The sequence below is a fragment of the Enterococcus sp. AAFC-DPL-6103 genome (assembly GCF_058216595.1).
The window spans coordinates 229,767-287,437 of record NZ_CM177102.1; the positions used below are offsets into that span (position 1 = coordinate 229,767).

The following is a 57,671-nucleotide window of genomic DNA, read 5'->3' on the forward strand; positions in this document are numbered from 1 at the left end:
TTATAAAAGTTTGATAGTTGTTCCAAAAAATAAATCAGAAGATGGAAATTATGAATTAGAAGTTTTGCAATTTAAGATTGAACAAAGATCCAGTGAAAGATTTATGAGCAATCAATTAGTGAAAATCAAAAAATGGCTCCCTATGATTGATCAATTAGTATCTAATAATAAGGAAGCTAAAAATTTATGTATTTTTGTCTTATTATTGCATGGAAGAGTTATTAACTTAGTTAATCGAAAAAGTACGACTAAATTTGCAAACTCATTCTGGTTTTTAGAAAATATTAATGAAACAGTGGAAAAGAATGGAGTTTACAAAGGTGATTTTCATTTTCAAAATGCTGAGACTATTGAACGAGAACATCATTATTTCGATTTATTAGTGAATACAGTGGTAGAATTAGCGAAATGGGCAAAGTCAAACGAAACTTATAGTCAAGTACTTAAAAGAATTATGATTCAAGAAACTTTATTTATCTATGAGTTAAGCAAGTCAAATTTGAAATATACTTATAATGAAGATGAACTTGAAATTTTAGATAATCCAGAAAATTCACAATGGATTAAAGAGTTGAAGAGAGAAGACTTTATTGAGACACTAAGAATTCTAAAATCGTTATTTGATTTGAAATTAGCCAAAGCTACCATCATGGGAATTGAAAGAGATTCATATTATTGGGAGGAAATTGGACTATATGCTCCCCAGATTGAAGGTGAAGATAAAGAGAAAAGGATAGACAACATTATTAACTATATTAATAGTTTAAGTGAACCTTTAAAATGTAGAGGACTTGATTTTATTGGAACATTAGGATGGACAGAAACATACTATGAGAAAAGATATAAAGAAATAATTGAACAATATTTTCCTAAATAATTTAATAAGGATTGATTTATCGTAAAAGAAAAAAGTTGTGATTTTGGAAATCACAACTTTTTTCTTTTGTCAAGATTTTGAGTGGGATATATTTTTGTAGAACTGAAGATCATGAAATTATGGGATGTTGGAGGTAATGTAGTCATACAAATAAAAATTTTTTAGAAAGTGAGTGGTAATTAATGAAAATGAATCACACTTCAATTCAGAAGCATTTACAACTATTAAATACACTGGGGATTTCTTATGTTAATTTGAGAACTTTTTCTACATTAAACAAGAAAACCGTTTCTCATATTTTTTCTACTGCAGATTCTCAAGCAATTATTAACTATTTAGAAAAACAGAAATTGTCTGAAGGTACAGTAAACATAACTTATAATCCTATTAAACAAGAGGTGATTACACAAAAAAAGCATTCTGTGAGAGACAATGATATTGAAAAAATTCGGTTTGTATTTATTGATATTGACCCTAAAAGGAAAGAGGGAAGTGCAACAGATAGCGAAAAGAAAAAGGCAGAAAATGTTATGGAACAAGTAGAACGTTATTTGAAAGAACAGGGAATAGAATCATTTGTAAAAGTTGATAGTGGGAATGGCTACCATATTTTTCTTCCCATAAATGAACAACCAAATAATCACGAGACGATTCTTACTATTCAGAATTTTCTTCAATTACTTCACCGAAGATTTGGAGTAGAAGATGAAGTTGATATTGATACTTCTGTTTATAATCCTTCAAGATTATGCAAATTAGTTGGTACACCAGCGGTCAAAGGAAAGTCCACAAAAGAGCGTCCGCATCGTTTATCTAGTTTCCTTTCTATTCCCGATAACATAGATAGAAGTAATTGTTTTAAAATTCTTGAACAGATAGTTGAAGAAAATTCCATGATGTCAACCTCTAGAGTAAAAAGCCATCCATCTTTTAGAGAAGTGTTACCTTTTATTCAAACAGACTATAAACAATGGTTAGCTCACTATCCTGAATTAACTTATACCATAAAAGAGGGCGATCATAAAGGAGTTACCTTACTTATATTTGACGAATGTCCATTAAGAAAACACACGAATAATTCTAATGGTTCTTGTTTGTCTGTTACGGCTGATAATAAGATTCGATTTCATTGTCTGCATGCTTCGGATAAAAATAAAGATATTCAAGACTTTGTAAAAAAATATCCATTGCCAAAACCTGTAAATCCTTCTGTAGAATCATTAGAATCCAATCAAGAATATTATTTTGACCAGTTTAAACTGAATCAAGAAGGAGTATTTTTGGTGAAAGAAGGTCAAGAAGAAAAAGTTGCTTGTCCGATGTTTATTAAGCAAATACGCAAAAATATCGAACAAAAAGTCATTACACTTGTTCTTGCATATTATGTCGATCATTGTTGGGATGAAATAGAAATAGAAGGTGGATGTTTACAAACTAACAATTTTAAACAATTAGCAAAACATGGCTTAATCATTAAAGCTAGAAGAGAAGCTGAAGTCGTTGACTTTTTACAGATTCAACGGGAGAATGCTCCAATCTTTTTTGAACATGAATCTCTTGGCTGGAAAAAAGAAAATAAAGCAATGATTTTTCAGTTACAAGATTCTTTTGGACGTGAAATTCCTTCTGTATTAACTAAAAATTCATGCTACCAATTAACAACTAATGGTACAGAAGCGGAATTTGACGCATTGGTTCATAAGTATGTTTTAGGAACGAACTTAGAACTTGCTTGGTCGATTGGTATTGCTTCCATTGTGTTAGGCTATTTAAACGTTACGAAGGCTAATACTTTTTTGAGTTTACTAATTAACCTACAGGGTAAGAGCACAACGGGCAAAACCACTACGTTACACTTTATTGCCTCTTTATTTGGAAATCCAACTACGGTTCTTAGAAATATGAATGCTACCAATAAAGCCATTATAAAGCTAGCGTCAAACAATCAGGGAGGTGTTCCACTAATACTAGATGAGTTAGGAACAGCAACTCAAAATAACTTTGGTTCGTTGATCTATCAATTAGCTTCAGGTGAAGAAAGACTAAGATTAGATTCTAATTGTCAGCTTATGCCACAAGAGACTTTCTCTGTTTTGACCCTTACCTCTTCTGAAGAGCGTTTGGAAAATTATTTCAATGAGAAATTAACTGGTTTGAAAGTTCGATATATCGAATTTTCTGATATCAAGTTTACGAAGGATGCGAATCACGCAGAGAAAGTTAAAAGTCTTTCTTCTAATACTTTTGGTTGGGGTATAAAGTTATTTCTTTTGAAACTCTTTGAACAAGGGATTGCAAAAATTGAAGCAACTTTTGTCGAAGCTCAAAAAAAAATATGGGCTGTTTTACCTGAACATTCTTTGAAGCAACGTATTGGTAATAATCTAGCTTTGATTTATAGTGGAGCTCTCTTAATTCAAGATATACTGGGCTATCCTTTACGATTAGAGCATATACAGACGTTGCTTATTAATTCGTACGAACAATTAATTGTAGATACTAGTTTAGGAAGTGAGCAAACGGTATTTGACCGAGTGAAAACATTGCTGGTGATGAATAGCCACAAATTTTTAACAAACAGTGACAACAAACATACGCCCAGTACGATTTGGGGAAAAGTATCAATTCAAAAAAATGGGGATATTAAGGTAAATATTTTTCCTATCCCGTTTGAGGACTTGTTAAGGCGAGAATTTCAAGTAAAGGATCTAACCTACCTTTTTAGACAATTGCTTGATTCGGGTAATATGTGTGCAGAAAAAGGGCGAAGAACGAAACGTATTCACATGAATCGTCAAGTTCTTCCAACATACGAGATTCTATTACCTTCTTCACTCAAATCGTATTTTCGATTGTAATTTAGAATAAACCAAAGTATGAAAGTGAGGCACCATGTTATGGAAATATTTCTTATTGATTTAGCAAAACAACTGATTACTTATCTGTATGATGACGAGCAAACCCAAACGGAAGTAAATGAAGCTTGATCTATGCTTCATTTACTTCATTCAATCAAACATTTAAGAAAGGGGAATTCTAATGACTAAAAATAAAATGACACTAAAAGCAGAGGTTCTTCTGTATATTCAAGAACATTTTTCTAATCAAGCCTTTTTTACAAAACCAATTTACTTGGCTTTCGAAATAAGAGGGGTATCTGCTGGATCTATTGGAGGTACTCTTCAAGCGTTGAAGAACGAAGGATATTTAGAAAATCACTTTGTGCAACGTTCGTTCAATGGAAGAGTCGCGAAAGAATGGTATTTAGTTCATTCATAGAGAGGTGATTCAAGCATGCGTGTGGCTTGTTATGATCGAACGTCTGTTTATGAAGAAGCGAAAATCAGTAATGACGCTCAATATGATGCAGTGAAAGAGTATGTTTTAGAGAAATATGAACAAATTCCTCAACGATTTTCAGACAAAGGAGAATCAGGGGGAAAAGCGGATCGTCCAGCTTTTCGACAGCTTAGAGCTTGGGTTTGTGCGTCAGAAGAAGAGGGGGTGATCTATGTCTGGCGTTATGATCGATTGGCACGTCAAGCCAAAATAGCCTTAGAATTTATTGAGTTGTGCCAACAACATCAGGTTCAAGTTTATTCGATTTCTGAACCTCTTCCTGCTTCTTTCTCGCACGCGTCAACGAATAAACTATTTGTGCAATTATTGTTCACTTTTGCAGAACAACAACGAAACGTCATTATTGAAAATGTTCGTGCCGGACTTGCCTATAAAAAGCAACAACGGCAATATTTGTCTTCTGCGGTTCCATATGGGTATCGTTTAGTGAATGGGAAAATCCAACAAGAAGCACACGAAGCAAAAGTTGTCCGCCATATCTTTCAACTCTATTTGACTAAAAAATATGGCTACAAAAAGCTTTGTCAACGATTGACGCAACAAAAGTTCTTCTTCCGTGAACGTCCTTTTCAGCCCTATCATATTTATAGTATCCTAAAAAATCCATTGTACTATGGCGAAATCAAAGGAGGATCTTTGGGGAAGTATCTAGGAACCTTTGAACCGATTCTCTCGAAAACAATCTTTTTACAAGCCCAAGAGATTCGCCAATCAAGGTGTACAGCTAAAAAAGATACGTATCCGTACTTATTACGTCAAAAAATTCGGTGTCCCTTCTGTGGTCGTCATCTGAGTTCGAAGTATCAATGGAATACAAAGAAGACGAAGACGCTTCATTATTATCATTGTACCGACCGAAGCTGCCAAGGAATCTTTCTTCGGGCAGAAAGGGTTGAGTCAGAAGTATTGGAAAAGATACAGGCTTTTTTTCAATACGAAGGCGTCTATCAAGCCTTGATTGCCCAATTGACGCAACAATTAGCCGAAAAGCGAAAAGATGAAAAACACAAAGTAATCCAACAAAAGAAACAAGAAGCACAATGGCTCAAGGCATTTGAAGAGGGCAATTGTTCACTGGAAGAACTCAAGCAACAGCTGCAAGCTCTTCAAAAGCCGAGGTCTACTTCTTCGTTTCTTTCACTCCAACAGTGTGAAGCAAAAGTGAAAGAATGGCTTCAACTAAAAGACCTCTCTAGTCGACAATTGTTATGTGACCATGTTTGTCGGATCGAGGTAACAAAGGAAAAAACAGTCTGTGGGATTTACTTCCGACAAATGACACAAAATATTTTAGAAGGGAACGAATGATCTATGGAAACGACACCAACCAAACGGGTCGCATTGTATATTCGGGTGAGTACCCAAGAACAAGCTTTAGAAGGACATAGTATTCAAGCACAAGAACAAAATGGACGACAGTTTGCCGAACGGATGGGCTATGAAGTGGTAGAAGTTTATGCCGATGAAGGGATTAGTGGGAAATCCACAAAAAATCGGTTCGCCTATCAACGAATGATGAACGATGCTCGGAACCATCGTTTTGATCTACTAGTGATTTGGAAATTGACCCGTCTCGGACGCAATATGTTAGATGTCTTACAAACCGTCGAGGAACTGTTGCGATATGATGTGGGGTTACATTCGATCTCGGAACAATTTGACGTGACTACTTCGACAGGAAAACTAATGTTACAACTCCTTGGGAGTTTCAGTGAATTTGAACGCAACCAAATTGCGGAGAATGTTCAGATGTCAATGCAAAGCTTAGTGAAAGATAAAAAGCGTTATGCAGGTGGACGACGTTTAGGCTATGTCAGTGGTATTGACACGAATGGTCAAAAACAATTGGTCATTGAACCAGAAGAGGCGAAAATTGTTCGTCTGATCTATGCAAAATATTTAGGCGGAGCAGGGTATCGAGCGATTGCCAATTTTTTGAATCGTCAAGGATATCAAACAGTCAAAAAGAATGCTTTTTCTACCACGGCAGTCAAAGATATCTTACGCAATAAAATTTATGCAGGGTATTTAGAATATGCACGCTATATCAATTGGGAAACCAAACGACGAAAGGGCAAGAACCCAAAACCGATTTTAGTGAAAGGTACCCATGAACCGATTATTTCGGAAGAAGATTATCAAAAAGTGCAAGAACGCCTTGTTTTAGAAGGTAAACAGCCCAAATGGAACCATACAGGTGAAAATGTATTGACAGGCTTGTTACGTTGTCCAGAATGTGGGGCACCGATGGCAGCGAGTAATGTCACAAATACTCTAAAGGATGGCACAAAGAAACGAATTCGGTATTATTCTTGTTCAGTCTTTCGGAATAAAGGAGCAAGTGTGTGTCATGCCAATTCGATTCGTGCCGAACAAGCGGAAACATTTGTCGCCGACCGATTAAAGGAGATCGTTCAGCTACCAGAAGTTCTTCCCCGATTGGTGGCAGCGTTAAATGAAGAAATAGTGCGACAAAGCCAACCATTGGAACAAGAACTCGTGGTGTTACTGGAACTAAAGGAAGAATTGAAGACTAAAATTGAAAAATGGGAAGCTGCTTTGGAAGATAGTCCTGAATTGTTTCCGATGTTAAAAGACCGCTTAGACGAATTGACTGAAAAACGACGACAGTTGCACATTCGAGAAAATGAAATCTTAGGGATCTTTCAACAACAAGGAGAGCCGATTCAAGTCAAAGATGTCCAACGGATATTGACTAGTTTGGATCGTTTTCTTGCCCAGAGTGAGAAGAAGCAAGTCAAAGCCTTGTATCGTACCTTTATTGAGAAAATAACCTTTGATCCTAACTATAAGGAGATATTGGAGATTACAATGAAATTCACGCCTGCCGTGGTACAACAATTGAATGAGCAATATCAAATAGCCGTATCCAAAACAAAGGATACGGCTATTTTTGTGTTAAAGACACCCTTTACGTTAACGATCTAGTCTAGGTTATATCAAACAACGTTGGAGGGGCGCTAACGCTTCTCTAGCGATTTGAAATCGTTAGATGAGTCGTTAGGGAGGTGCATATCGTTACTATACAAAATTTTTATTAAAAGGATTCCACATCAGGAAGATTAACAATTTTTTCTAAGACTATAGGCCACCGAGTTTCTACTTCTTTACCAAATATAACTTCGTCAACTAATCCAATGTGTAACATATCAATAATTCTACATAAGTAGGATTTACCTTTATCCCACCAAGTTTGTTTAGAATCTATAAAGTAGATATGTTTAATATCTCCGAATACTTTTTCTGAAAGAGAATTAATTTCAAAGCCGTCTAATTGTGTTTCATATACTCCATCAGCTATACGACTTCCAAAAGTTGTTGTATAATAATATTCTTTAATTTCCCAAATGGCTTTTGGATTCACTAGACTAGGAAATGCCCCATCAAATCTCCTTGTGAGAATACCATCTAAATAGTTATCTTTATCAAGAATATAGACAAAATTTTTAGGATCGTCATTAAATAGTGGTGGAGTCATATCTGTATCCTCTTTACCAAAAAGATCCAATATTACTTCTGAAGGATTATCATTATTATGAGAAACTTTTAGTTTCCTAAGAGTTTGTTCCGTGATAATATTAATGATGCATGTAAAAAATGCATAATCTTTTTTTATGCCCTTCTGTTTATTAAGAGGTAGTGATACTGTATAGCCATTTTCTTTAGATACTTTATAATATTTTTGGAATAAATGAGATGCTTCTTCTACATTCATTAGTGAATTCTTTACAATATTATTTAGAACATCTTTTCTATATTCAGTGTATTCAATGGCTTCATCTAGAGTATCCTCTATATAGTTAATATGTAATTCATTAAATTTATTAATAATTTTTTCTTTAGAATGTGAAATTACTTGATTATTTCTTGAGTAACCAAGTTTTTCTGTTATAAATTTTACATGTGCCCAAAATTCATTTGTTTTTCCTGTAAACATTGGATTTGCTTCCATTATTGTACCTCGCTAGATATTTTTAGAAATAAGGAGAAAAGTAATTGAAAGAATATACTAAATTACCCCAATTGTTAAAATGGGTTGGAAATAAGCAACGTTTTGCTAATGAAATTATCTCATATATGCCTCAAAAAATAAATAATTATTATGAACCTTTCTTGGGGAGTGCTGCTGTTCTAGGAAGTTTGGCATTTGAAAATTATAGCGAACTCATTCCTAGAGTTAACTTTGAAAATTTAATTGGAACTGATGTTTTATCTCCATTAATAGAAATTTTTAATTATGTTAAGCATGATCCTGAGACGCTTATTAATAGTTACGATAACTGGAATAAAAAATTTGAGTTAAATAGAATAGATACTTATGAGGAAGTCAGAGAAAAGTTTAATAGGGAAAGAGATGCTCTTGATTTTATGTTTCTAACAAGAAGTGCATATTCTGGAATTATACGATTTAGAAAAAGCGATGGGTATATGAGTACGCCCATAGGACCACATACACCTATTTCAACTGATAATTTCAGAGATAGGGTAGATATATGGAATAAAATTTTAACTAATGTTTCAACAGAGTTTTTAACCCAAGATTATAGAGAAACGATGTCACGGGCTGGTGAAAATGACTTGATCTACTGTGACCCTCCTTATACTCACAGTCAAGGCATTTTGTATGGTGCACAATCTTTTAATATAGAAGAGTTGTGGGAGACCATTGCATTATGCAAAAGTAGAGGGGCAAAAGTTATTTTATCAATTAATGGAAAGAAGAAATCAGGTAAAGAAGATATAGGAGTTGTTCCACCAGAAGGGTTATTTGAACGACTAGAGTATGTGAATGTAGGCGTTTCTATGGTTAATAGGTTAAAAAGCAATGGGAAAAAAATGGATGGTGAGATAGTCCATGATGCCTTGTTTTTAACTTATTAAAAGGGATGGGCAATATACTTATAGATTTGAAAAAGTTTATAAAAACTGTTGTACTAGTTAAATAAAAATTCACTAGTACAACAGTAGAATTTTATTTCTTATGGAGAAGTGTTTAATTTTTATTAAACACTTCTTTTAGCTTTATTCCGTTTTTGTTTTTCCAAATATCCCATCCGTTATATGAACCTTTTCCAATAAGATCTGCAGCTCCAGAAGGAGATGAAAAAATGTAATCTTTTAAAAATATCCCATTTTTAGAAATAACTTCTGTAGCTATTAATTGGTTAAGCAGTTTTTGTTTTTTAAAACTTTTTGGTTCAAAACTATCAGAAATTTTTGATCCTCTTAATACAATCATACCGTCTTCAGAATATAAAGCTTTAGCGTCAGAGCCTCTGCTATTCATATAAAAATAAGGTTCATTTGTTGTACTGTCTAAATATTGATATTGCAAAGGTATAAATATAGGGTACTCCAAAAAGAATAGTAATTCAGAAATTGTTTGATAGATATTAAATAAATCTGCTTCACGTGCTTCTGTTACAAATGATTTAGTAGGAGTGTTTTGCTTTAGTCCATACCTATTTGCTTCTAAAGCTTTTTGATAGCAAAAATTTTCTAAATATTTCAAATCTGCTTTAGTTAATTGGTTTTTAGAGCTATTAGTTGTAAAAATAATAGCAACTTCCCAATTTGTTTTTTTAATTTTATGCTCGGTTAATCGTGCTCTAATATTTTCACTTTCACCTATGTAAACGAGAGTATTAGAAATTGATTCATGTTTCTTTTGTTTTTCAAATAAAAAGTATATTCCGTTATGTTCTAATTCAGGACGATGCTCTAATGCCGAATCTAAGGTTTCTCTGGGAATAAATATTGCTTGAATAGTTGTTGTTGGAATATAACAAATTCTATAACTAGTTATGTCACCAGTAGGAAAATACGTTTGTATTGTAAATGCAGAATTTTTCATGAAATCCCTCCTTTAAATAAATCTATCAGAATATTTCTGTTTTGTCATTATGTGGATTTTTAGTGACCTTGTTAAATTATATTACAATAGTGATGAACTATTACTATTACCAAGACTGTATTCTATTTAAATATCATTCACTCATGATACGCAGCGCCTTATCATAAATGATACGTTTTTATTATCAATATTGAATCAAATTTTAGAGAAGCTAAGGTATGTAAGGAAGTAAATATTAAATACTTAGGAGAAGTAAATGAATAACAACGATAGATTATTGCGACTACGTTATGCCATTGATTTGAAAGATGCAGATTTGATTAAAGCTTTTGAACTGGGCGGTGTACCATTAACTAAAGAAGAAGCTAGGGCGGTACTGACAAAAGTCCAAGACAAGCACGAAGACAATGCAGAAAATAATGTGTATGAAAAAGCCATCAACAATCAGATTTTTGACGCATTCCTTAATGGTCTGATTCTCTTAGCTCGTGGTCCGCAAAAAGATAAGTCAACAGCAAGCACGCCACAAAAGAATAAGGAAATAAAACATATCAACAATGTGTTGCTAAAAAAACTAAAAATTGCCTTGTCTATGACCACTGATGATATTTTAGATGTTTTTTCTGAGGCAGAAATCTATCCATCAAAAGGAGAAATCGGTGCATTTTTGAGAAAAGAAGGACAACGAAATTTTAAGCCTTGCGGAGATAAATATATGCGTAAGTTTCTCAAGGGGCTTGGAATTTATAATCGTAAAGGATAAATGGCATACGACAGAGAAAAGTTTGTTGTTTCGATGAGAGCTAGTGTTGATAGCAGATGAAATTTAAGGAGATAGAGGGGTTCTATGAATAACGAAGATGAGATACTTTTCAAAGAAATAAAAGATCGATGTAGGCTCAGTTTTGAACTTCGTGGCAAAATGTCCTTGATACAAGAAAAAAAGTACGTAGCTAATAAATCAAATTTTACGCTAGAACATGTGAAGAAATTAATTGCAAATTGGATTAATAGTAGAAGTGAATTTACGGAAATAAAACAACCGATTGCATTTGACATGAAAAAGCTTTTGCTAAATAAGAGTGAGAGAGAACTAGCTTTTAGAGATAAAGGGCAAGAAATAATTGATTCATTAAGTGAAGTGAGGCCGTATGAATATTTGTACGTAACACATAGGGAAGATGGAATGGTCGTTACCGTGGGTAAATCATCTTCTGATGGTATTTTTTTAGGTGGAGATCTTTTTTATCAACTCAATACAAATCGTTTATCCGGTACTGAAAATATAATTTTAAGGGCTCAATATGGCAATGAACGATTGGCAAAATATGATGAACTTTTACGAAATTATTTAGTTTGGGCTTGGATAGTTCCCGTCGAGTCAGGAAAAGCTAAGAAACTGGAGAGATTATTAGGAGATGAACTAATTAATCAAGAAGTACCAATTTTAAATTATTATTCTCATAGACAATAAAAGGCAGTTTCTCATGGTAATGCTCGCTATAACTGTGAAAATGGAAGAAAATCTGGGGTAAAGTTTTTTTGAAAAGGAAACTCCCAATCAAATGAATAAAAGACTTTCATAGATACGAAATTCAATCCTCTACTCTTTAGATAGAAGAAGTAGGGGAATTTTTTATGAATGTATCGTTTTTCTTACTGCCAGTTTGGTTTAAGATAAACTAAGAATATGATACTTGTTTTATTGATGCGCTGATAAAACAACGGAAACTATGGATATAAGTATGGAAGACGAGTGGAAAACAATGAAACAAGATTGTGAAATCGTTCTCAAATGAGTATAATAGAAAGAAAAAAGGAGGAAGAGTAAATGAAAATAGCAATTGCAGGTGCTGGCGCAATGGGGAGTCGTTTTGGCTTAATGCTTCATCAAGGAGGAAATGACGTATTATTAATTGATGGTTGGGCAGACCATGTCCAACAAATCAAAGAGCATGGCTTAAAAGCCAATTTTAATGGTGAAGAAGTGATAGAACAGTTACCAATTGTTCTTCAATCTGAAGTAGAGAAAAAAGATCAGGTGGATTTGATTATTCTGTTTACCAAAGCGATGCAGCTAGAAAAGATGCTACAAGATATCCAATCGTTGATCAAAAAAGATACAGAAGTTTTATGTTTGTTAAATGGTATCGGGCATGAAGATATTATTGAGAAGTTTGTACCAATGGAAAATATTTATATTGGAAATACAATGTGGACTGCAGGTTTAGAAGGACCAGGTCAGGTCAAGTTATTTGGCAATGGTTCAGTAGAGTTACAAAATCTAGGTGCTGGAAAAGAAGCAGCTGCGAGAAAACTGGCGGATAAATTATCTCAATCAGGACTAAATGCTCATTTTTCTGATAATATTCATTATTCTATTTATCGTAAAGCCTGTGTGAATGGAACCATGAATGGGCTATGTACGATCTTAGATGTTAATATGGCTGAGCTAGGAAGAACATCAACTGCTCATAAGATGGTGGAAACGATTGTTAATGAATTTGCCAAAGTGGCAGTAGTAGAAAACATTGAACTAGATATTCCAGAAGTCATTGCACATTGTGAATCTTGTTTTGACCCAGAAACAATCGGGCTACATTATCCTTCAATGTATCAAGACCTAATCAAGAATCATCGATTAACAGAAATCGATTATATCAATGGGGCAATTTCTAGAAAAGGTAAGAAATATGATATTGCAACACCTTATTGTGATTTCTTAACTGAACTTGTCCATGCAAAAGAAGATAGTTTAAATGTAAAGTAAAGGAGAGATTGAATGGAAACTTCACAAAAAATATCACCGAAAATTTTTCTGAATAAAGTTCTTGCTGGTACAGCAACGGGGATCATTATTGGATTGATTCCGAATGCAGTATTAGGTGCCATTTTAAAATATTTTAGTGCGTATCCTTTTGCGGTAACAATCGCACAGTTAGCAGTTATTTTTCAACTAGCAACTCCTTTGATTATCGGTGGTTTGATTGCTTTACAATTTGGCTTTGATCCAATGAGAATGATGGTTGTAGCTGGCGCTTCTTTTGTAGGTTCTGGTGTCGTCAAATTCACACCTGAGTTAGGTGAAACAGGTGTTTATGTTGGTGCTGGCACAGGTGATATTATTAACACGATGCTGACAGCGTCGATTGCTGTCGGGCTGATTTTACTAATTGGAAATAGTTTCGGATCGGTTTCGATTGTATTAACGCCAATTGTTGTAGGTGTAGGTGCTGGGTTACTTGGTTTTTATCTGTTTCCTTATGTAACAGCGATTACTTCTGCAATTGGCGCATTAATTAATAACTTCACTACTTTACAACCGTTGTTAATGTCTATCCTGATTGGTTGTTCCTTTGCCTTTTTGATTATCTCGCCTATCTCAACAGTAGCAATCGGAATGGCAATCCAATTAGATGGTGTTTCTGCTGGTGCAGCTGCGATGGGTGTAGCGGCAACGACTTTTGTTTTAGTAGTGAATTCTTGGAAGGTAAACAAATCAGGTGTGACAATTGCGATTGCTTTAGGCGCGATGAAAATGATGATGCCTAACTTATTTAGAAAACCAGTAATTCTTATTCCTTGTTTAGTTAGTGCAGTGATCACAGCTATTCCTGTTGCACTCTTTTCTATTTCAGGTACACCTGCTTCTGCTGGATTTGGTGTAGTCGGGCTCGTTGGTCCGTTGGCTTCTTTAGATGCAGGGTTAAATGTTGTTCTTGTTGTTCTTTGTTGGTTAGTCATTCCTGTTTTTGCGGCACTGATTACCCAATTTTTATGTGAGAAAGTATTTAAACTGTATGACCGAGAAGAAGTGTTCAAATTTTTAGGTTAGTAGATGTTGCTAATAAATTTTTGATTGAGGGAGATGTATGCGTAAGTCAGATGTTGTTGACATCTGACTTACGTTTTTTTGATTGAGATGGAGTTTGACAAATTGATTCTTCCGTTCAAGACAAATTCTAAGTTGTGGATGAAACTTGCTTTACGTCTGTTGATTGTTCAAAAGACAACTATACTAAGATTATGTGTTAAAATAAAAAAAATTTGATCATTAGATTATTGAATGATCACAAAAAGTAGGGGATAAAATGATTGTTTTACAAAAATACGGTTTTTATTTTTTATTATTAGGTGTGATTAGTGATTTGTTGACCCCTTATATCCTTGGTCTTTTTTATCCTAAGCTAAATCAAATGACTACCGTGATAAGCTTGTTTGGTGACGTAAATAGTCCAGTCAGAAGTGCTTTTTTGATTTGGTCAGTTGTATCTGGACTTTTTTTTGTTCTGTCATTGCCTGCGTTGTATCAACTATTTGTCGGAACATCAAAAACACTTGCGATACTTGCAGTCGCAGCAGTTGGTCTATATGGGATAGGTGATTGTATTTTTACTGGGTTATTCAGTATCAATACGAATGAAAGTTCTTGGAATTTTTCGACTTGGGTTCATAACACAGGTTCTGGACTAGGCTATGCAGGATTTTTACTTTTCCCATTGTTACTTGTTTTGCTCTATCGACAAAGGGGTCAAACCACACTTAGCCATGTTTATCTTGTTTTAACTGTTATTAGTTTGCTGATCGCAGGTCTTTACGGATTAGCACGGATTCCGTCAATTAGTCAGTTCACATTTTTTAAACAATTGGGCTTTTTTCAACGTTTGAGTTTTTTCTTTAACTATTTGCCGATGATTTGTTTAAGCTTTTTTCAATTACGAAGTTAGAAAACATAGGCAAGCTTGACTAAATAAGAGATTGTTATGCTTTGTGCTAAATATCAAGTAATTATTTTTAAGTAAACGAGAAGGAAAGTTGAAAGAAGGGCATTGTATGTTGGATATAACACAGGTGGAAGCAGATATTTATAATCTTATTTTGAATCCAAACACAAGAGAATGGGAAAGAATACAATTTGAAGAAGCAAAAGAAAATATAGTAAGGATGCCAACGAAGCAGGCAATAGAAAAACTGGAGGTCAACTTGCGTCCTTTAGCATTGCGAGATAATTTGACACCGGATGTGATGGATTTTTATTTAAGGATCACAGGGGAGTCGGCGAGCGCGAGCGCTTATGATTACGGTAAACATAAGATAACTTCAACCTTGTATCAGGAACGTGCGATTTTTGCCGGAGGCTGCTTCTGGTGCATGGTTGAACCTTTTGAAACAAAACCGGGTGTGATCTCAGTATTATCTGGTTATACAGGAGGCGAAACCAAAGCACCCAATTATGATCAAGTCAGTGGTGGCTATACTGGGCATGTGGAAGCTGTAGAAATCATCTTTGATACACGTCAAATAAAGTATGAAGAATTACTGGAAATTTATTGGCAAATCTCAGATCCTACAGATGCCTTTGGCCAATTTCAAGATCGGGGAAAACAATATCGTTCAATTCTATTTGTTGTGAATGAACAGCAAAGACGATTGGCTGAAAAATCAAAAGAACAACTGATTCAATCTAAACGATATAGCCAACCTATCGTCACAGAGATTCGCCAAGCAAAAACGTTTTGGCCAGCTGAAAATCATCATCAACAATTCTATCAGAAACAACCTCAAAGATATAAGAAGATTAAACATTCGCATCAGCTTCATCTATTTTTTCAGCGATGCAAATAAAAGAAGATTATGAAAGAAATGGCTAGTTTCAATCAATAAAGAACACCATGTGTTTGGAAACAGGAGGTATGACAAAGTTTTTGTCACAACTCCTGTTTTTTTTACTCATCTTTTTTACAAAGAAAAGGCAAATTGACTTACAGAATATTGATTTTCTGTGTGTTCTTGGAGAGAATCTTCCTGATAATTGCTAGATGCCTGATGGAGTTCCACATTAATGATGAACTAAATTCCGTATGAAAGCGCAAACAATAGTTATAAAATAAAAATGTATTCAGGAGGTGCTTATGTGAGTATCAAGTTAGACGATCGTCAAATGAGAATTTTAAATTTTCTGTTGGAAAATAATCACACTACTTATCAAGAATTAGCTAAGCAACTTCAAGTTTCGACAAAAACAATTAGTAAAGCTATTTTTAATTTAAAAGCTGTAATTGAAAAGGATATAGATCTACAAATTGTTGTCCAACCAAAAAAAGGTGTTTCATTAGTAGGTGACAAAGAACATTTAAGAAAACGACTACCAGATTTTGAGATTACTAAAGTGGATACATCAGAAGATCGCATCACTTATGTATTTGCCAAGTTACTGAATACAAATAGTTCTTTGAAAATACAAGATCTTGCAGATGAGCTTTATGTTAGTAGATCAACGATGGAAAGTACGATTAAGGAAGTAAAAAAGAGAGTGATGAAACACGGAATGGTAGTGGTTTCTGACCGCAATGGATTGAAGATCAATGCGAGTGAGAAGGGCAAGCGCAAATTAATGTCAGAAGTATTGAATTATTATTGGGGCGGTTTTACTGCTTCTAGTAATAAATCAGATTTATTGGATTTGAATATTAATCTCTTAGGCGAAGCAAATAATTTTTTAGATAAGAAAATTTTGAAAAAAGTAGCAATGATTCTCAATCGTTTTATGGAAGAAACCCAATTACAATTCACGGATTACGAGTTTCAAACACTAGCGATCCATCTAGCAATCGCACTGGAACGAATTGATTCTAATAATTTTTTATTACAAGAAGGCGGAACAGAAAAAGAAATTTTAGTAAACACTAGCTATTTGATTGATATGTTGGAAAAAGACTTTCATTTTAGTATTCCTCAATATGAACAAGAATATATTGATATTCATATCTCGGTGATTGAAAAAAATGCCATGAATCATAATTTGAGTGAGTCTTCTTTACCTAATCTTGATATGGGAGAGCAACTTAAGCAACTGGTACTTGACGAGCTGAATGAGTTTAGTGCAGACGCAGAACTCATTAATAACCTTGTCCTTCACCTCAATGCAGCTGTTAAACGGTTGCGTTTAGGTGTGAATATCCATAATCCGTATACAGAAAAAATCAAATCATCATTCAAACAAGCCTTCTTTCTTAGTGTCGAGTTGCTCGGAAAAATAGAAGAACAATTTTTGGTGAGGTTTGACGATGACGAAATTGCTTATGTAGCACTTCATATTCAATCCTTTTTAGACAGATATAGACCTAATAAGTCTGATGTGTTGTTAGTTTGTAGCAGTGGATATGGAACTTCAAAATTATTGGAACAGCGAATCAATAGAAATTTTGCAGATTCGATAAAAATCAAAAAAGTCTTGAGTATCAATGAACTTCAGGAAGAAAATATCACAGACGAATTAGTAATCAGTACGATTCCGATCAAGAACGCTAAATTTCCGGTAGTAGTCGTAAGTCCGTTGATGCTTGAAACAGATATCAAAAGAGTTCAACGATACTTGAAAGTTTCGTTAGATCCAGATAGTGCATTTTTCTCATTACTTGATAAGAAGTTTTGTTTTTTTAGCAAGAAAAACGAAGATACTCAGGAAAACGTTCTTAAAACAATTGCCTATACTCTTCAAGAAAAAAGCTATGCAAAAGTAGGTATCTTAGAAAGCGCCACTCGACGAGAAACGTTGTCTTCTACTGCACTCAACGATTTTGCAATGCCTCATGCAGAGATAGCGTATGTCAATGAACCTATTATTAGCATTTATGTTAATCCGCAAGGTATTGACTGGAACGGGATCATTGTCCATTCGGTGTTCTTCTTCGCGTTAAACGAACAGGTAAAACCTGAATTAAACAGCTTGTATGAAACATTTAATGAAATTGTTTCGAACCAACAAGCCTTAACAACACTAAGAGCTAGTTCCTCTTTTGAAGAATTAGTAAAAATATTGAAAGAGGCGGTATAGATGATACGTGAAAAAATCGACGAACGAAATGTCGTATTAGACTTAGAGGCTGGCTCTAAAGAAGAAGTAGTAGATAAATTAGCAACGTTACTGACAGCTAATGGGTTTGTCTCTGAAGTTAATCGATTTAAGAAAGATGTTTTTGAACGAGAAGAACATATGACAACAGGAATTGGCCATAACATAGCGATTCCGCATGGGAAAAGTCAAGCGGTAATTGATTCAACAGTTGCAGTTGCCAAACTAAAGAATGAAGTTGACTGGGGTTCCTTAGACGATCAACCAGTAAACATTGTTTTCTTATTAGCTATCAAAGAAGCGGATAAGGGAAACGAGCATTTACGTGTCCTTGCAGAGTTATCTGGCAAATTAATGGATGATGATTTTGTGAAGGAGATTAAAGAATCAAAAAATAAAGAGGAGTTAATCAAAGCATTGACTTTTTAATAATTGGAGGAGAAGAAATATGACAAAAATGGTTGCAGTAACAGCATGTATCGCAGGAATCGCACACACTTATATGGCAAAAGCAAACTTGGAAAAATTTGCTAAGAAAAATGGCATTGAAATCAAGGTTGAGACACAAGGCGCAATGGGAATGGAAAATAAATTGTCTGAGGCAGAAATTGCTGATGCTGATGTAGTTATCTTTGCGGTGGATACGAACGTAGCAGAACGCAGCCGCTTTGACGGAAAAGAAATTCTTACTGTGAGCACTTCTGAAGTGGTAAAGGATGGAGAAGAGACAATCAAGAAAGCAATTGCACGAATCAATAACTAATAATTTGTTGGAGGTAGGATCAATGGATATCAAGAAACAGGGGAAAGAAATATTAAACCATTTCCAAAGTGGAGTTTCCTATATGATTCCACTAGTAGTAGCTGCAGGTTTGTTAACTTCAATTGCCGTCATATTTGGCGGGACTGGTGTTTGGGATCAAACAGATACTTTTTGGGGTGTCTTGCGAATGATTGGTCAAACAGGATTACAATTTATTGTGCCAATGATCTCGGCCTATATCGCGTATTCCATAGCTGATCGTCCTGGTTTAGCACCTGCTTTTATTACAGGTATGATGTGTCAAAATTTAGGAATGGGCTTTATTGGAGGAATGGTTGCTGGTTTAGCCTGTGGGTACTTAGCAAATGCATTGAAAAAAGTAAAAGTTCCGATGCAAGTAATTAGTTTAAAATCAATCATGCTGATTCCTTTTGTAACGACCTTAGTAGTAGGGGTAGTTTTATGGTATGTATTAGCAACTCCAATTCAAGGAATGACAGCAGGCTTGACGGCTTGGTTAGAAGGAATGTCTGGTGTGAATGCAGCGCTAATGTCCGCGATTTTAGGTGCTATGATGGCCTTTGATATGGGGGGACCAATCAATAAAATTGCCTATGCTTTTGGAGTTGCATCATTTTCAAGTGGAAGTTTCGGACCAAGTACGGCCATGTTATTGGCTATTGCGATTCCGCCATTTGGCATGTTTTTAGCAACTTTATTGAATAAAAAATTATATGATGAAGCCGAACGCGATAATGCCAAGACGGCAATGATTATGGGGTTAGTTGGTATCACAGAAGGGACGATTCCTTTTGCGGTAAAAGATCCATTACGTGTGATCCCTAGTATTGTGGTTGGAACTTCAATCGGCTGTGGTTTAAGTGGTTTCTTTGGAATTACGCAAGAAACGATGCTTTCAACTTTCATGGCGATTCCATTTGTCACAAATATTCCATTGTACCTCGTGTCTATTGCAGTTGGCGGAATGATTACTGCGTTAATGGTAAATGCTTTGAAATCGATCAAATATAAGAAAAATCTAAAAACGACACAAGAAACATCAGTCGAATAAAGAAAGTAGGGCAATCGTAAATGGTAAAAGCACACGTCATTCAACATACTCATTGGGATCGCGAGTGGTATTTTACAAAAGAAGATGCTATCGTATTATCCGATCAAGTGTTTACTGAAGCTTTGGATGAATTAGAACGTAACCCAAACGTGAATTTTTGTTTGGATGGTCAAACGTCTATTGTTGATGAATATGTTGAAGTCAATCCTGAGAAACTAGAAACAATTCAACGATTAATGAAAGAAGGTCGGCTCTTTGTCGGTCCTTGGTACGCGCAAACAGATGCTTTGTTAGTTGATGCAGAGTCAATTTTGCGTAATTTAATGATCGGTATCAGCGACACCATCAATAAATATGGTGAACCAATGATGGTGGGCTATTTACCGGATACATTTGGGTTTAATGCAAACTTACCAACCTTGTTGCAGCAAGTAGAAATTGATAATTTTATGTGCTGGCGGGGATTGAATTTCGAAACGATGACACCGTCACCCTATTTTATTTGGAAAGGTTTAGGAGATAAAATTGTTTATGCGATGAACTTTCCGTATGGATATATGACTGGCATGATGAATCTTGATGCCATTCATGATGTGCCGAAGTTTGTGAAAGACAAGTTGGATGTTGCGGTGGAAATGCTTCATACGCATGGGAATAATGAAGATATCTTGGTTCCATCTGGTGTGGATCAAAAGTCAATGGTACTTAATTTTGATCAAATCATCAATGAAATTAATCGTTCAAGTAAGTATGACAATGTAATTTCGGATTATCCTTCTTATGTGGAAGTCATTCGCAGTAAAAAGAACTTACCACATTACGAAGGAGAATTGAGACAACCTGTTTACTCTCGTGTTCATCGTTCGATTGGCTCTGTTCGAACACAGATGAAATTAGCTAATTTCAAACTCGAACAAAAGATCTTGAAACGGATTGAACCATTGATGCTGATTGCTGAAAAAAATGGGATTCGTATTGGGAGAGGGGTGCTGCGTCGTTTATGGAAAAAAGTGTTAGAAAATCAAGCGCATGACAGCATTGGTGGATGTGTCTCTGATAATGTCATGGAGGATATCAACCATAGGATCAAGGAAGCTAATGAAATCGCAGATGGAATAGAAAACTTAATCGTCAAACGAATCGCAGATGCTTTAGATTTAGATGCTAATCAAGTTTTAGTATTCAATACGACAACGACAAAGTATCAAGGACCAAAAACGGTTCATATTGTTGCTCCTTCAAAAAAAATTCAATTCAAAGAAAGCTCTTATGCCATTGTTGAAAAAGAACTATTTTATCCTGAACGTCAAAATGCTTATCGGATGACGGCTATTGGATATGAATATTTTGACGAACCAGCTTACTACGAGCTGGATGTCAAAGTAGAAGTAGAAGTTCCCGCATTAGGATATACGATTGTTGAATTCGAGGAGAGTGAAGCTGAACTAGAGAAAGCTATAAAAACGAATAAGACGGAAATCAAAAATGGTGCATTAGCCATTACTTTTAGCGAAGGCTCTCTGATCCTAACAGTCGGCGATGTTGAATACACTGATTTTATTCGTTTGGTTGATTCAGGAAATGCTGGCGATACGTATGATTATTCACCACTTGAAGGAGATCACGAAGTACCTTTGAACTTTGACAAAGCAGAAGTGTTACTGGATTCTTCTAAAGAAACTTTGATTATTACTGGAAAGACTAAGCTACCGAAAAATTTGGAAGATCGATTAGCAGAACATCCAGAGAAAATAGAATTGGACTACGAAATCACGCTAAGCATTGGTGCTGGCGATGTTGTGGAAGGTACTATTGCAATAAAAAATACTATTTACTCGCATCGTATTCGAATGGCCGTGAATGTTCTAGATGACTCAGAGAAATCGATTGCTCAAATTCAAAATGGTTTTATCAAAAATAAACCTGCTGTTATTCCTGTAGATTGGCAAGAACGAATGGTTGAAAAGCCCGTGAATTTAGAAATTTTTGATAAAAGTATCTCGGTTGTAAATGAGGATTCTTATTTAACCGTCTATGCAGATGGTCTGAAAGAGTATGAACGAATCGGTCGAAAATTATACATCACATTGATGGCAACAACTGGTGAACTTGGAAAACCCAACCTTGGATGGCGTCCAGGACGTGCTTCCGGTGATACGACTAATGAAGGGCATATCATGATGCAAACACCATTAGCACAGGAAATAGGTGAACATCACTTTACTTTTGGATTTACAGTCAGTCAGGGTGTGTTTGATGAATGGAAAGTAGCCAAACTAACCGAGTCACGTTTAGATCAATCGATTTCCTATCAAAAGCAAAGTTTAAACGTCTTTATTCATCGGATAGACAATAAGATTTGGCCATTGCAAAACGAGTTAACTATCCCAAGAAAGTTTTCATTGATTGAATTTCCCGAAGAATTACTCGTGTCAGCCATTTACCCATCCTACTTTAATGAAGGGCATTATGTAGTTCGTTTCGCTAACCCAACAGCAAAAGAAGTTACTTTGCCAAAAGAAATTTTGAAAATGGGTGACGTGGTAAATGCAATTGAAAGAAAACAAGAGTTAACAACGATCCAACCTTATGACTATTTATCTCTTTTAATAACTATAGAAGAAAATAACTAAATATTATTCAAAAACAAATGGCAAAAAAGGACTCTGTCAGCATTCTCACCGAGTCCTTTTTTTATTTTGTTTTTGTTCTTTTTTTTTACATGGATAAAAGCGAATACTTTATCGGATGAATAGCAGTTAAAAGTATCAGATATCTTAATCAATTGGAGTGTTCCCAAAGAAAACTTGTTAAAATCGAGACAGAAATGATTTTGTTGTGAGGTCTGATTGAAGCTAAAATGAGGAACATTGAAAAATTTATTACGGCTAGAAAGGCTGCGAATTTATCTCAAAAAGTGTTTTCTGAAGGATTATGTATGTAAACGACATTGAGTAAATTGAGAATAATGGTCAAGTTCTTCGTTAAAAGTTTTGATCAAATTATATAGTCGAATCAATTTTTCATTGGTCGAACTTTTTTCTTTGATAAATGTAATCAATACATAACTGGACGAGCAATTAGAAAAAGCAGAGTTTTTGTTGATTATGAGTGAATATGAATAATCGACACAGATTTTAGCAGCCATTGCTCCTAAGGTGATTGCTGTTCTGATTGTTTTTTATTAGCGCAGGAAAGTTATTAGTAGAAAACAGTTGTTTTTTTTAATACCAGCAATGATCTTTGGTATAATGAGCGATGAGTTAAGAAACGATTTTGCGTTATTCACAACGCATCATTCATAATAAGAGGAGCAAGAAAATGAGAAATATCAAACTAACAATCGAGTATGATGGGCGTCGTTATCTTGGTTGGCAACGTCTTGGGGATTCAGATAAAACGATCCAAGGTAAAATTGAAGCCGTATTAAAACAAATGACGGGTGAACCAATTGAGATTATTGGTTCAGGGCGTACAGATGCTGGTGCACATGCCAGAGGACAAGTTGCTAATTTTAAGACAGAATCCACAATGGACCGAGTAACAATGTGTGAATTTTTGAATCGTTTTTTACCTGGCGATATTGTCGTTAAGAAGGTTGAAGAAGTACCTGAAAGATTCCATGCTCGTTACAATGCCAGTGGGAAGCAGTATAGCTATTACGTTTGGAACAACTCAATTCCAACAGCTTTTGAACGTTATCATAGCTTTTATGTTCCACAAGAATTAGATTTGGATAAGATGAACGAGGCTTGTAAACGATTAGTAGGTACACATGATTTTATTGGTTTTTCTGCCTTGAAGAAGAGTAAGAAATCTACAACAAGAACAATTGAAAAAATTACGATTGAAAAAGACGGAGGTATGCTTCATTTCACTTTTGTTGGCAATGGTTTTTTATATAAAATGGTTCGAATCATGATGGGAACATTGTTAGAGATTGGTGTAGGAAAAATGCCAGTGGATGCTATTGAGGAGATTTTTGAACAAAAAGTGCGAAAAAGTGCGGGAGAAACCGTGCCGGCGCAAGGACTGTTTCTTGATGAAGTGTATTATATTTGAGCTAGTTGTTAATAAAAGAATTAACTAAAATTTTCAGGGGTTAAATAGTTGATCGAAACTGAGAGGGTACATCAAACGCTTGATATTTCCGAAGTGATTAGTCGCTTCGGTTTTTTTATTGTTTATAAATAGTTATTTTTTAACTATTGAATATTATTTCAAAACAAACAATAAAAGAAATGGATTTCATTTGAAATGAAAATGATAAAAGTTTTATATCAAAGTTCATCTTTGGATATTATCAAATTGTATGGTCGTAAAAAATAATAAAAAACGCTTTGAAAGCGGATTTAGTAAGCTTTTTATTTATTATAAATAGAAAAAATGACACTTAAGATAAAAAAATACTATCTTATGAAATATTTTTTATTTTTGAAATATATACATATAATTTTATTTGAGGAGGGATAAGATGCAATAATATATATATAATTATGTTTTTTTTTAAGTGTTTTTTGATATTTTTATAAACTTAAAGTGTTCTTTTATTTAAAATGGATTTATTTAGCGATTTATTAAGATTGCGAGGTGTTCTTTTGGAGTATGGGGAATTAATGAAAACTATGCGTTTGGAACGAGGAATCACACAAAAACAGTTGACTGATGGGATAACATCTAGAACAACTTTGGCAAACTTTGAAGCAGGGATATCCAGACCCTCATTTGAGGTTATTGTTTCTTACTTGGATAGATTAAATGTTGATATTAATGAATTCTTGTTTCTAACAAACTCAAATAGAATAAATGATAAACAAACTGTAAGTAATTATTTTGAACAAGTAAATATCGAAGGAAACAAACACAAACTAAGAATTTTTATAAAAGTTTTAGAAAAAAAGTATTTAGAGAGTCAAGATATTTTTTATTTGTACATGTACGTTTATTCAAAAAATTTATTAAGTAAAAATTGTGATTTTTCTAAATTAGAAAAAAAAGATGAGAAGTATATAGTGGAATTAATGGCTTATTTAAACAAGTGTGAAACTTGGGGGGCATTTGAACTTCAGATGTTCTGCACTATCTTATTTATTTTTCCTAAGGAATATATCAACCATAAAAAGAACTATGTTTTAAAAAAATTAAAACAATATACAAAATATAAAAATTACAGATATTCATCAAATAAAAACATTATAAACTTGGTTATCGTTTGTTTGAAACATAAGTTGTTTGAAATTATTCCAGAATGTTTAGCATTAATTGAACGAGATAGTAGATCGGGTAGAAATTTCTATGAGTTAGTTATAGAAAGGATTCTAAAAGAAATATATGTACGTAGAAGAGACAAGACTAAGACGAACATAATTGAAATCACTTATTACATAGAGATTTTATCTATGTTCGATGAACAATATATGGAGTTAACGACCAAATCGGTCATAGAGAGGATTGGAATGCTTTTAACAGAAAGCAGTACTATCAAAAAAACATAAGGTTTTTGATGAATAGTATTCACTAAAATCAGGCGTGTCATTATTTTGTACAAAATAAACAAATGTTAACAGAAAAGGTTATTCTTAAAAAGTAATAAAAAGTATTCTTTGATTCAACAGAGCAGGGAAGAAATGAAATCATAGGAGGTGAGAAAATGACAGCATTTATTACGAAAATTGGTCTTTATTTGATGAGTTCTTGGAATACATTGCCATTACCATTTCGGACACTAATCGACACATTAGTAGGATCTGATATGGGAAAAGCAGTGCAAAAAGGATTGGAAGCCGTTATTGAACTATTAACAACATGTTCAATTTCTGTACTTAATGAAATTGCAAATTTACTAGGACTAGCTTAATTACTGTATAGCTAATCAAAATTATAGGAGATGAGAAAATGACAGCATTTATTACGAAAATTGGTCTTTATTTGATGAGTTCTTGGAATACATTACCATTACCATTTCGGACACTAATCGACACATTAGTAGGATCTGATATGGGAAAAGCAGTGCAAAAAGGATTGGAAGCCGTTATTGAACTATTAACAACATGTTCAATTTCTGTACTTAACCAAATTGCAAATTTACTAGGACTAGCTTAATTACTGTATAGCTAATCAAAATTATAGGAGATGAGAAAATGACAGCATTTATTACGAAAATTGGTCTTTATTTGATGAGTTCTTGGAATACATTACCATTACCATTTCGAACACTAATCGACACATTAGTAGGATCTGATATGGGAAAAGCAGTGCAAAAAGGATTGGAAGCCGTTATTGAACTATTAACAACATGTTCAATTTCTGTACTTAATGAAATTGCAAGTTTGCTAGGGTTAGCTTAATTTTAGCTTCTTCCCTGCTCTGTTGGATCAAACATACGCTCATAAAATAAAGGAGAAATTATATGTTTGCAGTAGCAAAAGAGGAATTTAGAAATCTAGCAATTAATATAAAAATGATACTATTAGTAATCTTAATAGCCCTTTTTAATTATAATATATCGAATATGCTGACTAGTCAATTATCAATTGATGGTATTCCAAAAGCTTACGCAGGGTTACGTATTATTTTCTTTATTTTAGGTTATCTGTTGATCTCTATATTTTCTCACAGTGTGTTAAATAAAGAAATAGCTGATGGAACATTGAAATTTATACTATCTAAAGTTTCTCGCGAGGAATTTATTGTAGGTAAATTTTTAGGGATTTTCCTTTTTTGGACAATGTGCATGCTGATAAATATCAGTATGTTAAGCATTTTAGGGGTCACATTTAGTTTTTATATACTGTGGATGCTGTGTAGTGCGGTTTCCTATTTTATTTCAATTGTTATGCTATTGTCTGTACTAATAAAGAAAGAAAATTTTAGCAATTTTATGGGACTTTTTGTAGGGATACTATTCCCAACAATAGGTCTTTACGTGACAGAGTCATCTAATATGTTAGTCAAGTACTTCCAGTATATATTTCCATATTTTTATCTATTAAAGGGTGGCATCTATATTATGATTCCATATATTCTTTCTTTTATTCTTTTATTATTCGTTGTAATCATATTTAACAAAAAGGAAGTGTAATCTTGAACCCTAAAATAGCAATTAAAAATATAAATAAATCTATTTCAAAGCATCATTTACTAAAAAATATAAATTTTGAAATAGCTGATGGTGAAATCGTCATGATCAATGGCAAAAACGGTTCGGGAAAGTCTACATTATTAGAAATAGTAGCCCAAGTTTCAAATGCTACTAGTGGCGAAATTGACATACCAAAGAATAAATATGATTCTATTGGCTATATGCCTGATACAGATGCTTTGTACAATCAAATTACTGGTCCACATTTTATGAAATATATGGCTTCTCTCAAAGGGAAAAAAATAAGAAAAAACGAAATAGTAGATTTATTTAAACGTGTTAATTTGGAAGTTCCGGATAGACTCTTAATCAAAAACTACTCATTTGGTATGAAAAAAAAACTAAGTTTAGCTCAAGCATTATTGTTTGATCCTAAATTTTTAATTTTAGATGAGCCTACTTCAGGAGTAGATGAAGAGACAGTGTTTAAATTTGTAAATCTATTTAAGGAATTAAAACGAAAAAAAGTGAGTATGATTGTTTCTACCCATGACTGGCAATTGATTGAGTCATTGGCAGATAAAGTATTGTTGATCAATAAAGGAAAGATAGTTTTTTCTGAAGAAAACTTACTAACCAGTGAAGAAAGTAAGAAACCTATTCAAGTAACGGTAACTTATCCACAAACAAAAATTGAATTATTGGGAGAATACTTTGCTAAAAACAAAGTAGATTTATTTGATTTTGATTTATCTGAAAATCGTATAGAGTTTACTTGTTACAAAAAAGATGTTTTGAAATATGTGCGGCAATTTAGCTCGGAATTACCTGTTGAAATCAAAAGTATCAAAATCAATCCTGATATTTTAAATCTAGTTGTTTAGAGTGAGTGATGATATGTTGATCTTATTCTCAATTTTAGAATGGCTTAATCAGTATTTAGGGCCGCTTGTTTCCATATTTATTACCACTTTTTTTGTCAAAACATTGACGATACCTACCCGAGTTTACAGGTACAAAAATAAATTATTAAAAAAAATAATAAAAGAAAATCAAGCACAATATCAGAAATCAACAAGTACAAAACTAGAGAATCTAGAGAAGTTAAATGTTGTATATTCTTGTTCGAGGAATGGAAGTACTTTGCTTAGTTTTGCATCTATAGTTTTTGAGGGTGTAATCATCGCAACATTTTTAAATGCACTGCACAAAATGAAAGACTATCCTTATTTGTGGTTTAATGTTTCAAAACCAGACGCGACTATAGTAGCTCCAATGATTTATTTAGTCATACTTTTAGTGGTAGGGTGCTTGAATGCAACTAAAATAGGTACAAGAAAAGAAAAATGGTTGAGTATCGCTATAACTACGATTATCTCTATCATCATGTTTCGCTTTTCACTTAAAGTCAACGTAGGAATCGTCATTTATTGGTGGTATGCAAGTATTTTTAATTTTTTAATACAAAATATGTTATTAGAGAAATATATTTATTCGTCTTTTAGTAGTACTTATAAATATTATATAAAAAATATTTACCCAATAATAATATAAACATTAAGGAGAGAATAGAATGAACAAAAAAATTTTAACAACTATGTTAGTAGGTGCGACACTGTTAGCAACTAATTTAGGAAGTGTTAACTCTTTTGCAGATGTAGTATCATCTACTGAAAATCAAGTAAATACGCATGATCGCGTAGCAACAAATTCCAGAACGCTTATTGGTATTGCCAAAGGTACTCTAGAAGGAATGATGACTCCTTATATTGAAGGTGTACCCGGAACTGGTAGCTTGACTTTACATTATCATTCAGAAGATTTTGGTTTCGTTGACGGTGATGAGGCAGCTTTAACAATCAAATTACCTAAAGAATTTAAATATGCTGCTTCTGTACCAAGTTTTGTTTCAGGAATTAGTGGGAAAATCTCAGTTACAGGTATTTTAGGGATGGGTGCTGAAGAAAAAATCACTGCTGCGAACTGTGAAATCTATGCTGATCGATTGATTATTAAGGCACCAAGTTCATTTTGGATTGGTTCAGGTGGTGTAGATGCACATATCACAATTGATTATGGTCAACTTTTAGCACAGTATCCTCAATTACCTATTGCGGATGCCCCTGCTGGATATCAAGTAATTACGCAACTGAAATATGCTGGTGCGATGTGGGATATTATTCATGATCCAATTATTGGTACAAATGATGATACTATTTATACCGATGAACACTCAGCTATTCTATAGTAGAAAAACGAAAAAATGTAGTTCTTCTATAATTTTTGACTAAATGTTTAATAAAAAATACGATGCTTATGGGCATCGTATTTTTTATTTTGGGTTGAATGAAACGCTCCTTCTTAACTTGCAACTATTTTCAAAATATAAAAATAGATTCATGATAACAAATCACAAGCTAGTCAACTAAAAAGCTGTGCTACACTTTGGTTGAACAAAAAATGAAAGGGGTTTCTTTTATGAGAAAGTTAGTTTGTGTACTGGCTGTGGCAAGTGTTGGATTGAGTTTAGGAAAAGTGGTAGGAGCAGAAGAACAAATTCCAGAAAAAAACGGATATACACTAGATTTTCACGATGAATTCAATGGACCAACTTTAGATCGATCAAAATGGAATGACAAGTATTTGGAACATTGGGCAGATGATCCGAATGATGCTAAAGCGAATTATCGCTTTGAAGAAGGAAAATTGATTGAGTCCATCCAACCAGATCAAAAAGCTTGGGCGCCAACACTAGATAAGGATAATTATGGATACGGAACAACAGGTGTCAAATCCAGTGCAATTCAATCATTTAATAAAAACTGGATTCATAATTTTAGTGGCAGCAAGAAACTGATGTCTCCTATCTCACCTGAAAATGAAATGCTGGGAGATGAGAAAACTGGTGGGTATGCAACGACATATGGTTATTTTGAAATCCGAGCAAAATTATCAAATAGTAGTGGTGGCGGCCACCAGGCATGGTGGTTAGTTGGTATGCAAAATGATACGAATGATTGGGAAAATTCAAGAGAAACAGGCGAAATTGATATCATTGAAACTTTTTTTGATTACAGTGAAAATGTTCAGCGACCAGTTGGAACAAAGAACGTTACAGAAGCCAATCGCCAGAAAGGTTTATGGCAAGTATGCACATATGGTTGGAATGACCCGTTCTTTTCAAGATCGTGGACAGATAGTACAACAGCAACAATTGGCGGCACAGAAGCTGTGGTTCCAGGAGAAGTTGGAATAGATAGCTTAACGAATGAATTCCATACTTATGGTATGGAATGGGAACCTGGTTCACTTAAATTTTACTTTGATGGTCAATTATTCAGGACAATTAATCAAGCACCCGATTATCCAATGGGGATGATTTTAAATATATACACAGACGCAGGATCAGGAAAACACAATGAGGTTTATCCTAAAGAATGGGCAATTGATTATGTACGGGTTTATAAAAAAGATGCTGGCTATGATATACCAAATCAAGGAATCAAAAATCGTGAGACAGGCGAATTTCTTAGTTTAGCTGCTGAATCAGACAAGGTGATTCTGTCAACGACAAATGAAAATCTTGAAAGATGGCAAATAATTCCTAAAGGTGAGTATTTTCTGATTAAAAATACAAAGACAAATGAGTTGCTACACAATGAGCATCAAAAAGGATATGTCGAACACGGTGTAGTGCCAGAAACGTATTACAGCGCACAGTGGAAAAAAGAAACAGTTGGTAATTACACTCGGTTCGTGAATCGTTGGAAACCGACGCAAGTAATCCATATAGAAAATAATCTAGGTTATCTTGAATGTAGCCCTATTCACGCTGGTGCTTGGAGAAGCCAATGGCAAATGATTGACTAAAAATGCAAAAATAAATTCTGCTTTTGCTATGAAATTTGAAAGAATGGCAAAATAAAAAGGATATACGAAAAAGGACGTAAAGAGATGTACCACTCCAAAAAGATAGACTAAAAATCTAACATTTTGGCGGTCAGTACAAGATTAACGTCCTTTTTTGCATCATTGATTGGTAAAATTCGATGTGTTGATCCAATAACAAGAAACAGTAGAGAATTTAGAATGTTATCAATTGGCATAACGGGCAATCAGATACTCAATCAAATTTAAAGCATTACCGAAAAAATAATTAAGTTGTTGATTTTCTGGTCCAGAGTCAGCAGTACCACTTTCGACCAGAAACGAGAGATCTCCTTTTTTAGCATAGCTACTATTTTCGTTAGCCGTGATCGTGATGACGTGTCCACCGTAATTTTTGCACTCTTTCATTTTGATCAAACCATTTTGATTTTCACCAGATTGAGAAAAAGTAATCAAGGTGTGTGGGGTTTCGTCAGTAACAAGGCTAATTTCCACTCCCTCTAAGTCGATTGCATAAATTTTTTTTAGTAATAATTTTCGGTAAGTATAATCAACGAGAAACTGGCAAAATCCCTCGCCAAATAGATAAATCTTTCTCTCAGAAAAAGCTTCATTGAAGTAACAATCAATTTTTTCCCACCCATGATTAGTTGTCACAAAAGAAAGTTCTTCGATTTGATTGACTGAAGAGGCAGAAAACTTATTGGAAAGAAAAAAAATAAGTTCTTTGAAATTATTAAATCCTGCTCGTTTAGCTAGACGACTGATTGAGGAAGGAGAGGTGTAATTGATCTTGGCAATGTTGCGAATATCTAAGTCTTCATTACTATGGATTGCTTCGACAATTTTTTCAATCATTCGTTCATCGTCCGAATGAAATGAATTGTTTGGAAATAAACGATTAAGATAATAAATTTTGGTCATTGAATAGTCCCTCTCTTGAAAATATTTTCAGTGTGTGAAAACGAAATCAACCTGTTAAATAAGCATTGTATGCGCTTTATTAAGATACTATACTATGGCTATAAAGAAAGCAAATACAATTGTATGAATCTATTTTCTTTGATGAAAGAAGGATAAGTATGAAAAAAGTAATTATCAATGCAGATGATTTTGGTTATTCTGCAGCTGTCAACGCAGGCATTATCAAAGCGTATCGAGATGGAGCACTAACTTCGACTACTCTGATGGCGAACATGCCAGGAAGAGAGGAAGCAATCCGGCTTGCAAAAGCGAATCAGGGACTTGGCGTAGGTGGGCATCTTGTGTTGACTTGTGGCCAACCATTGACACTTGCAACCTCATTAACAAATGAAGAAGGACAATTTTATCATTTGGAGGATTATAAAAAAAATCGTTCACTTATGAAAGAGGAAGAGATTTTCCATGAATGGTCAAGTCAAATCGATTACTTGTTGGAAAACGGGTTGAAATTAACTCATTTAGATAGCCATCATCATGTGCACACATTCCCAGAAAATTTAGCGATTACGAAAAAAATTGCTGAGAAATATCAGCTATGCTTTCGAAATGCATTTGATTTGGAAAAACAAATCAAGTTACCTTATCAAAAAAATATCAGTGGATTTCTCGACTTGATGAATTATCCTTCGATTCGTGATCTGAAGCAACCGTTTGCTGAAAATATGACTGCTTGTTTAGTTGAAATCCAATCAGTATTGGAGCAGGTAGAGGATGATGCGGTAACTGAATTGATGGTTCACCCGGCATTTGTTGATGAGTCGTTATACTTTGGCTCAAGTTTTCATCTTCAACGAACCAAAGAAGTTGCTATTTTGTGTGCTGAACAATTAAAAAATCTATTGGATGAGCAAGAGATCACACTGTGTAATTATCAAGAGGTCTCGACAGATCACTTGATTGTCAATTAGCACGTAGTTTAGTTGCATAAAGCCAAATTAAAAAAGGAGAAATAGAATGAAAGAGAAAGTTATGAAATCGGCTAGTGTCTTTTCTAAGGCAATTATCCAACCAGTGATGTTCATGGCTGTTACAGGAATTATTTTGTCTGTCTGTGCGATCTTAAAACTTGAGATGATGCCAACTTTTACCAAAGATGTCGGGAATTTTGTATTTAATATTTTGTCTTCAGGTATGATTGGCCAGCTAAGTGCGATTTTTTGTGTGGGAATTGCTGCAGCTTTGGCAAAGCCAAAGTTCAAAACGGATGCCGCCATTTTAGGAATTATTACTTACTTGATTTTTTTATACGCAAACAATTCATGGTTAACAATAACCGATCGCTTAGCAATCGCAGGTGAGCAAGGTCTTTATGGGACTGGTCAAGGAATGGTTTTCGGGATTCAAGTTACGGACATGGGAGTCTTTTTAGGAATCTCATTAGGAGTTATGGTTGGTTGGATGGTTAATCGATTTGGTGAGGTTAAATTGCACCGGTATCTTTCGCCTTATTCTGGGACAAAATCTGCTTACTTATTGATTGTATTTGTTACGATTTTGTTTGCAATGGGAATCACTTATGTTTGGCCAATAATCAATTTTGGCGTTGAAAGCCTAGTTAAGGCAACGACAACTGCTGGCTCAGCCGGATTTTTCTTCTATGGTTTCTTAAATCGTTTATTGCTGCCACTTGGCTTGCATCATTTCTTATGGATGCCGATTTTTTATACACCATTAGGGGGCAGCGCTGAAATTGCGGGTCAAGTGTATGAAGGAGCTTACAATATTTGGTTGGCAGAATTGGGAAATGCTAGTCAAATCACGTCAATGCATCCCTCTATTGGTTATCTATCTAATTTTGGGTCGATTTCGTTGCCTATCGGGATTGCTTTTGCTATTTGGAAAACAGCCAGAATCGAGAATCGTAAAAAAGTTGCGGCCATTTTGATTCCAATGGTTACAACGGCATTTTTGGCGGGTGTGACTGAACCATTAGAATTTTTATTTTTATTCTTGTCGCCTGTTTTGTGGTTAGCACATTCAGTTGTTTACGGACTAAGCTTATTCTTCACTAATTTAGTGGGCATCAATATTCAATTTGATACAGGTATCAACATGATTATCAACAGCTTTGCATTTCCGAGTCGTCTCGGGCATCAATATTTGATCCCTATTATGTTTCTTGCAACGGCAGTCTTGGAATATATCGTATTTAAGCAATTGATTATTCGTTTAGATATTCCGACTTTAGGACGCGAGAAAAGTGAAACTCAGCTTGCAGGACTTGATGAAACAGTTGTTACAACAGGTCTCGATAGTGAATTTGAGCCACAAACACAGATAATTGTTGCTGGTTTAGGTGGTGCGGAAAATATTGAAAGTATTGTTAACTGCTATACGCGTCTACGAGTGGATGTAAAAGATGAACAAAAAGTTGACATCGATTTACTGAAACAAAAAGTGAAGGCGTCAGGTATTGTAGATAAAGGAAAGCATATCCAGATCATTATTGGGATGGGTGTTGAAGAAGAACGTGAAAAAGTAGAAGCGTATGTGACGCATCTAAAAGAAATTAATAATTAAAATAAATGGAGGAAAAAAACAGTGGGAAATAAATTTGTAATGATTGGTGGAGGTTCAACACAATCACCAGGAATTTTAGAGGTTTTACGAAAACGTGCGGAAGAATTGAATCTAAGTGAATTAGTTTTATATGATATTGATGAAGAAAGAGTTTCACTACTTGGTCAATATACGAAAATGTACTATCAGGAATTAGGTTCAAAAGTGATAGTTAGTTATACAACAAATATTGATGAAGCGTTAGTGAATGCTGATTTCTTATTTATGCAAATTAGACCAGGCTTGAATAAGCAACGTGCAATTGATGAAAAAATTTGTCTTAACAATGGTGTCGTTGGGCAAGAAACTTGTGGACTAGGTGGATTTTCATTTGCCATGCGTGTGATTCCAGCAGTGTTAGAAATTATTCGAAAGGTAAAAGAAATTTGTCCAAAAGCTTGGATTCTCAATTACACAAATCCAGAAGCTATTCTTTCTGAAGCGATCTATCGAGAATTTCCTGATGCAAATGTATTGTGTATTTGTGATATGCCGATTTCGATTGAAGGCGCGATAGCCAAGTATTTCAACAAAGATTTACGTGACTTAACATTTAAGTATTTTGGAATGAACCACTTTGGATGGTGGACGAATATCATTGATGAGAAAGGAACCGACCTTTTACCAATCTTAAGAGAAGACGTTCTTTCTGGTAAAACTGATACACTATTACAATCAAATGATGAAACGAAAGAAGATCAGTATTGGATTGATACCTATCGCCAGATGATTAGCTTATTCAAACGGTTCCCGGAATATTTCCCAAATTGTTACTTGCAGTATTATTTAACACCAGATGAAATGATTGCACATGATGATCCCTCATTTACTCGTGGCGATTATGTGATGCAAGGTCGTGAAAAACGAATTTATGAAGAATGTCGTCGTGTGATTGCTAATGGCAGCGCCAAAGATTCAAGCTTGCACGCAGGTGTTCATGGAAATTATATTGTGGATATTGCGTATGCTATTATCCATAACACGCGCGAACGCTTTACAGTCAATAAAAAAAACCAGGGATCAATCGCAAATTTTGATCCAGAAGCAGTGATCGAAGTTCCGGCATATGTTGGAAGCATGGGGGCAGAAACAATTACCATCGGACACATACCAACTTTCCAAAAAGGACTGATGGAGATGCAGAAAGCTTACGAAAAAATGACAGTCGATGCAGCTTTGTCAGGTTCTTATCAAACCGCATTAGAAGCAGTTATGTTAAACAAAACAATCCCTAACTATACGGTGGGTAAAAAAGTTTTAGATGAACTTCACAAAGCAAACAAAGAATTCTGGCCAGAGTTAAGTTAACTCAACAGTCGCCAACCAAAAAATAAAGAAAGCGGTTGACAAAACACTGTTTGGTCTATACAATTTAGTTGTTAACAATATTGATTTCATGTGACTAGATCATACTAGGCATGGAAAGATGACGTGGGAGAGGAATTTTCCAGGTGATTTTTCCATGCTTTTCTTTTGTCTAGAAATTTTTTAGGCCAAAAAATTTCTGGAAAATGATTATTAGTTGAGAAATCAAAAACCTATTTCTGCAGAAAAGGAACTCATTATGAAAATTAAAAAAATCTTTAATCAGAATGCCGTGTTGGTAGACGATGACGGACAAGAAAAAGTTGCAATTGGAAAAGGAATCAGCTTTGATAAAAAAAGAAATGACCTTATTTTTATGAAGGATATCGAGCGCCTTTTTGTCATGGAACCAGAAGGACAACTTCGATTGCAAAACTTATTGAATCAAATCGATGAAAAATATTTATTTGCAGCTGAAGAAATCATTCAACATGCAGAAACGGTTTTGATGGAGCCGTTGAATGAACATATTTTGATTGCATTAACAGATCATATCGCATTTGCTGCCGAAAATATGAAAAATGGTATCGTAATTCGCAACAAATTGTTACGAGAAATCGAAGTTTTATATGACGAAGAATTTCAAATTGCGCAATGGGCTGTAGAACATTTGACGAAAACATTAGATGTGCCTTTCACCTATGATCAAGCAGGGTATATCGCCATTCATATCCATTCAAGTCGTAGAAATCAATTGAATAATCATCGAAGCATTCGAGAAGTGACGATTATTTCAGATGTGATTCGTTTGATCGAGGCAGAACTTGAGGTGGATTTGCACACACAAGAGATGTCTTTGAGCTATACGCGTTTAGCAAATCATTTGAGATTATTATTACAACGTTATAAGAACCAACAGTACGCTGTTTTGGATGAAGATATTTTAAAAATGGTCAAGAAAAAATATATAGCAAGTTATGAAATGACGAAAAAAATTCGTGTTTTATTACTTAAACAATATCAAATGTCTATTACGAGTGAGGAAATGGGTTATTTAGCAATCCACATCGAACGCTTACGTAGTGCCGTTTGTGATTAAAAAATAGGGAGAGAAAAAAATGAAAGCTTATATGCAAAGAATGGGTCGCTCATTGATGTTGCCGGTTGCAACATTACCTGTAGCAGCTTTGTTCATGGGGATTGGTTATTGGATTGACCCAAGTGGTTGGGGTGGAAATAACATTTTGGCGGCTTTTTTAATTAAAGCTGGTAGTACAATTTTAGATAATTTAGGATTATTATTTGCAGTCGGGTTAGCATTAGGAATGTCGAAAGATAAAGATGGTTCTTCTGCTTTAGCAGGTTTAGTTGCTTTCTTGACACCGATGACTTTAGTAAGTAGTGCATCAGTTGCATTGTTCACAAAGGTTGATGTTGAGCAAGTAAACGTTGCGTTTGGCGCAATCAATAATAAAAATGTTTTTATTGGGATTTTAGCTGGGCTAGTTGCAGCAGCAATGTACAATCGTTTTAGTAAAGTAAAATTACCAATGGCATTATCTTTCTTTAGTGGAAAGCGCGCGGTTCCAATTGTAACTGCTGGTGTGATGACTTTGATTTCAGCATTATTGATTTTTATTTGGCCGCCAGTTTACAATACCCTTGTTTCATTTGGTGAATTGATTTCTGGAATGGGCGCAGTGGGTGCTGGATTATATGGCTTCTTTAACCGTTTGTTGATCCCAACAGGCTTGCATCATGCGTTGAACAATGTGTTCTGGTTCAACCTTGCAGGAATTGATGATATTGGTAAATTCTGGGCAAGTGAAGGAACAAAAGGTATTACTGGAATGTATCAAGCTGGATTCTTCCCCGTAATGATGTTTGGTTTACCAGCAGGGGCGTTAGCAATCTATCAATGTGCTCGTCCAGAGAAGAAAAAACAAACAGCATCATTGATGTTAGCAGCTGCATTTGCTTCATTCTTTACAGGTGTGACCGAACCATTAGAATTTTCATTTATGTTTGTTGCTTGGCCATTGTATGTTGTTCATGCCGCTTTAACAGGTATTTCAATGTTTGTAGCAGCACTTTTCCATTGGACAGCAGGATTCAATTTTAGTGCAGGTTTTATTGATTTCTTCTTGAGTTTACGTGTACCAATTGCGAATAAACCATATATGTTGATCCTACTCGGCTTGGTGATGGCTGTTGTTTACTATGTTACTTTTATGTTTGTTATCAAAAAGTTCAACTTGATGACACCAGGACGTGAAGAAGGTACAGGTGAAGAAACACCTGATTTAGCAACTGGTAACGATAAGTTTTCTGCTTTGGCAGATAATATTTACGCTGCTCTTGGTGGTGCAAGCAATGTAACATCAATCGATAATTGTACAACACGTCTTCGTTTACAAGTGAAAGATACAAAGCAAGTTGATCAATCAAAAATTAAAGCAACTGGTGTTCCAGGAGTGAAAGTAATTGATGATCAGAATATCCAAGTTATTGTTGGGACAGAAGTGCAATTTGTTGCTGATGAAATAAGTAAATTACATGGAAGTCCTGTCAATCAATCAGCAGGAACAGTAGTAGTTACGGAAGAGATCAGCAAACCTGAAGGGCCACAAACACAAGATGTATATGCTGTAGCTACTGGGAAAGTGATTCCAATCACTGAAGTCGGTGATGAAGTATTTTCACAAAAAATGATGGGAGACGGCTTTGCGGTAATTCCTGAATCAGGTGAAATTTTTGCACCGGTTGCTGGGAAAGTTACAAGTGTTTTTCCTACTAAACATGCAATTGGTTTAGTAACTGACTCTGGGATTGAAGTATTAGTTCATATGGGAATCGATACCGTTCAATTAAATGGTGAACCATTCACTGTCTTTGTTAAAGAAGGTCAACAAGTCGGGCGAGGACAAATGCTTGCAAAAGTCGATCTAGCAAGTTTGAAGGCAAACGGTAAAGAAGCTGACATGATCGTTGTCTTCACAAATCCAGATAGCATCGATACGTTTTCAGTAACAACTGGTCAAGAGGGTGAAGTGAATGAAATTATTGGGACAGTCACGAGTAAGTAATAAGTTTTGGCACCAAACGACCAGCTCCGAGCAAAAAGAAATGATTTTCTAAAAAATGTTTCCATATTTTTATGAAAAGTGGGCATATTATTCAATAGTAGTAGCGTTAAACTATTTATTCTAACAATAAAAAATACAAAGAATATACTAAGAGGCAAAGGCAATCAATTTGATTGTCTTTGCCTCTTTCTAATGACTTTAGTCGGTTTCAATCGCTAAAGCGATTGAAACAAAAAAACCACGCGTCCTGCGCGTGGAATCAGTTGCTTCTTTCTAGTTAAGATAAGGTAATAAAGTTTGGAACAAAATGGCGCTGGAAGCAGCTCCCGGATCAATATGGCCAATCGAACGTTCACCAAGGTAAGAAGCGCGTCCTTTTTTGGCTTGCAAATCTTTTGTATGTTCTTTGGCAGCTGTGATTTCTTCTGCAGTTAGAAGTTGATTTTTTTTGAGTATTTCAGCTACAGGAGCCCAAACATCAACCATTGTTTTATCATCTACATTGGCTTTTCCACGTAGTTGGATCCCATTCAACCCTTCTTGTATAAGTTCACCTAACTGTTCTTCATTTGTAATGGCAGTAACTTCTTTTGTTGCTTTAGCAAAATTCATGAATGCCGTACCATATAATGGACCGGAAGCTCCACCTACTTTTGAAATCAAAGACATAGCTAAGATTTTAAACGTATCAGTAATGGTTTTTGGTTGTTGTGCAACAAATGCTTCTTGATAAGCTGTCATGCCACGAGCCATATTATTTCCGTGATCGCCATCACCAATTGGTGTATCTAATTCACTAAGCATGTGTTTGTTTTGTTCGATTTCTTGAGAAAAATCATTCAACCATGCTTGTACTTTTTCAACTGTCAAATCCATTGTTATTCTCCTTTTGTCAATCATTCTTTTAAGTTAGCCCCATGAGATGGTTGCAACTGGACTTGTTAAAGCTTCCACCCAAGCTGGTGTTGTCAAATCAATCAGTGTTAGAGAAAGACCTTGCATGTCAATAGAGGTCATATAGTTTCCAACTTTGTGGAAATCAACGTCAATCTCTTTATCCGCAAGTAAAGTTAATACATCATTGATAAAGACAAACTGTTCCATTAAAGGGGTGCCACCCATACCGTTGACTAAGACACCAACTTTTTTAGGTGTTTCTGGATAAGCCTGAACTAATTTTTCAACTAATTCTTGTGCTAATTTTTTTGAAGGTTGTAATTTTTCACGACGGTAGCCTGGTTCCCCATGGATACCAACGCCAAATTCGATTTCATCTTCCGCTAAAGTAAAACCAGGTTTTCCAACTTCAGGAACAGTTGCAGCCGACAAAGCAACACCAATCGTTTTGGTTGATTGGACAACTTTTTCACCTAACTCTTTTAGTTCTGCTAGAGAAGCACCGTTTCGTGCGGCATCACCTAAGATTTTATGAACAAGGACGGTTCCGGCAACACCTCGTTTTCCAGCAGTATAAGTGCTGTCTTCTACAGCAATATCGTCGTCAACAACAACGATTTCTGTTGGAATGTCGTTCATTTCGGCTAAATCTTTTGCCATTTCAAAGTTCAAGATGTCACCAGTATAATTTTTAACGATTAATAAAACACCTTTTCCCTGATTGGTTGCTTCGATAGCACGTTCGATTTGATCTGGTGTAGGAGAAGTGAAGACATCACCTAGAACAGCTGCACTTAACATTCCATCACCGACAAAACCAGCGTGTGCAGGTTCATGCCCGCTTCCGCCACCAGAAACTAATCCGACTTGCACATTATCTGTTTGATTCTTAGCAATGACTCTGGAATCATCGACTCGATGAACAAGTGTCGAATAACTTTTTACCATTCCTTCAAGCATTTCTTCAATAATATTTTGTGGTTCATTAATGATTTTTTTCATTTTAGTTCCAACCTTTCTGTGCTGCTTGTTTTGCTTCATTGACAATATGGTCGGGATCATCAGAAACACTTGCTGTGATTCCAGCTGCGAATGCTCCTTCAACTAAAGGAGCGTCTACTAGAACATATTTTTCTTGTAGCTCTGGTTCTAATAAATCATAAGCAAGCTCAGCACTTAAGACCGCGCTGCCAAGATCAGCGAAGACAAAAAAGATATCGCTATCAGTTGCTTCATTGACTGCATCTACAATTTTGGTTGGATCGCTACCTAATTCTCCATCAGAAGTTCCACCTAGAGAAAAGAGTACGACATTCTCACTTTTGCCCATTTGCTCAATCATTTCTTTGAGCCCATCTGTAATCATTTGACTATGAGAAACGAGTAAGATACTTTTTTTCATTCTAAAAAACTCCTTTTTAGTTACGCATTCTATCTTTGTAGGTTTGTCCAATTCGATCAGCGACGATTAGAGCATTTGCAACATCTTCGACAACAATTGGGAACGGCATTGAATGAATGGATTCTTCAGGAATACAAGCGATTTTTGCTACTTCAAGTGCTTCTTCATAAGTAATGTGATCCACACCTAAATCAGCTAGCGTCAATGGTAACCCAACAGAAGCCATAAAATCCATGACGGCATTCATTTCTTCTGTTTTTGCATCTTCCAGAACTAACTGAGTTAATGTTGCAAAAGCTACTTTTTCACCATGAAGGTAGCTATGTGCACCAGGTAAAACGGTCATTCCGTTATGAATGGCATGAGCTGCAGCTAAACCGCCACTTTCAAATCCTAAACCAGATAACAAAATATTTGTTTCGACAATTTTACTCAATGATTCAGTCACTAAATTTGCATCGCAAGCAATTTTTGCGTTCAAGCCGTCTTCTTGTAGGTGTTCCCAACATAATTTTGCCATTGCTAAGGCAGCATAAGTACCACTAGCAGGAGGAGTTAATCCTTCTCTTGAGCCCATTGGCAAACTTGCATTAACGCGGGAATAAGAATGATGTGTTGCACGTGCTTCAAAATAAGTGGACAGTGCATCACCCATACCAGCAACTAAGAAACGAGTAGGTGCTTTTGCGACCACTTTTGTATCCACTAAGACAACGCTTGGACTTTGTTTAAAATAAGCATAGTCGTCAAATGAACCGTCTTCATGGTACAAAACAGCCGAGTGAGAGGTTGGTGCATCTTGCGCTGCAATCGTTGGAACAATAATTAGTTTTTCACCCTCAGCGACCACTTTTGAAGCATCAATCGCTTTTCCGCCACCTAAACCAATAATGCAGTCAGTGTGTTGTTCTTTAGCTACTTCTTGCAATCGTTTTGTTTCTGCTCGAGTGACTTCACCACTGAAACCGCCTTCAATAAATGATACGCCAAATTTTTCTGCGGTAGCATTAAGTTGTGGTCGAATACGAGCCACATCAGCTGGATTTGCAATCAGTAATGCAGAAGAGCCAAAAGTCGATACGAAGTAACCTAAGTTCAGTAATTCATCTTCACCTTGTACATATTTAGTTGGTAAAATTAGTGCTTTTCTCATCAGTAGTTCCTCCTTGTTATCGTTTACTATTATAGCATAAAGCGTTATCATCAAAGAATCATTGAGTTTTGACGTCGTTTTCTTTTGAGAATGTGTTGAATTATTTTGCGAAACAGGAGTATTTTGTCATTTTAGCAAAATACTCCTATACTACTAACTAGAGGTGAAGAAATGGGCACAACTTTATTTGATATCGAACAAGTTTTAGATCTAGATAAATGGGAAAAAGTTCAAGAAAGTCTAGCTCTTGCTACTCATTTGGCTATTATTTTAGTTGATTATCGAGGTAGACCAATTACGAAACATAGCCAAGTCCAACCCTTTTGTCAGTTTGTACGCAATCATCCTGAATTGGCTGTGTATTGTGAAAAATGTGATTCAAGAGGAGGCCTGGAAGCCGTTCGAACAGGAGAGCCGTTTATTTACCGTTGTCATTTTAATATTGTTGATATGGCAATTCCAATCATGGTTGATAATCAATATGTTGGTGCAATCATGGCCGGAGAAGTTCTGCTTGTAGATGGGCAAGAAAAGCTAGAACAAGTATTGCAAGTAGAAAATCAAAAAAGACTAGAAGCATTTAAAGACGAGCACCACGAATTATTTGAACAATACCCGAAATTTACGCTGGATGATTTACAAAAAAACGCGACAATGTTAGAAAGTTTAAGTGAATACATCGTAACAGAAGCAATCAAAAAAGATTATTTGATTAAAGCGTATAAGCAGACACTCCGTATTTCCAAAAAAGCAGAAGTACCAGATCAATCAGTTGATTTAAAAACAGTGCAAGCAGATATTCGTCACTCTTTATTGGAAAACCAACTAGCGGCAGAAAAAGATAGTTATCTAGCCAAAAATAAAATGCTCCAACCGGCAATTGATTTGATTTTTGCCAATAAAGGAAGTCATGTCGATTTAAATATGTTAGCCACTGTGACGAATTTGAGTCCAAGCTATTTAAGTCGGCAATTGAAAGAAGAATTTGGAGAACCTTTCAGTCAGATGTATGCTAAATTAAAAATTTATTGGGCGGAACAATTATTGAAGACCACAGATTTAACAATCAGTGAGATTAGTGATCAATTAGGTTATGTTGAAGCTAGTTACTTTGTTCGTTCATTCAAAAAAATCAAGGGAATTACACCATTGAATTACCGGAAGCGACACAAACGTTCTCCGATGACTTGAAGCAAGTTGCCAATCAAGTGCAAGAAAAAAGCCGTTGACATTCTTTTTTCGTTAATTGAATATGTTTCTTCGGGGTAGGGTGTAATTCCCGACCGACGGTGACAAGGCTAATTTGAAGTCCGTGACCCGCAATAGTTGCGGTTGATCTAGTGAAAACTAGAACCGACAGTTAAAGTCTGGATGGGAGAAGAAAAACTTATCGAAACAAACGACGGGAAGAGTGTCTCTATTTTTGTCGTACTTCTTTGAGTTTATTTTGACTATTGGTCTCGTGTAATTACACGAGGCTTTTTTGTTTGAAAAGGAGGATTTCAATTGGATGAACGATTGATGAAACAAACGATTCTAGCAGCAGAAAAAGGACGTGGAAAAACATTTACGAACCCTTTAGTCGGTGCAGTCATTGCGAAAGACGATCAAGTCCTAGCGGTCGGCGCACATTTAGCATATGGCAATGCACATGCAGAAAAAGCAGCAATTGATTATTTAAAGAAAACTTTTATGACATACGAAAAAATTGGGATTGTCATTGTACGAGTTAACGAATGTATTACATCAAAACTATTAAGTGGAGCAGTCGATAACTTACTCCGTCACGGTGTGAACGAAGAGGATATTGATGTTTATTGGATTCCTGGAGCATTTGAGATCTTGTTTATGACCAAGAAAATCTTGGCAATGAAACAATATGATGACGTACTGACTCTTGGTGCAGTGATTCGTGGAGCAACGACGCATTATGAATTGGTTAGTAACGAAGTGGCAAAAGCAAAAGGTGTGGCTCAAGTTGGTTTAGCCTCGGAAACGCTAGTCATGTTTGGCGTGCTAACAACAGAAACGATTGAACAAGCAATTGAACGCTCAGAGACGAAAGCTGGAAACAATGGTGCGAGTGTGGCTCAAGGATTTTTCACACAACAACTCACTAATAACTGAGTACAGTAGTACTTTGCCCATTTGCTTCCTTAAAAAATTAGAAAAACTAGAAGTTGCATTTTCTACCATTACACAATCGGGTAGAAGGTTCATTTTTTTTAAGTTCTGTGATTCTTGCTAATAAATGGCTGATTTTAATAACGATTGTAATAAAAAATAAAAAACGGTTACATTTGTTGTTGACTTTTGTGGTAGATACCGTTATGATGTTCACATAAAAGGCGTGTTACTGGTCCGACCAGGCATCAACCAGCATGTAATAGACTGTGGAAGCAGTTTATTAATGTTGGCTTTTTTATTGTCTTAGATTGGGGGTGGCGAGTTGGAGATCATCAAGAGTATCAATAACAATTTTGCATTAGCGATGAAAGATGGCAAAGAAGTCATTGTTGCAGAAGTAGGAATTGGCTTTGGAAAATTTCCCAAAACGATTGCAGAAGATGAAGTCGAAAAAGTGTATCAACTAAATGACTCAAATCTAAAGGGAATCAATTTGGCTCAATTTCCGTTAGAAGTCATGAATTACGCTCATCAAATTGTCAAAAAAGCTGAGCAAGAACTCCAGTTACCAACGACAGATCTTTTGTTTTTAAATGTTGCAGATCACACCAACTATATGTTGCAGCGTTTGGATCAAGGAATTTCTTTGAGCGCACCGTTTCGAATTGAGATCGAAAAATTTTTCCCAAAAGAATTTGAATTGGGTAATTGGGCGGTGAACTACTTGGCTGAAGAAACAGGTAAAGAAATACCGAGACAAGAAGCACACGCCTATGCCTTACATTTTATCAATAGTCAAGCAAGTCTTGGTGAACGTGAAAAAGTGGATCCTTACATTAAAATTATCAGTGATGTGAACAATATTATTACGTATCATTTCCATAAAGAGTTCCCAGAAGATTCGTTTTATTATTTGCGTTTTGTGACACATCTTAAATATTTTATTGCTCGAAAGCTTAATCATGAGACAACTGAGTATCGAAAAAATGAATTGTATCAAACACTGCGAGCACAATATGTACAAGAAGCGCAGTGTGTCAAGAAAATCGAGCATTACTTACAAGAGTCTTACGGTTGGACGTTGGACGAAGAAGATTTGCTTTATCTGCTGATCCACATTAAAAAAATAAGTGAAATTTGAGTGTAACTGGTTCGACCAGGCATAACCAAAAAAACGACTCTCTTTTGATTGAAGAGGGCTAGTTTTTTTGGTTTTTTGTTTTTTACGAACAATTTTCAAGGAGGAAAAAGAAATGGATGATCGACAAAGAGCACAAGCAATTTTAGAAGCAGTGGGAGGAAAAGAAAATGTTTCGTCATTAACACACTGCGCAACACGCCTGCGTTTTTATTTAAATAATGGACAAAAAGTTGAGAAAGAAGAAATCAAAGAAGTACCCGGCGTGATTCAATACGTGGAATCTGGTGGGCAACATCAAGTAGTGATTGGTAGTGACGTGGTGGATGTCTTTGATGAATTAGTTAAACTATTACCAGAAGATGCAGAAGAACAAGGAGATGAACCAAAAGAGAAACAAAAATGGTACGATGAATTATTTGCGACAATTTCAGCTATTTTTACTCCTTATATCGGAGTGCTGGCAGCAGCGGGGATTTTAAAAGGGTTTTTGATTCCACTTTCTATGTACAACATTTTGCCGGTAGATAGTGGATTATATCAATTATTGAGTATCTTAGCCTCTGGTATCTTTACATTGTTACCCTTGTTTATTGCAGTAACAGCAGCGAATCGATTTAAGACAAATCAATTTATTGCGTTGGCAATAGCAGCGGCAATGATCTATCCATTGACTGATGCTAGTATTTTAGATAGTGCCTCTTTGTTAGGATTAACGATTAGTTTCAAAACTTATGGTGGTGCTGTAGTGCCAACAATCCTAGCGATTTGGGCGCAAAGTTACATTGAACGTGGCGTTAAAAAAGTGTTGCCTAAAGTTACTCATACCGTATTTGTTCCTTTTTTTACAATTATCATCACTGGGATTGCGGTGTTTGCTTTGATTGGCCCGCTAGGAAATGGGATCGCAAATCTGATTGGGACAGCATACTTCAGCATGTATGCGTTTAGTCCGATTTTAGCTGGTGCTTTATTAGGTGGTTTATTCCAATTATTAGTAATGGTTGGTTTACATTGGGGAATCTTACCGATTGCTTTAATCAATATTCAAAACACTGGTGCAGATACGATTTTACCGATTGGATCAAATGGTGTATTTGGTCAATTTGGTGCGGTAGTGGGTGCTTGGTTGTTTTTGAGAAAAGGAAAAGATAAAGAAATTGCTGCATCTGCCTCATTATCAGGATTTTTTGGAATCACAGAGCCTGCTATCTATGGGATTAACTTGAAGTATAAAATGCCCTTCATCATTGGTTCGATTTCTGCAGCACTTGGTGGAGCAATCAGTGGATTTTTTGAAACTAAAGCCTATTCATTTACACCAGTAGCTAATATTTTTACATTCTCAATGTTTGTAGGACCAGGAAATAATTTTAGTGCACAACTGTTAGCGAATGGCGTGTCGTTTTTCGTAGCGCTAATTGCCACTGCTTGGTGGATGCGTAAGCAAATGAAAACAACTAATGAAGAAAAGAAAAACATTCCCGCAGAACCAGTTGTCTCTACTGGCTTAGGTGAAGCAGACTTAGTAGTAGCTCCTTTAAATGGAGAGTATTTACCAATTTCAGAAATCAATGATCCGGTATTTTCTTCAAAAAGCATGGGAGAAGGATTTGCAATCAAACCAAGTGATGGCACTGTATATGCACCTGTTAACGGCATCGTGGAACTAATTGCTCAAACAAAACATGCGATAGGATTTACTGCTGATGATGGCAAGCAATTGTTGATCCATATTGGTTTGAATACAGTAGAATTAAATGGGAAAGGTTTTTCTTGGCAAGTCAAGCAAGGTGATCGAGTAACTGCAGGACAAGTCATTGGACAAGTCGATTTCAGTCAACTGACTGACTACGATACGACAACAGCAGTCGTTTTGACAAATACGCTTGATTATCCAGAAGTCAAGATTTCATTAACCGATAAAAATCATCTGATTCAAACGAAATAAGTGAAAAAGGAAGGCTGAATGATGAGAAAATTTATTTTAAATGCAGATGACTTAGGGATGTCAGAAGCTATTAATTTTGGCATTGCAAAAAGTGTGCGAGAAGGAATCGTGAAAAGTACCTCGTTAATGGTGAATATGCCTGAAGCAAAAGCCGGAGCATCATTGATTCAAGCAACTGATCCAACAGTGGAAATCAATCTGCATATCAATTTTACTTTAGGGAAACCAGTGACGGATGCGAAAAAAATTCCTAGTTTAGTGGATGAAAACGGTATGTTTCTCTCTTCTAGTCATTACAAAAATGGTGGGACATTGACATTTGACTATCATGAAATCAAACAAGAAATGGAAGCACAAATTTTATGTTTTAAAGAATTACTTGGTGAATTTCCAGTACACATGGAAACACATTCCGTTGGGGACCAAGCAGTTGGTCAAGCTTTATTTGAATTAGCTGAAAAGTATGGCATCCATGCTAATTTATTTTATGGCTACCAACCACCAAAAGAATTACCTTTTCGAGTGGCAGAAATTCCTGATTTCGGAAAGTTAATGTCAGTTCTCAATCGTGGAACGAAGCTGAGTGACTTTACAGACGATGCGTTTGGTTACGAAACGTTGCCAGAAGAAACAGTCATTGAGTTACATCTTCACCCTGGTTTCCTAGATCAATACGTGTTAGACCACAGCACATTAACCTTGCCGCGTTGTCAAGACTTAGAAACTTTGACTTCTTCTGCGTTAAAAAAATGGTTTGAAACAAAAGGCTATCAAGTTGTTGATTTCGCCAGTTTAAAATAATAAAAGAAGAAGCGGAACAAAGCGCAGTTACGCGCTTTGTTCCGCTTCTTTTTTGATTTTTTGGACTAATGTTTTTAGCGCATCTAAACGTGTGGGTGTTAAGGAGGAAATACGAATACACGTTTTACCCAAATTGCTTTTGCCAAAGATGCGGGCATATTGTTCAACTAAAGGCGGTTCATTTTCGGCGATAGGTACATAAATATTAACAGTTTTGGCGTATTGCTTGACTGCAATCAACGGTGAAACTGGATCATCTGGTGAATATTGGAGAAATAACCAGCCAATGCCTGTGAACTTTCCAACAGTGAAACTTTTACCTGCTTGATTTGTTTCTTGTTCAATAAGTTGTTTGATCTGAGTATATGATTTTTCACTATTCACTAGACGCCACCTCTTAGTTATTTCCTATTTTCTATGCACTTATTGTATCATGTTTATAAGGGAAAAGACTCATTGGAAGAATTAGATGAGCAAAGGAGCTTGTTATGAAGAAAAAGTGGTTAGACAAGAAAAAGGTAATTTTTTATTTAGTTTTTATTTTACTAGCGATTTCTACTATATATGCGGTAGTCATGATGATTCAAACACCATCTGGAACGTCAACAACGGAGCACGAACACGTCAAAAGTGATTATGTGTTGATGATTTTACAATGTGTCGCAGGAATGATTATCATATTTTTACCAAAACAAGTAGAACAAAAGTTTGATATTGAGATTCCTGATACGATGGAGATCCTTTTCTTCCTCTTTTTATTTTGCGCCATTTATTTGGGAGAAGTACGAAACTTTTATTACAAAATACCGTTTTGGGACATGATCTTACATGGCTTTAGTGCGGCGATGTTAGGAGCCTTAGGGTTTATTATTGTCGCATACCTAAATCGAAGTCAGCGCATAACCTTACAGCTGAGTCCATTTTTTATTAGTTTGTTTGCTTTTTGTTTTGCAACAACGGTTGGGCTATTTTGGGAAGTATATGAATTTCTAGCAGATCATTTGTTGGGAACGAATATGCAAAAATTTATGACAGGAGAAGGTAAAGTCTTAAGTGGACACGAGGCGCTGATCGATACAATGAAGGATTGTATCGTAAATATGCTTGGTGCATTAATCGTCGTTAGTTGGGGATATATTCATTTAAAACATCAAGAAAAAAGATTAAATAATCTTTCACGTGTAAATGAAAAAGCTGAGGAAACTAATTTAGATAGAAATAAGAAGGAAGACTAAAAAATGACGGATATATTTTTAGGTGTCGACATTGGGACCACTGCAATCAAATTTGGCGCAATCGCTGAAGGGGAAACTATTTTTTATCATCGCGTTCCATTGGAAACTTACAATGAGGCTGGGGGGGTTCGTTATCAGAAAGCTTCTGAAATTTTAGCACTTATCCAAAATGAATTACAGACGCTACCTACTTCATTAAGAAAGAGAGTCACGAAAATCAGTTTTAGCGTGGCGATGCACAGTTGCATGCCTGTGGTCGATGGACAATTTGAGCAGGTGTTTATTTGGTCTGACACCCAAAGTATGGAGGAAATAACAGTATTCAAACAGACGAGTAATGCCGAACGTTTTTATCAAAAAACAGGGACACCGATCCATGAAATGACACCTTTTGCTAAAATCCTTTATTTTAAAAAAAGGCGAATGTACCCAGAAAAAACGAAATGGTTGGGTCTAAAAGAATTGCTCATGGAATTTTTCACTGGAATTTCAGCTATTGATTTGTCTACAGCATCTGCTACAGGTTTATTAAACTTAGCTATGCAGCAATGGGATACAGAAATTTTAGCTTATCTTGGCATCAGTCAGGAACAATTAGGGCAGTTAGTGGCGCCAACAACGCCATTTTTGATCAAAAGAGAATTAGCTGATAAGTTTAACTTTTTACCTGGTGTACAAGTTTTTGCAGGAGCAAGTGACGGTTGCTTAGCGGCTTATGGTGGCTACCTAGCTAATGGATTGTCAGCAAGTTTGACTATTGGTACAAGTGCTGCTGTTCGAGAAATAACTGATACACCGATTTTTGATTGGCAACGTCAAAACTTTTGTTACTATTTGACTGAAAATGTTTATGTGATTGGAGCGCCATCAAATAATGGTGGTAAAGTACTTGAATGGGCAAGCCAAATCTTTGCAGATGAGCCAATGCAGTTTTATGAAAAAATTCCTGACTACTTAGCGCAATCATCAATTGGTGCTAAGGGCCTACGTTTTTTTCCGTATGTCAATGGAGAACGAGCACCATTATGGAAAGCCAATCAAAAAGCAGAATTTAAAGGATTAACGATCCATCATCACAAAGCAGAGATGATTCGTGCGGTGATTGAAGGTTTGCTGTTCAACATTAAGCGACTTCATGAAATGGTAAAAGAACCACGTACTTTAGCAATCAGTGGTGGATTTTTTGAGTCTACTGTTTTATGTCAGTTAACAGCAGACATTTTAGGCGCTGATTGTTGGTTAGCTGGTGAAAATGAACCAATCTATGGTCTGTATGGGTTAATTAATCAGATAGTCCCGAAACAGTCGCCATCGAATCTGCAAAAATGGTCAGCTGATCAAGAAAAACAAGCAGAATTACAACAAATATTTCAGACCTATTTTGATTGAATTGTGTAAGTTGTTCAGTGTGTAAAAACGTAGGAATCATTTCTGGTTCTTCTAATTTGGTCGTGTTTCCTCAGGTGATGGAGAGCAACAATCATTTTTGAGAACGGAACTGGAAATTTTTTAGTTCAAAAGGGATGAGCAAGGAGGACTTTATGACTTTTTACAGCATTTCATATTTGGAAGCACAAACGAATTTAAATGATTATGTAAAATACTTTTTTATTTTTGGTTCGTTGATTCTATTAGTAGTGGTCTTTAGTTTGTATTTAAGGCATCGAATACAAACGAAGTATCGGGATCTTAGTATTATTTTTTTCTTATTTTTATTGTTTGTTTCTGGTGTGCAGTATTCAGATTATCAAGTGAATCAAAGTCGTCACTCCCAGTCTTCTCAAATGGTTAACTTAGTAGAACAAATTTCAAAAGAAAAAAACTTAGCAAAAAAAGAAATCTTGGTCAATTCCACTCAACTGGCCGACGGGATCATTGTGAAAATCGCAGATGATTTTTATAAAGTCAATTTAAGTGGAGATCAGGCGTCCTATACGCTAGAACGAGCATATGTTACTAATCCAGAAATTAAAATTATCAACGAATAAGGAGAAAAAATATGCAGTTTTATACACCAATTATTATTAAATTTGCACTAGGGATCATTTGTTTGATTATTCAAATTAATTTGATGGGAAAAGGAAATTTAGCTCCTTCTTCAGCGATGGATCAGGTCCAAAATTATGTTTTAGGTGGTATTATTGGGGGCGTAATCTATAATGACTCAATTACTGTATTGCAATTTGTATTGGTATTGATTATTTGGACGTTGTTAGTATTAGTTCTCAAATTTGCTAAAGAGCATAATCGCTATGTGAAACGAGTAGTGGATGGTCGACCCATTACTTTGATTCAAAATGGGGTCGTTGATGTCAATGAATGTTTGAAAAATGGAATCTCAGCCAATGAATTGATGTTTAAGCTTCGAGCAAATGGTATTTACGAAGTAGAAAATGTAAAGCGTGCTGTCTTGGAACAAAACGGTCAATTGACACTGATTGAATTTGGTGATGAAAATATTCGTTATCCAATTATTGTTGATGGCCAGTCGAATGAAGACGTATTGGAATTGATAAAAAAAGATGAAGCTTGGTTGGAAGAACAAATTAAACAAAATGGATTCCAAAAATTCAACGAAATCTATCTTGGAGAGTATTTATCTGGAAAATTAAATCTCTACGGCTACAAAAAATAAACTAGACTAAATAGCTTTGTTAGTAAAAAATACTTGAAGTGTGAAACAGTTGATTGAAAGAAAACTGTTTCATACTCTTTTTTTGCACAGAAATCATGTATGAAACCGAAAACACTGCACACTAATAATAACTTGTGTATTTTAATTTGTTAGTGTGCGCACTGACGGATGACATCTGTACCCCTTGATAGAGTAGTAATGTAAAGCGCTTTTATTTTTGGCACGGTACTTGCATTATATAAAAGTGTAAGTAAGAAAAAAGGATGTGTTCGAAATGGAAAAGAAAACAATTATGCTTGTCTGTTCAGCAGGAATGAGTACTAGTCTATTAGTAACTAAAATGCAAAAAGCAGCTGAGGAAAAAGGTGTGGACGCAGATATCTTTGCTGTATCAGCATCTGATGCTGACCGTCATCTAGAAGAAAAAAATGTAGACGTTTTACTTTTAGGTCCACAAGTTCGATTTATGAAAAATCAATTTGAAGAAAAACTTGCACCAAAAGGGATTCCGTTGGATGTAATCAATATGCAAGATTATGGCATGATGAACGGTCCCAAAGTTTTAGAACAAGCAGAAAACTTAATTAACCAATAAAACTTGAATAAAAATAGAGGGGATGAAGAATAATGGAAGATCAAAAAAATCTTGAGGCAATCATGGGATTGATCATGTTTGGCGGAAATGCAAAAAGCGATGCAATGGAAGCGATTGCTGCCGCAAAAAGTGGTGACTTTGATTTAGCAGATGCAAAAATCAAAGATGCAGAAGAATCTTTAGTACAAGCACACCATTCACAAACAGAAATGCTTACGCAAGAAGCACAAGGAAACCATGTGGACGTTACATTATTGACTGTTCATAGTCAAGATCACTTGATGACATCAATCGCGTTTACTGATTTAGCAAAAGAAATTATTGATTTATATCGTCGAATTGACGTGTAAAAGGGGTAAAAGAAAGAGGTAGGAAAGATGGATAGATTTGTTGCATTTATGGAGAAACACTTTATACCTGTAGCATCAAAAATTGGTGCTCAACGACATTTAGTTGCTATTCGTGATTCATTTATGGTAAGTATGCCGTTGATGATTTTAGGTGCGTTAGCAGTTATGATTAATAATTTACCAATTCCTGGATTCCAAGAATTAATGAATTCGATTTTTGGTGGAGAAGCGTGGAAAGGCTTCGGAGGCGCAGCGTGGAACGGAACATTCGCAATCCTTTCGGTTTTGATTGCTTTCTTGTTAGCTTATCATCTAGCGAATAGTTATAAAAAAGACGGCGTGTCTGCCGGTGTCATTTCATTAGGATCATTCTTCGCTTTAGGCGGAGCATTGGGCATGAGCTCGACTGGTTTATTTATTGCAATTATTGTTGGGATTGTCTCAACAGAAATTTTTGTTCGATTAAGTGGAAATGAAAAATTAATTATTAAAATGCCTGATGGTGTTCCACCAGCAGTTGCAAAAGCATTTGCTTCATTATTACCTGCAATGATTACTATTTCATTCTTTGCATTGATTGCTGCGATTTTTGCTGCATTTGGTGTAGCTGATATTGTAGGCGCATTTTACACATTAGTTCAAGAACCATTTATGGGACTTGCAAACTCATATCCATCAGCATTATTATTAGCATTCATCACACCATTCTTATGGTTCTTCGGTTTACATGGAGCAAACATGGTTGACCCATTGATGCAAACAATCAATGCACCTGCAATCGAAGCAAATGTGAAAGCGATTGCTGCAGGACATGATGCACCATTTATCGTTAATAAACCATTCTTTGATAGTTTTGTTAACTTAGGTGGTACAGGTGCGACATTAGGTTTATTATTAGCTATTTATTTAGTTGGCCGTAAAAACAAACCTTATATGGTCGTAACAAACTTATCAATCGCGCCAGGTATCTTTAACATCAATGAACCAACGATGTTTGGATTGCCAATCGTATTGAATCCAATTATGTTTATTCCGTTTATTTTAACACCAATGGTTTTAGTTAGTGTTGCTTATTTTGCAACATCTACAGGAATCGTTCCAGCAGCGACAGTTATGCCTCCTTGGGTAACTCCACCGGTTATCGGCGGGATTTTGGCAACTAAGAGCATGGCAGGCGGTGTGTTAGCTGCTGTCAACTTGATTCTTTCCGTTTTGATTTACTTGCCATTCGTAAAAGTTGCGACAGTGCAAGAACAACGTAAAGTAGCACAATAAAAAAATGTGTTATTTCACAAAAATGAAATAGCTTGAAAGCAGTGAGGTTGTGACATTAGTCGCAACCTCTTTTTTGTGTCCGCCAATCAATTAAACTAGTTTCTTAAAAATAAATTAGTGTGTAAATACATATATATTGTGAAAATAATACATGTTATAAAAAAACTTTCAAAATATTCTTTCATTTTAATTTCATAAAAAGATAATTTTTCTATCTATTAGAAATCACTATATAAACTGATTTAAAAGAATTAAATTAAAAAATAGTGAATTTGTATTTGTTTTTGATTAGAAAATAAAGTATACTCTAATTGTAAATATTAGAGTATGATTAAATTGATTGTTAGTTGATGAACTTTTAATAAGTGAGAGAAAGGGTGAGCGATAGTGAAAGTTGTTTCTAAGTGGATGATGCCTTTGGTTGCAGTGGGGATGATTCTTGCACCATACATCGAAACAGCTGCGAGTGTCCAACAGGTGTTTGCTGAATCTCAGACAACAGAGAGCCAAACAGTGCAAGAAGAAGCAGAAGTGAACTTGGAAGTTTTGTTAGATGAAGATTATGCAAAGGTGGAAGGAGGCTACATTGAAAAAGAGAATTCCTTAGAGTGGACGATTCAATTTGAAAAAAAGGCTAGTGTCAATGAAGGACGAATCAGATTAGCCATTGATACTGCAGCTGCTGGGATCGGTACGGTAAAAAATGTTCGTGGGAAAGGTCTGTCTTCTTATGATGCAGAAGGAACGGAGTTAAAGACAGAGGAAATTTCTGGTACCACTTGGTACATTGGAAAGATTTATTCGGCAGAAGCAAAGAGCGGGATACTGACTTTCGAAACAGAAAAAGGGACAAAAATCACAGACGGGGAACTTCCCCTGCAAGTTGTCGTAGATGAAAAAGTGCAAGAAGAAAGCAACAAAGAAGAACTAAAAAAAACTGACACAGAAGTAAGTAGTACAGAAAACAACGCAACACAAAATACCACAGATGAAAGTTCCCAAAATGAGGATGCTGAAAAAACGAACACCGCAGAACAATCCAACGAAACAAGTGAAGTAGAAAGTCAAGGAACACCATTGGTTAGAAATCAAAGTCCGCTGTTTGCGGGTATCCTTGAGAGACTTGGCCCCACATCGACAAATGATCCTTACAAATACATTTATCCACAAGATGGAGATACACAACATCGTTATCCTTATTTTGCAACGAATGATTATACGAAGGTGTTAGCTGATAGACAGGAAACAGCTACATATACTGGAGATAAGGGCGAACTATACGAGGATGGCAGTGACGAACCGATTTCAGATGAAGATTACCATGCTGGTGGCGCAAATTGGCGGAATTATAACTACGCAACTGATAATGATTCAACAGCAGGAAATGACGAAACAGATACACGCGCACCGACAGTTCAACTGTGGGGAGACGATCGAACATTTGAAAATAGTTATTTAGACTATAGTGGTGCTTATATCAAAAAATGGGTAGAACCTGTTTTGCAGGAAAGCGCTAATAATAATGAGATACATTCTGAAGATAATACCACGCTATACAACGTTTATCTTGATGTGATCGGTGGAGAAAATCGAGATGTTCAACCAGTAGATGTCGTTTTTGTACTAGACAAATCAGCAAGTATGAGTGAAACGACGGGAACAAATAACCAATCAAAAAATAATGCTTTAGTAGAAGCTGTTGAAGAACTCAGTCAGAATCTACTGTCCAATCCAACAATGGACGCACGGATCGGGATGGTCAATTTTTACTCCAATGGTAAAGCAGGTATCGATTCGAATGTAACAGAAATGACGAATGATATTAGTAAACTAACTGATCGGGCGAGTAATAATGCCTTATACAGATCACCCATTGGCGGAACACCTCTTTCCTTGGGATTAAGAAAAGGTTATGAAGTTTTATATAAAGACAATGGTGAAGCTGAACGAGAACCAGAGAAAATTTTGATTGTTGTTGGTGACGGTATTCCAACGTATAGTTATGGACCAGTTAAATATAATAATGTTGTTATGTCAGATAAGGTCGTCACAACAGCAGCGAATAATATTGAACCTTTTAAAAATTTTGAAACTTACTCTGGAAATACGTCAGGTGCAGGTTTTGTTGGGCCTTTGACTTATCCAAGTGATTTTGATCGACCATCTGGTACACGTTACACTGGTGGTGAGGTTAAAGATAATGATAATACATCTCTTTGGATTGGTGATGGTTCAGCTAATAATAACACAGCTGGAAATTCGAATTCAGATGAAAAAGCGGCAGCAATTAACACAGTGGCTTATCATCACTGGTTGAAAAATAAGATGGACGATCCACCAAATATTTTCACGATTGGTCTAGGAATTGATGGCTCTGTTAGTAGCCGTCAGCGATTAGATGCGATTGGTCGGAATGTATTACAAAATATTGCTGATGCAAAAGATGATGGTAGCCCATATTACTATAATGCAAGTAATAAAAGGGATATTGTTACAGCGCTAGAATCGATTTCTTCAACATTTACGAAAACGATTCGTCAAGCAACTTTATATGATGAAACAGGCTTTAATGTATCCTTATTTAATGGCGGAACATCGGCTGAAATCAACTATTACCATCTTGATAATAGCTCGGATGGTAATGTTCGCTACCAAGCACCAGAATTATGGGATGAAGCGAAACATGGGCAAAGACCGGCTGATGTTGTGGCAATGCCAACCAGCTATCAAGGACGAGATAATCATGCCTATAAATTTTCACCAATATCATTAGGTGAAGGAGAAATGGTACGAATCAAGTATCAAGTGAAGTTAGATGGTGGCGCTCAAGATGGAAAGTTTTACACCGTCAATAACTTAGCTTATATCCAAAATCAAGAGGATTATGACAACGATGTCGAGTCAGGGAAAATGTTTTTCCCGGCACCATCAATTCGTTTTGAACATCCTGATCGTAATTTACAAATTAAGAAAACTGGAGAAGATGGCAAGCCATTAGCCGGTGTTTTGTTTGGTTTATATGATGCAGATCCGAAATCATCTGGAGCAAACTTGATTGAGCAAAGTGTGACGACAGATAGTGGGCAGGCTATCTTTAATACGAAGATTGATGTACTAAGTGATGGTGAAGACGCTACGAGTGATGTTTATTGGGTGAAAGAAATTGGCGGACCTGAAAGATATGAGTTAATAGAAGAAGCCTTGAAGTTCCAAATTAAAAAGTATATCGCAAAACCTGGTGAAACATTAGGCCATTATGAATTAACTGTGGCAGGAACTTCTGGTGAACGAGTAAGTACGGTTAATGATATTGAGGGTGATGATCCTAATTCGTACTTTGAGGGTAGTCATCATAAATTATCAATTGTTCAGGAAAAAAATGAAACAGAAACAGATTTTGAAGAATT

At 35.5% G+C, this 57,671-nt stretch carries 53 protein-coding genes, 1 pseudogene and 1 riboswitch (2 of these 55 cut by a window edge); of the genes and pseudogenes, 46 read left to right on the top strand and 8 right to left on the bottom strand.

Annotated elements, in window-relative coordinates:
• The 5 genes from AC4BC3_RS01175 to AC4BC3_RS01195 all read left to right on the top strand — a co-directional run.
• Positions 1 to 877, top strand: the 3' portion of a protein-coding gene (locus tag AC4BC3_RS01175; RefSeq protein ID WP_425165107.1) for a hypothetical protein. The gene continues 47 nt to the left of window position 1, outside the view; 877 of the gene's 924 nt are visible here — the last part of the coding sequence; its start codon lies beyond the left edge, outside the window; the stop codon is at positions 875 to 877.
• A 182-nt stretch (positions 878 to 1,059) separates the two neighbouring features.
• A complete protein-coding gene (locus AC4BC3_RS01180) occupies positions 1,060 to 3,735 on the top strand; it encodes a DUF927 domain-containing protein (protein ID WP_490466747.1) in 2,676 nt (891 codons plus the stop codon).
• Between the two features lie 181 nt (positions 3,736 to 3,916).
• The gene (locus tag AC4BC3_RS01185; RefSeq protein WP_016853136.1) at positions 3,917 to 4,156 is read left to right on the top strand and encodes a hypothetical protein; all 240 of its coding nucleotides are present in this window, start codon (positions 3,917 to 3,919) and stop codon (positions 4,154 to 4,156) included.
• A 15-nt stretch (positions 4,157 to 4,171) separates the two neighbouring features.
• Positions 4,172 to 5,545 carry a recombinase family protein gene (locus tag AC4BC3_RS01190; protein WP_110300553.1) on the top strand — a complete coding sequence of 458 codons (1,374 nt, stop codon included), beginning with the start codon at positions 4,172 to 4,174 and terminating at the stop codon, positions 5,543 to 5,545.
• Between the two features lie 3 nt (positions 5,546 to 5,548).
• Positions 5,549 to 7,186, top strand: a complete 1,638-nt coding sequence (locus tag AC4BC3_RS01195) for a recombinase family protein (protein WP_490466748.1) — start codon at positions 5,549 to 5,551, stop codon at positions 7,184 to 7,186.
• Positions 7,187 to 7,295: 109 nt separating this feature from the next.
• Here the strand turns inward: AC4BC3_RS01195 and AC4BC3_RS01200 are convergent, their stop codons facing one another.
• Complete coding sequence (locus AC4BC3_RS01200; protein ID WP_409023048.1) at positions 7,296 to 8,210, bottom strand: DUF7687 domain-containing protein; 915 nt, start codon at positions 8,208 to 8,210, stop codon at positions 7,296 to 7,298.
• A 44-nt stretch (positions 8,211 to 8,254) separates the two neighbouring features.
• On the opposite strand from AC4BC3_RS01200, the gene AC4BC3_RS01205 reads away from it, so the two are divergent.
• Positions 8,255 to 9,139 (top strand): DNA adenine methylase, encoded by an 885-nt coding sequence (locus AC4BC3_RS01205; protein ID WP_409023049.1) that lies wholly within the window; start codon positions 8,255 to 8,257, stop codon positions 9,137 to 9,139.
• Positions 9,140 to 9,251: 112 nt separating this feature from the next.
• Here AC4BC3_RS01205 and AC4BC3_RS01210 read toward each other — a convergent pair whose 3' ends face one another.
• Entirely contained in the window at positions 9,252 to 10,112 is an 861-nt protein-coding gene (locus AC4BC3_RS01210) for a GIY-YIG nuclease family protein (RefSeq protein ID WP_409023050.1), read from the bottom strand.
• Between the two features lie 256 nt (positions 10,113 to 10,368).
• Between AC4BC3_RS01210 and AC4BC3_RS01215 the strand changes: the two genes are divergently transcribed.
• From AC4BC3_RS01215 to AC4BC3_RS01315, 21 genes are all read left to right on the top strand, one after another.
• Entirely contained in the window at positions 10,369 to 10,875 is a 507-nt protein-coding gene (locus AC4BC3_RS01215) for a YehS family protein (protein WP_490466749.1), read from the top strand.
• 84 nt (positions 10,876 to 10,959) lie between these two features.
• A complete protein-coding gene (locus tag AC4BC3_RS01220) occupies positions 10,960 to 11,586 on the top strand; it encodes a hypothetical protein (RefSeq protein WP_490466750.1) in 627 nt (208 codons plus the stop codon).
• 357 nt (positions 11,587 to 11,943) lie between these two features.
• A complete protein-coding gene (locus AC4BC3_RS01225) occupies positions 11,944 to 12,882 on the top strand; it encodes a 2-dehydropantoate 2-reductase (RefSeq protein WP_490466751.1) in 939 nt (312 codons plus the stop codon).
• 12 nt (positions 12,883 to 12,894) lie between these two features.
• Entirely contained in the window at positions 12,895 to 13,947 is a 1,053-nt protein-coding gene (locus AC4BC3_RS01230) for a PTS sugar transporter subunit IIC (protein WP_206909432.1), read from the top strand.
• 256 nt (positions 13,948 to 14,203) lie between these two features.
• Positions 14,204 to 14,839: a DUF998 domain-containing protein gene (locus AC4BC3_RS01235; protein WP_206909431.1), complete on the top strand. Its 636-nt coding sequence runs from the start codon at positions 14,204 to 14,206 to the stop codon at positions 14,837 to 14,839.
• Between the two features lie 106 nt (positions 14,840 to 14,945).
• Positions 14,946 to 15,737: a peptide-methionine (S)-S-oxide reductase MsrA gene (msrA, locus tag AC4BC3_RS01240; RefSeq protein WP_206909430.1), complete on the top strand. Its 792-nt coding sequence runs from the start codon at positions 14,946 to 14,948 to the stop codon at positions 15,735 to 15,737.
• Between the two features lie 289 nt (positions 15,738 to 16,026).
• Entirely contained in the window at positions 16,027 to 17,949 is a 1,923-nt protein-coding gene (locus AC4BC3_RS01245) for a BglG family transcription antiterminator (RefSeq protein WP_490466752.1), read from the top strand.
• On the top strand, positions 17,950 to 18,396 hold the full coding sequence (locus AC4BC3_RS01250) for a PTS sugar transporter subunit IIA (protein WP_206909426.1): 447 nt from the start codon (positions 17,950 to 17,952) through the stop codon (positions 18,394 to 18,396).
• A 19-nt stretch (positions 18,397 to 18,415) separates the two neighbouring features.
• Positions 18,416 to 18,730 (top strand): PTS fructose transporter subunit IIB, encoded by a 315-nt coding sequence (locus AC4BC3_RS01255; protein WP_206909424.1) that lies wholly within the window; start codon positions 18,416 to 18,418, stop codon positions 18,728 to 18,730.
• Between the two features lie 22 nt (positions 18,731 to 18,752).
• Positions 18,753 to 19,802, top strand: coding sequence for a PTS fructose transporter subunit IIC (locus tag AC4BC3_RS01260; RefSeq protein ID WP_206909422.1), 1,050 nt, complete (start codon positions 18,753 to 18,755; stop codon positions 19,800 to 19,802).
• A 20-nt stretch (positions 19,803 to 19,822) separates the two neighbouring features.
• A complete protein-coding gene (locus AC4BC3_RS01265; protein ID WP_490466753.1) occupies positions 19,823 to 22,435 on the top strand; it encodes a glycoside hydrolase family 38 N-terminal domain-containing protein in 2,613 nt (870 codons plus the stop codon).
• 688 nt (positions 22,436 to 23,123) lie between these two features.
• A complete protein-coding gene (gene truA / locus AC4BC3_RS01270; protein WP_490466754.1) occupies positions 23,124 to 23,864 on the top strand; it encodes a tRNA pseudouridine(38-40) synthase TruA in 741 nt (246 codons plus the stop codon).
• A gap of 536 nt (positions 23,865 to 24,400) precedes the next feature.
• Positions 24,401 to 25,297 carry a helix-turn-helix domain-containing protein gene (locus AC4BC3_RS01275; protein ID WP_490466755.1) on the top strand — a complete coding sequence of 299 codons (897 nt, stop codon included), beginning with the start codon at positions 24,401 to 24,403 and terminating at the stop codon, positions 25,295 to 25,297.
• Between the two features lie 155 nt (positions 25,298 to 25,452).
• Positions 25,453 to 25,659, top strand: coding sequence for a hypothetical protein (locus AC4BC3_RS01280; protein ID WP_206909417.1), 207 nt, complete (start codon positions 25,453 to 25,455; stop codon positions 25,657 to 25,659).
• A 38-nt stretch (positions 25,660 to 25,697) separates the two neighbouring features.
• Complete coding sequence (locus AC4BC3_RS01285) at positions 25,698 to 25,904, top strand: hypothetical protein (protein ID WP_430616702.1); 207 nt, start codon at positions 25,698 to 25,700, stop codon at positions 25,902 to 25,904.
• A gap of 38 nt (positions 25,905 to 25,942) precedes the next feature.
• Positions 25,943 to 26,149: a hypothetical protein gene (locus tag AC4BC3_RS01290; protein ID WP_206909415.1), complete on the top strand. Its 207-nt coding sequence runs from the start codon at positions 25,943 to 25,945 to the stop codon at positions 26,147 to 26,149.
• A gap of 62 nt (positions 26,150 to 26,211) precedes the next feature.
• A complete protein-coding gene (locus tag AC4BC3_RS01295; RefSeq protein WP_206909414.1) occupies positions 26,212 to 26,883 on the top strand; it encodes a hypothetical protein in 672 nt (223 codons plus the stop codon).
• A 2-nt stretch (positions 26,884 to 26,885) separates the two neighbouring features.
• Positions 26,886 to 27,767, top strand: coding sequence for an ABC transporter ATP-binding protein (locus AC4BC3_RS01300; protein ID WP_490466756.1), 882 nt, complete (start codon positions 26,886 to 26,888; stop codon positions 27,765 to 27,767).
• A gap of 1 nt (position 27,768) precedes the next feature.
• Positions 27,769 to 28,437 carry a YidC/Oxa1 family membrane protein insertase gene (locus AC4BC3_RS01305; RefSeq protein WP_206909412.1) on the top strand — a complete coding sequence of 223 codons (669 nt, stop codon included), beginning with the start codon at positions 27,769 to 27,771 and terminating at the stop codon, positions 28,435 to 28,437.
• 19 nt (positions 28,438 to 28,456) lie between these two features.
• On the top strand, positions 28,457 to 29,131 hold the full coding sequence (locus AC4BC3_RS01310; RefSeq protein WP_490466757.1) for a hypothetical protein: 675 nt from the start codon (positions 28,457 to 28,459) through the stop codon (positions 29,129 to 29,131).
• 230 nt (positions 29,132 to 29,361) lie between these two features.
• Positions 29,362 to 30,753 carry a family 16 glycosylhydrolase gene (locus AC4BC3_RS01315; protein WP_490466758.1) on the top strand — a complete coding sequence of 464 codons (1,392 nt, stop codon included), beginning with the start codon at positions 29,362 to 29,364 and terminating at the stop codon, positions 30,751 to 30,753.
• 225 nt (positions 30,754 to 30,978) lie between these two features.
• Here the strand turns inward: AC4BC3_RS01315 and AC4BC3_RS01320 are convergent, their stop codons facing one another.
• Positions 30,979 to 31,695 (bottom strand): MurR/RpiR family transcriptional regulator, encoded by a 717-nt coding sequence (locus AC4BC3_RS01320; protein WP_206909409.1) that lies wholly within the window; start codon positions 31,693 to 31,695, stop codon positions 30,979 to 30,981.
• Between the two features lie 158 nt (positions 31,696 to 31,853).
• Between AC4BC3_RS01320 and AC4BC3_RS01325 the strand changes: the two genes are divergently transcribed.
• The 5 genes from AC4BC3_RS01325 (at position 31,854) to nagE (ending at position 38,705) form a co-directional block, all read left to right on the top strand.
• Complete coding sequence (locus AC4BC3_RS01325) at positions 31,854 to 32,663, top strand: carbohydrate deacetylase (RefSeq protein ID WP_490466759.1); 810 nt, start codon at positions 31,854 to 31,856, stop codon at positions 32,661 to 32,663.
• Positions 32,664 to 32,709: 46 nt separating this feature from the next.
• Positions 32,710 to 34,275, top strand: a complete 1,566-nt coding sequence (locus tag AC4BC3_RS01330) for a PTS transporter subunit EIIC (protein ID WP_490466760.1) — start codon at positions 32,710 to 32,712, stop codon at positions 34,273 to 34,275.
• A 21-nt stretch (positions 34,276 to 34,296) separates the two neighbouring features.
• Positions 34,297 to 35,622, top strand: coding sequence for a family 4 glycosyl hydrolase (locus tag AC4BC3_RS01335; protein WP_490466761.1), 1,326 nt, complete (start codon positions 34,297 to 34,299; stop codon positions 35,620 to 35,622).
• Positions 35,623 to 35,878: 256 nt separating this feature from the next.
• A complete protein-coding gene (locus tag AC4BC3_RS01340) occupies positions 35,879 to 36,718 on the top strand; it encodes a PRD domain-containing protein (protein ID WP_206909397.1) in 840 nt (279 codons plus the stop codon).
• A 19-nt stretch (positions 36,719 to 36,737) separates the two neighbouring features.
• Positions 36,738 to 38,705 carry an N-acetylglucosamine-specific PTS transporter subunit IIBC gene (gene nagE, locus AC4BC3_RS01345; protein ID WP_490466762.1) on the top strand — a complete coding sequence of 656 codons (1,968 nt, stop codon included), beginning with the start codon at positions 36,738 to 36,740 and terminating at the stop codon, positions 38,703 to 38,705.
• A gap of 273 nt (positions 38,706 to 38,978) precedes the next feature.
• On the opposite strand, the gene dhaL is transcribed toward nagE, so the two are convergent.
• Genes dhaL through AC4BC3_RS01365 form a run of 4 tightly spaced genes read right to left on the bottom strand, consistent with a single transcriptional unit; the run spans position 38,979 to position 42,157 of the window.
• A complete protein-coding gene (dhaL, locus tag AC4BC3_RS01350) occupies positions 38,979 to 39,581 on the bottom strand; it encodes a dihydroxyacetone kinase subunit DhaL (protein WP_206909394.1) in 603 nt (200 codons plus the stop codon).
• Between the two features lie 33 nt (positions 39,582 to 39,614).
• Complete coding sequence (dhaK, locus tag AC4BC3_RS01355) at positions 39,615 to 40,604, bottom strand: dihydroxyacetone kinase subunit DhaK (RefSeq protein ID WP_490466763.1); 990 nt, start codon at positions 40,602 to 40,604, stop codon at positions 39,615 to 39,617.
• Position 40,605: 1 nt separating this feature from the next.
• Positions 40,606 to 41,004: a dihydroxyacetone kinase phosphoryl donor subunit DhaM gene (dhaM, locus tag AC4BC3_RS01360; RefSeq protein ID WP_206909392.1), complete on the bottom strand. Its 399-nt coding sequence runs from the start codon at positions 41,002 to 41,004 to the stop codon at positions 40,606 to 40,608.
• 16 nt (positions 41,005 to 41,020) lie between these two features.
• Positions 41,021 to 42,157 carry a glycerol dehydrogenase gene (locus AC4BC3_RS01365; protein WP_490466764.1) on the bottom strand — a complete coding sequence of 379 codons (1,137 nt, stop codon included), beginning with the start codon at positions 42,155 to 42,157 and terminating at the stop codon, positions 41,021 to 41,023.
• Positions 42,158 to 42,328: 171 nt separating this feature from the next.
• On the opposite strand from AC4BC3_RS01365, the gene AC4BC3_RS01370 reads away from it, so the two are divergent.
• From AC4BC3_RS01370 to AC4BC3_RS01395, 6 genes and pseudogenes are all read left to right on the top strand, one after another.
• Positions 42,329 to 43,348: a PocR ligand-binding domain-containing protein gene (locus AC4BC3_RS01370; RefSeq protein ID WP_490466765.1), complete on the top strand. Its 1,020-nt coding sequence runs from the start codon at positions 42,329 to 42,331 to the stop codon at positions 43,346 to 43,348.
• 61 nt (positions 43,349 to 43,409) lie between these two features.
• A riboswitch (FMN riboswitch) is annotated at positions 43,410 to 43,544 on the top strand.
• 131 nt (positions 43,545 to 43,675) lie between these two features.
• Positions 43,676 to 43,846, top strand: a pseudogene (locus AC4BC3_RS01375) (bifunctional diaminohydroxyphosphoribosylaminopyrimidine deaminase/5-amino-6-(5-phosphoribosylamino)uracil reductase RibD); the annotation flags it as partial.
• 3 nt (positions 43,847 to 43,849) lie between these two features.
• Positions 43,850 to 44,284 (top strand): 6,7-dimethyl-8-ribityllumazine synthase, encoded by a 435-nt coding sequence (ribH, locus tag AC4BC3_RS01380; RefSeq protein ID WP_490467271.1) that lies wholly within the window; start codon positions 43,850 to 43,852, stop codon positions 44,282 to 44,284.
• A 322-nt stretch (positions 44,285 to 44,606) separates the two neighbouring features.
• Positions 44,607 to 45,425: a PRD domain-containing protein gene (locus AC4BC3_RS01385; RefSeq protein ID WP_206909387.1), complete on the top strand. Its 819-nt coding sequence runs from the start codon at positions 44,607 to 44,609 to the stop codon at positions 45,423 to 45,425.
• A 112-nt stretch (positions 45,426 to 45,537) separates the two neighbouring features.
• A complete protein-coding gene (locus AC4BC3_RS01390; RefSeq protein WP_490466766.1) occupies positions 45,538 to 47,373 on the top strand; it encodes a beta-glucoside-specific PTS transporter subunit IIABC in 1,836 nt (611 codons plus the stop codon).
• Positions 47,374 to 47,394: 21 nt separating this feature from the next.
• A complete protein-coding gene (locus tag AC4BC3_RS01395) occupies positions 47,395 to 48,174 on the top strand; it encodes a ChbG/HpnK family deacetylase (protein WP_490466767.1) in 780 nt (259 codons plus the stop codon).
• A 27-nt stretch (positions 48,175 to 48,201) separates the two neighbouring features.
• Here the strand turns inward: AC4BC3_RS01395 and AC4BC3_RS01400 are convergent, their stop codons facing one another.
• A complete protein-coding gene (locus tag AC4BC3_RS01400; RefSeq protein WP_206909381.1) occupies positions 48,202 to 48,558 on the bottom strand; it encodes a hypothetical protein in 357 nt (118 codons plus the stop codon).
• 104 nt (positions 48,559 to 48,662) lie between these two features.
• On the opposite strand from AC4BC3_RS01400, the gene AC4BC3_RS01405 reads away from it, so the two are divergent.
• From AC4BC3_RS01405 to AC4BC3_RS01440, 8 genes are all read left to right on the top strand, one after another.
• Positions 48,663 to 49,409 (top strand): DUF2238 domain-containing protein, encoded by a 747-nt coding sequence (locus AC4BC3_RS01405; RefSeq protein ID WP_206909379.1) that lies wholly within the window; start codon positions 48,663 to 48,665, stop codon positions 49,407 to 49,409.
• 3 nt (positions 49,410 to 49,412) lie between these two features.
• Positions 49,413 to 50,798, top strand: coding sequence for a gluconokinase (locus AC4BC3_RS01410; protein WP_490466768.1), 1,386 nt, complete (start codon positions 49,413 to 49,415; stop codon positions 50,796 to 50,798).
• Between the two features lie 152 nt (positions 50,799 to 50,950).
• Positions 50,951 to 51,397 carry a DUF3290 domain-containing protein gene (locus AC4BC3_RS01415; protein WP_206909377.1) on the top strand — a complete coding sequence of 149 codons (447 nt, stop codon included), beginning with the start codon at positions 50,951 to 50,953 and terminating at the stop codon, positions 51,395 to 51,397.
• Between the two features lie 11 nt (positions 51,398 to 51,408).
• The gene (locus AC4BC3_RS01420; protein ID WP_490466769.1) at positions 51,409 to 52,044 is read left to right on the top strand and encodes a DUF421 domain-containing protein; all 636 of its coding nucleotides are present in this window, start codon (positions 51,409 to 51,411) and stop codon (positions 52,042 to 52,044) included.
• A gap of 274 nt (positions 52,045 to 52,318) precedes the next feature.
• On the top strand, positions 52,319 to 52,639 hold the full coding sequence (locus AC4BC3_RS01425) for a PTS sugar transporter subunit IIB (protein ID WP_490466770.1): 321 nt from the start codon (positions 52,319 to 52,321) through the stop codon (positions 52,637 to 52,639).
• Positions 52,640 to 52,671: 32 nt separating this feature from the next.
• Positions 52,672 to 52,989, top strand: a complete 318-nt coding sequence (locus AC4BC3_RS01430) for a PTS lactose/cellobiose transporter subunit IIA (RefSeq protein ID WP_490466771.1) — start codon at positions 52,672 to 52,674, stop codon at positions 52,987 to 52,989.
• Between the two features lie 27 nt (positions 52,990 to 53,016).
• On the top strand, positions 53,017 to 54,264 hold the full coding sequence (locus AC4BC3_RS01435) for a PTS sugar transporter subunit IIC (protein WP_206909373.1): 1,248 nt from the start codon (positions 53,017 to 53,019) through the stop codon (positions 54,262 to 54,264).
• Between the two features lie 387 nt (positions 54,265 to 54,651).
• Positions 54,652 to 57,671 carry the 5' portion of a SpaA isopeptide-forming pilin-related protein gene (locus AC4BC3_RS01440; protein ID WP_490466772.1) on the top strand. Its footprint extends 1,522 nt past the window's final position, so the window shows 3,020 of its 4,542 coding nt (coding positions 1-3,020); the start codon lies at positions 54,652 to 54,654; its stop codon lies off the right edge, out of view.

Excerpts from the sequence above, each read along its gene's own strand:
- AC4BC3_RS01265 (WP_490466753.1), top strand. The coding sequence starts at position 19,823 with ATGGTAAAAGCACACGTCATTCAACATACTCATTGGGATCGCGAGTGG.
- dhaK (WP_490466763.1), bottom strand. The coding sequence starts at position 40,604 with ATGAAAAAAATCATTAATGAACCACAAAATATTATTGAAGAAATGCTT.
- AC4BC3_RS01310 (WP_490466757.1), top strand. The coding sequence starts at position 28,457 with ATGAACAAAAAAATTTTAACAACTATGTTAGTAGGTGCGACACTGTTA.
- AC4BC3_RS01290 (WP_206909415.1), top strand. The coding sequence starts at position 25,943 with ATGACAGCATTTATTACGAAAATTGGTCTTTATTTGATGAGTTCTTGG.
- AC4BC3_RS01330 (WP_490466760.1), top strand. The coding sequence starts at position 32,710 with ATGAAAGAGAAAGTTATGAAATCGGCTAGTGTCTTTTCTAAGGCAATT.
- AC4BC3_RS01180 (WP_490466747.1), top strand. The coding sequence starts at position 1,060 with ATGAAAATGAATCACACTTCAATTCAGAAGCATTTACAACTATTAAAT.
- AC4BC3_RS01285 (WP_430616702.1), top strand. The coding sequence starts at position 25,698 with ATGACAGCATTTATTACGAAAATTGGTCTTTATTTGATGAGTTCTTGG.
- AC4BC3_RS01315 (WP_490466758.1), top strand. The coding sequence starts at position 29,362 with ATGAGAAAGTTAGTTTGTGTACTGGCTGTGGCAAGTGTTGGATTGAGT.
- AC4BC3_RS01220 (WP_490466750.1), top strand. The coding sequence starts at position 10,960 with ATGAATAACGAAGATGAGATACTTTTCAAAGAAATAAAAGATCGATGT.
- truA (WP_490466754.1), top strand. The coding sequence starts at position 23,124 with ATGAGAAATATCAAACTAACAATCGAGTATGATGGGCGTCGTTATCTT.
- AC4BC3_RS01255 (WP_206909424.1), top strand. The coding sequence starts at position 18,416 with ATGACAAAAATGGTTGCAGTAACAGCATGTATCGCAGGAATCGCACAC.
- AC4BC3_RS01225 (WP_490466751.1), top strand. The coding sequence starts at position 11,944 with ATGAAAATAGCAATTGCAGGTGCTGGCGCAATGGGGAGTCGTTTTGGC.
- msrA (WP_206909430.1), top strand. The coding sequence starts at position 14,946 with ATGTTGGATATAACACAGGTGGAAGCAGATATTTATAATCTTATTTTG.
- AC4BC3_RS01365 (WP_490466764.1), bottom strand. The coding sequence starts at position 42,157 with ATGAGAAAAGCACTAATTTTACCAACTAAATATGTACAAGGTGAAGAT.
- ribH (WP_490467271.1), top strand. The coding sequence starts at position 43,850 with ATGACATACGAAAAAATTGGGATTGTCATTGTACGAGTTAACGAATGT.
- AC4BC3_RS01320 (WP_206909409.1), bottom strand. The coding sequence starts at position 31,695 with ATGACCAAAATTTATTATCTTAATCGTTTATTTCCAAACAATTCATTT.
- dhaL (WP_206909394.1), bottom strand. The coding sequence starts at position 39,581 with ATGGATTTGACAGTTGAAAAAGTACAAGCATGGTTGAATGATTTTTCT.
- AC4BC3_RS01215 (WP_490466749.1), top strand. The coding sequence starts at position 10,369 with ATGAATAACAACGATAGATTATTGCGACTACGTTATGCCATTGATTTG.
- AC4BC3_RS01425 (WP_490466770.1), top strand. The coding sequence starts at position 52,319 with ATGGAAAAGAAAACAATTATGCTTGTCTGTTCAGCAGGAATGAGTACT.
- AC4BC3_RS01430 (WP_490466771.1), top strand. The coding sequence starts at position 52,672 with ATGGAAGATCAAAAAAATCTTGAGGCAATCATGGGATTGATCATGTTT.
- AC4BC3_RS01420 (WP_490466769.1), top strand. The coding sequence starts at position 51,409 with ATGCAGTTTTATACACCAATTATTATTAAATTTGCACTAGGGATCATT.
- AC4BC3_RS01435 (WP_206909373.1), top strand. The coding sequence starts at position 53,017 with ATGGATAGATTTGTTGCATTTATGGAGAAACACTTTATACCTGTAGCA.
- AC4BC3_RS01295 (WP_206909414.1), top strand. The coding sequence starts at position 26,212 with ATGTTTGCAGTAGCAAAAGAGGAATTTAGAAATCTAGCAATTAATATA.
- nagE (WP_490466762.1), top strand. The coding sequence starts at position 36,738 with ATGAAAGCTTATATGCAAAGAATGGGTCGCTCATTGATGTTGCCGGTT.
- AC4BC3_RS01190 (WP_110300553.1), top strand. The coding sequence starts at position 4,172 with ATGCGTGTGGCTTGTTATGATCGAACGTCTGTTTATGAAGAAGCGAAA.
- AC4BC3_RS01280 (WP_206909417.1), top strand. The coding sequence starts at position 25,453 with ATGACAGCATTTATTACGAAAATTGGTCTTTATTTGATGAGTTCTTGG.
- AC4BC3_RS01185 (WP_016853136.1), top strand. The coding sequence starts at position 3,917 with ATGACTAAAAATAAAATGACACTAAAAGCAGAGGTTCTTCTGTATATT.
- AC4BC3_RS01195 (WP_490466748.1), top strand. The coding sequence starts at position 5,549 with ATGGAAACGACACCAACCAAACGGGTCGCATTGTATATTCGGGTGAGT.
- AC4BC3_RS01250 (WP_206909426.1), top strand. The coding sequence starts at position 17,950 with ATGATACGTGAAAAAATCGACGAACGAAATGTCGTATTAGACTTAGAG.
- AC4BC3_RS01340 (WP_206909397.1), top strand. The coding sequence starts at position 35,879 with ATGAAAATTAAAAAAATCTTTAATCAGAATGCCGTGTTGGTAGACGAT.
- AC4BC3_RS01405 (WP_206909379.1), top strand. The coding sequence starts at position 48,663 with ATGAAGAAAAAGTGGTTAGACAAGAAAAAGGTAATTTTTTATTTAGTT.
- AC4BC3_RS01390 (WP_490466766.1), top strand. The coding sequence starts at position 45,538 with ATGGATGATCGACAAAGAGCACAAGCAATTTTAGAAGCAGTGGGAGGA.
- AC4BC3_RS01235 (WP_206909431.1), top strand. The coding sequence starts at position 14,204 with ATGATTGTTTTACAAAAATACGGTTTTTATTTTTTATTATTAGGTGTG.
- AC4BC3_RS01410 (WP_490466768.1), top strand. The coding sequence starts at position 49,413 with ATGACGGATATATTTTTAGGTGTCGACATTGGGACCACTGCAATCAAA.
- AC4BC3_RS01260 (WP_206909422.1), top strand. The coding sequence starts at position 18,753 with ATGGATATCAAGAAACAGGGGAAAGAAATATTAAACCATTTCCAAAGT.
- AC4BC3_RS01415 (WP_206909377.1), top strand. The coding sequence starts at position 50,951 with ATGACTTTTTACAGCATTTCATATTTGGAAGCACAAACGAATTTAAAT.
- AC4BC3_RS01370 (WP_490466765.1), top strand. The coding sequence starts at position 42,329 with ATGGGCACAACTTTATTTGATATCGAACAAGTTTTAGATCTAGATAAA.
- AC4BC3_RS01210 (WP_409023050.1), bottom strand. The coding sequence starts at position 10,112 with ATGAAAAATTCTGCATTTACAATACAAACGTATTTTCCTACTGGTGAC.
- dhaM (WP_206909392.1), bottom strand. The coding sequence starts at position 41,004 with ATGAAAAAAAGTATCTTACTCGTTTCTCATAGTCAAATGATTACAGAT.
- AC4BC3_RS01325 (WP_490466759.1), top strand. The coding sequence starts at position 31,854 with ATGAAAAAAGTAATTATCAATGCAGATGATTTTGGTTATTCTGCAGCT.
- AC4BC3_RS01200 (WP_409023048.1), bottom strand. The coding sequence starts at position 8,210 with ATGGAAGCAAATCCAATGTTTACAGGAAAAACAAATGAATTTTGGGCA.
- AC4BC3_RS01230 (WP_206909432.1), top strand. The coding sequence starts at position 12,895 with ATGGAAACTTCACAAAAAATATCACCGAAAATTTTTCTGAATAAAGTT.
- AC4BC3_RS01395 (WP_490466767.1), top strand. The coding sequence starts at position 47,395 with ATGAGAAAATTTATTTTAAATGCAGATGACTTAGGGATGTCAGAAGCT.